General features: G+C 30.1%; 53 protein-coding genes, 1 tRNA gene and 2 other annotated features (2 of these 56 only partly in view). Of the genes, 6 read left to right on the forward strand and 48 right to left on the reverse strand.

The window, feature by feature from the left end; translation table 11 throughout:
* The 14 genes from typA to RSD37_RS05810 all read right to left on the reverse strand — a co-directional run.
* Positions 1 to 367: the beginning of a translational GTPase TypA gene (gene typA / locus RSD37_RS05745; protein WP_346945749.1), read on the reverse strand. Its footprint begins 1,457 nt before the window's first position; only the first 367 of its 1,824 coding nucleotides appear in the window; the start codon lies at positions 365 to 367; its stop codon lies beyond the left edge, outside the window.
* 315 nt (positions 368 to 682) lie between these two features.
* A complete protein-coding gene (locus RSD37_RS05750) occupies positions 683 to 2,350 on the reverse strand; it encodes a ribonuclease J (protein ID WP_346945750.1) in 1,668 nt (555 codons plus the stop codon).
* 183 nt (positions 2,351 to 2,533) lie between these two features.
* Entirely contained in the window at positions 2,534 to 2,977 is a 444-nt protein-coding gene (locus RSD37_RS05755) for a Fur family transcriptional regulator (protein WP_346945751.1), read from the reverse strand.
* A 39-nt stretch (positions 2,978 to 3,016) separates the two neighbouring features.
* Complete coding sequence (locus RSD37_RS05760) at positions 3,017 to 3,280, reverse strand: DUF1292 domain-containing protein (protein ID WP_346945752.1); 264 nt, start codon at positions 3,278 to 3,280, stop codon at positions 3,017 to 3,019.
* A gap of 117 nt (positions 3,281 to 3,397) precedes the next feature.
* A complete protein-coding gene (gene ruvX, locus RSD37_RS05765; RefSeq protein WP_346945753.1) occupies positions 3,398 to 3,811 on the reverse strand; it encodes a Holliday junction resolvase RuvX in 414 nt (137 codons plus the stop codon).
* 264 nt (positions 3,812 to 4,075) lie between these two features.
* Positions 4,076 to 4,327, reverse strand: coding sequence for an IreB family regulatory phosphoprotein (locus RSD37_RS05770; protein ID WP_346945754.1), 252 nt, complete (start codon positions 4,325 to 4,327; stop codon positions 4,076 to 4,078).
* Positions 4,328 to 4,389: 62 nt separating this feature from the next.
* Positions 4,390 to 7,035 (reverse strand): alanine--tRNA ligase, encoded by a 2,646-nt coding sequence (alaS, locus tag RSD37_RS05775; RefSeq protein ID WP_346945755.1) that lies wholly within the window; start codon positions 7,033 to 7,035, stop codon positions 4,390 to 4,392.
* A gap of 108 nt (positions 7,036 to 7,143) precedes the next feature.
* Positions 7,144 to 7,313: a binding site (T-box leader), on the reverse strand.
* 55 nt (positions 7,314 to 7,368) lie between these two features.
* Entirely contained in the window at positions 7,369 to 8,403 is a 1,035-nt protein-coding gene (locus RSD37_RS05780) for an AI-2E family transporter (protein WP_346945756.1), read from the reverse strand.
* Positions 8,390 to 8,908: a PRC-barrel domain-containing protein gene (locus RSD37_RS05785; protein WP_346945757.1), complete on the reverse strand. Its 519-nt coding sequence runs from the start codon at positions 8,906 to 8,908 to the stop codon at positions 8,390 to 8,392. The genes RSD37_RS05780 and RSD37_RS05785 overlap by 14 nt, the downstream gene beginning before the upstream one ends.
* A gap of 162 nt (positions 8,909 to 9,070) precedes the next feature.
* Positions 9,071 to 9,475, reverse strand: coding sequence for a Fe-S cluster assembly scaffold protein NifU (gene nifU / locus RSD37_RS05790; RefSeq protein WP_346945758.1), 405 nt, complete (start codon positions 9,473 to 9,475; stop codon positions 9,071 to 9,073).
* A 146-nt stretch (positions 9,476 to 9,621) separates the two neighbouring features.
* Entirely contained in the window at positions 9,622 to 10,701 is a 1,080-nt protein-coding gene (mnmA, locus tag RSD37_RS05795; protein ID WP_346945759.1) for a tRNA 2-thiouridine(34) synthase MnmA, read from the reverse strand.
* Positions 10,702 to 10,714: 13 nt separating this feature from the next.
* Positions 10,715 to 11,146, reverse strand: a complete 432-nt coding sequence (gene nifU / locus RSD37_RS05800; RefSeq protein WP_346945760.1) for a Fe-S cluster assembly scaffold protein NifU — start codon at positions 11,144 to 11,146, stop codon at positions 10,715 to 10,717.
* Positions 11,147 to 11,180: 34 nt separating this feature from the next.
* The gene (gene nifS, locus RSD37_RS05805) at positions 11,181 to 12,377 is read right to left on the reverse strand and encodes a cysteine desulfurase NifS (RefSeq protein WP_346945761.1); all 1,197 of its coding nucleotides are present in this window, start codon (positions 12,375 to 12,377) and stop codon (positions 11,181 to 11,183) included.
* A complete protein-coding gene (locus tag RSD37_RS05810; RefSeq protein ID WP_346945762.1) occupies positions 12,370 to 12,810 on the reverse strand; it encodes an Rrf2 family transcriptional regulator in 441 nt (146 codons plus the stop codon). Before RSD37_RS05810 ends, nifS begins: the two co-directional genes overlap by 8 nt.
* A gap of 146 nt (positions 12,811 to 12,956) precedes the next feature.
* Between RSD37_RS05810 and RSD37_RS05815 the strand changes: the two genes are divergently transcribed.
* Positions 12,957 to 14,300, forward strand: coding sequence for an aminotransferase class V-fold PLP-dependent enzyme (locus RSD37_RS05815; protein ID WP_346945763.1), 1,344 nt, complete (start codon positions 12,957 to 12,959; stop codon positions 14,298 to 14,300).
* 148 nt (positions 14,301 to 14,448) lie between these two features.
* On the opposite strand, the gene RSD37_RS05820 is transcribed toward RSD37_RS05815, so the two are convergent.
* Positions 14,449 to 15,726 carry a transposase gene (locus RSD37_RS05820; protein WP_346945764.1) on the reverse strand — a complete coding sequence of 426 codons (1,278 nt, stop codon included), beginning with the start codon at positions 15,724 to 15,726 and terminating at the stop codon, positions 14,449 to 14,451.
* Positions 15,727 to 16,076: 350 nt separating this feature from the next.
* Positions 16,077 to 17,453, reverse strand: a complete 1,377-nt coding sequence (locus RSD37_RS05825; RefSeq protein ID WP_346945765.1) for a transposase — start codon at positions 17,451 to 17,453, stop codon at positions 16,077 to 16,079.
* A gap of 487 nt (positions 17,454 to 17,940) precedes the next feature.
* On the opposite strand from RSD37_RS05825, the gene RSD37_RS05830 reads away from it, so the two are divergent.
* A complete protein-coding gene (locus RSD37_RS05830; RefSeq protein ID WP_346945766.1) occupies positions 17,941 to 18,687 on the forward strand; it encodes a hypothetical protein in 747 nt (248 codons plus the stop codon).
* Positions 18,688 to 18,856: 169 nt separating this feature from the next.
* Here RSD37_RS05830 and RSD37_RS05835 read toward each other — a convergent pair whose 3' ends face one another.
* The 9 genes from RSD37_RS05835 to RSD37_RS05875 all read right to left on the reverse strand — a co-directional run bounded on the left by RSD37_RS05835 (position 18,857) and on the right by RSD37_RS05875 (position 29,234).
* Positions 18,857 to 20,464, reverse strand: coding sequence for an IS1182 family transposase (locus tag RSD37_RS05835; protein ID WP_346945767.1), 1,608 nt, complete (start codon positions 20,462 to 20,464; stop codon positions 18,857 to 18,859).
* A 257-nt stretch (positions 20,465 to 20,721) separates the two neighbouring features.
* Entirely contained in the window at positions 20,722 to 21,339 is a 618-nt protein-coding gene (locus RSD37_RS05840; protein WP_346945768.1) for a TlpA disulfide reductase family protein, read from the reverse strand.
* A 102-nt stretch (positions 21,340 to 21,441) separates the two neighbouring features.
* Positions 21,442 to 22,119 (reverse strand): cytochrome c biogenesis CcdA family protein, encoded by a 678-nt coding sequence (locus tag RSD37_RS05845; RefSeq protein ID WP_346945769.1) that lies wholly within the window; start codon positions 22,117 to 22,119, stop codon positions 21,442 to 21,444.
* Positions 22,120 to 22,323: 204 nt separating this feature from the next.
* Positions 22,324 to 22,872 carry a tryptophan transporter gene (locus RSD37_RS05850; protein ID WP_346945770.1) on the reverse strand — a complete coding sequence of 183 codons (549 nt, stop codon included), beginning with the start codon at positions 22,870 to 22,872 and terminating at the stop codon, positions 22,324 to 22,326.
* A 165-nt stretch (positions 22,873 to 23,037) separates the two neighbouring features.
* Positions 23,038 to 23,308: a binding site (T-box leader), on the reverse strand.
* 473 nt (positions 23,309 to 23,781) lie between these two features.
* The gene (locus RSD37_RS05855) at positions 23,782 to 24,354 is read right to left on the reverse strand and encodes an ATP-binding cassette domain-containing protein (RefSeq protein WP_346945771.1); all 573 of its coding nucleotides are present in this window, start codon (positions 24,352 to 24,354) and stop codon (positions 23,782 to 23,784) included.
* Positions 24,355 to 24,463: 109 nt separating this feature from the next.
* Entirely contained in the window at positions 24,464 to 25,234 is a 771-nt protein-coding gene (locus RSD37_RS05860) for an ABC transporter permease subunit (RefSeq protein ID WP_346945772.1), read from the reverse strand.
* 53 nt (positions 25,235 to 25,287) lie between these two features.
* Positions 25,288 to 26,316 (reverse strand): MqnA/MqnD/SBP family protein, encoded by a 1,029-nt coding sequence (locus RSD37_RS05865; RefSeq protein ID WP_346945773.1) that lies wholly within the window; start codon positions 26,314 to 26,316, stop codon positions 25,288 to 25,290.
* 403 nt (positions 26,317 to 26,719) lie between these two features.
* A complete protein-coding gene (gene msrA, locus RSD37_RS05870) occupies positions 26,720 to 27,190 on the reverse strand; it encodes a peptide-methionine (S)-S-oxide reductase MsrA (protein ID WP_346945774.1) in 471 nt (156 codons plus the stop codon).
* Positions 27,191 to 27,293: 103 nt separating this feature from the next.
* Entirely contained in the window at positions 27,294 to 29,234 is a 1,941-nt protein-coding gene (locus RSD37_RS05875) for an FUSC family protein (protein WP_346945775.1), read from the reverse strand.
* Between the two features lie 201 nt (positions 29,235 to 29,435).
* Between RSD37_RS05875 and RSD37_RS05880 the strand changes: the two genes are divergently transcribed.
* Complete coding sequence (locus tag RSD37_RS05880) at positions 29,436 to 29,972, forward strand: flavodoxin domain-containing protein (protein WP_346945776.1); 537 nt, start codon at positions 29,436 to 29,438, stop codon at positions 29,970 to 29,972.
* A gap of 121 nt (positions 29,973 to 30,093) precedes the next feature.
* On the opposite strand, the gene RSD37_RS05885 is transcribed toward RSD37_RS05880, so the two are convergent.
* The 9 genes from RSD37_RS05885 to RSD37_RS05925 form a co-directional block, all read right to left on the reverse strand.
* Positions 30,094 to 30,780, reverse strand: a complete 687-nt coding sequence (locus RSD37_RS05885; RefSeq protein WP_346945777.1) for a pseudouridine synthase — start codon at positions 30,778 to 30,780, stop codon at positions 30,094 to 30,096.
* A gap of 209 nt (positions 30,781 to 30,989) precedes the next feature.
* Positions 30,990 to 31,829: a carboxylating nicotinate-nucleotide diphosphorylase gene (gene nadC / locus RSD37_RS05890; protein WP_346945778.1), complete on the reverse strand. Its 840-nt coding sequence runs from the start codon at positions 31,827 to 31,829 to the stop codon at positions 30,990 to 30,992.
* A complete protein-coding gene (locus RSD37_RS05895; protein WP_346945779.1) occupies positions 31,807 to 33,129 on the reverse strand; it encodes an L-aspartate oxidase in 1,323 nt (440 codons plus the stop codon). Before RSD37_RS05895 ends, nadC begins: the two co-directional genes overlap by 23 nt.
* A 1-nt stretch (position 33,130) precedes the next feature.
* Positions 33,131 to 34,039, reverse strand: coding sequence for a quinolinate synthase NadA (gene nadA / locus RSD37_RS05900; RefSeq protein ID WP_346945808.1), 909 nt, complete (start codon positions 34,037 to 34,039; stop codon positions 33,131 to 33,133).
* Between the two features lie 148 nt (positions 34,040 to 34,187).
* Complete coding sequence (locus RSD37_RS05905; protein ID WP_346945780.1) at positions 34,188 to 35,108, reverse strand: serine hydrolase; 921 nt, start codon at positions 35,106 to 35,108, stop codon at positions 34,188 to 34,190.
* Between the two features lie 251 nt (positions 35,109 to 35,359).
* A complete protein-coding gene (locus tag RSD37_RS05910; protein WP_346945781.1) occupies positions 35,360 to 36,055 on the reverse strand; it encodes a hypothetical protein in 696 nt (231 codons plus the stop codon).
* Positions 36,042 to 36,737, reverse strand: a complete 696-nt coding sequence (locus tag RSD37_RS05915; RefSeq protein WP_346945782.1) for an ABC transporter ATP-binding protein — start codon at positions 36,735 to 36,737, stop codon at positions 36,042 to 36,044. The genes RSD37_RS05910 and RSD37_RS05915 overlap by 14 nt, the downstream gene beginning before the upstream one ends.
* A gap of 12 nt (positions 36,738 to 36,749) precedes the next feature.
* Complete coding sequence (locus RSD37_RS05920; RefSeq protein ID WP_346945783.1) at positions 36,750 to 37,469, reverse strand: hypothetical protein; 720 nt, start codon at positions 37,467 to 37,469, stop codon at positions 36,750 to 36,752.
* 3 nt (positions 37,470 to 37,472) lie between these two features.
* Positions 37,473 to 37,844: a GntR family transcriptional regulator gene (locus tag RSD37_RS05925; protein WP_346945784.1), complete on the reverse strand. Its 372-nt coding sequence runs from the start codon at positions 37,842 to 37,844 to the stop codon at positions 37,473 to 37,475.
* A 699-nt stretch (positions 37,845 to 38,543) separates the two neighbouring features.
* On the opposite strand from RSD37_RS05925, the gene RSD37_RS05930 reads away from it, so the two are divergent.
* The gene (locus tag RSD37_RS05930; protein WP_346945785.1) at positions 38,544 to 39,068 is read left to right on the forward strand and encodes a nucleoside-triphosphatase; all 525 of its coding nucleotides are present in this window, start codon (positions 38,544 to 38,546) and stop codon (positions 39,066 to 39,068) included.
* A 553-nt stretch (positions 39,069 to 39,621) separates the two neighbouring features.
* Here the strand turns inward: RSD37_RS05930 and RSD37_RS05935 are convergent.
* Positions 39,622 to 40,383: a class I SAM-dependent methyltransferase gene (locus tag RSD37_RS05935; protein WP_346945786.1), complete on the reverse strand. Its 762-nt coding sequence runs from the start codon at positions 40,381 to 40,383 to the stop codon at positions 39,622 to 39,624.
* Between the two features lie 371 nt (positions 40,384 to 40,754).
* Here RSD37_RS05935 and RSD37_RS05940 point away from each other — a divergent pair, with 371 nt between their 5' ends.
* Both RSD37_RS05940 and RSD37_RS05945 read left to right on the forward strand, forming a co-directional pair.
* Positions 40,755 to 41,273, forward strand: a complete 519-nt coding sequence (locus RSD37_RS05940) for a sigma-70 family RNA polymerase sigma factor (RefSeq protein ID WP_346945787.1) — start codon at positions 40,755 to 40,757, stop codon at positions 41,271 to 41,273.
* Between the two features lies 1 nt (position 41,274).
* Positions 41,275 to 42,780, forward strand: coding sequence for a DUF4179 domain-containing protein (locus RSD37_RS05945; protein WP_346945788.1), 1,506 nt, complete (start codon positions 41,275 to 41,277; stop codon positions 42,778 to 42,780).
* A gap of 93 nt (positions 42,781 to 42,873) precedes the next feature.
* On the opposite strand, the gene RSD37_RS05950 is transcribed toward RSD37_RS05945, so the two are convergent.
* The 13 genes from RSD37_RS05950 to RSD37_RS06010 form a co-directional block, all read right to left on the reverse strand.
* Positions 42,874 to 44,853: an FtsX-like permease family protein gene (locus RSD37_RS05950; RefSeq protein WP_346945789.1), complete on the reverse strand. Its 1,980-nt coding sequence runs from the start codon at positions 44,851 to 44,853 to the stop codon at positions 42,874 to 42,876.
* On the reverse strand, positions 44,843 to 45,613 hold the full coding sequence (locus RSD37_RS05955; RefSeq protein ID WP_346945790.1) for an ABC transporter ATP-binding protein: 771 nt from the start codon (positions 45,611 to 45,613) through the stop codon (positions 44,843 to 44,845). The genes RSD37_RS05950 and RSD37_RS05955 overlap by 11 nt, the downstream gene beginning before the upstream one ends.
* A 487-nt stretch (positions 45,614 to 46,100) precedes the next feature.
* A complete protein-coding gene (locus tag RSD37_RS05960) occupies positions 46,101 to 47,129 on the reverse strand; it encodes a sensor histidine kinase (protein WP_346945791.1) in 1,029 nt (342 codons plus the stop codon).
* Positions 47,126 to 47,797: a response regulator transcription factor gene (locus tag RSD37_RS05965; protein ID WP_346945792.1), complete on the reverse strand. Its 672-nt coding sequence runs from the start codon at positions 47,795 to 47,797 to the stop codon at positions 47,126 to 47,128. Before RSD37_RS05965 ends, RSD37_RS05960 begins: the two co-directional genes overlap by 4 nt.
* 225 nt (positions 47,798 to 48,022) lie before the next feature.
* Entirely contained in the window at positions 48,023 to 48,808 is a 786-nt protein-coding gene (locus RSD37_RS05970; protein ID WP_346945793.1) for an ABC transporter permease subunit, read from the reverse strand.
* Positions 48,798 to 49,700 carry an ABC transporter ATP-binding protein gene (locus tag RSD37_RS05975; RefSeq protein ID WP_346945794.1) on the reverse strand — a complete coding sequence of 301 codons (903 nt, stop codon included), beginning with the start codon at positions 49,698 to 49,700 and terminating at the stop codon, positions 48,798 to 48,800. Before RSD37_RS05975 ends, RSD37_RS05970 begins: the two co-directional genes overlap by 11 nt.
* 35 nt (positions 49,701 to 49,735) lie before the next feature.
* Positions 49,736 to 50,464, reverse strand: coding sequence for a flavodoxin family protein (locus tag RSD37_RS05980; protein WP_346945795.1), 729 nt, complete (start codon positions 50,462 to 50,464; stop codon positions 49,736 to 49,738).
* A 90-nt stretch (positions 50,465 to 50,554) separates the two neighbouring features.
* Complete coding sequence (locus RSD37_RS05985) at positions 50,555 to 51,910, reverse strand: TldD/PmbA family protein (protein WP_346945796.1); 1,356 nt, start codon at positions 51,908 to 51,910, stop codon at positions 50,555 to 50,557.
* A 17-nt stretch (positions 51,911 to 51,927) separates the two neighbouring features.
* Positions 51,928 to 53,307: a TldD/PmbA family protein gene (locus RSD37_RS05990; protein ID WP_346945797.1), complete on the reverse strand. Its 1,380-nt coding sequence runs from the start codon at positions 53,305 to 53,307 to the stop codon at positions 51,928 to 51,930.
* Positions 53,308 to 53,601: 294 nt separating this feature from the next.
* Positions 53,602 to 55,242: a hydroxylamine reductase gene (hcp, locus tag RSD37_RS05995; protein ID WP_346945798.1), complete on the reverse strand. Its 1,641-nt coding sequence runs from the start codon at positions 55,240 to 55,242 to the stop codon at positions 53,602 to 53,604.
* 209 nt (positions 55,243 to 55,451) lie between these two features.
* On the reverse strand, positions 55,452 to 56,132 hold the full coding sequence (locus tag RSD37_RS06000; RefSeq protein ID WP_346945799.1) for a Crp/Fnr family transcriptional regulator: 681 nt from the start codon (positions 56,130 to 56,132) through the stop codon (positions 55,452 to 55,454).
* Between the two features lie 420 nt (positions 56,133 to 56,552).
* Positions 56,553 to 56,627: transfer RNA gene (locus RSD37_RS06005), tRNA-Glu, on the reverse strand.
* 240 nt (positions 56,628 to 56,867) lie between these two features.
* On the reverse strand, positions 56,868 to 57,671 hold the 3' portion of the coding sequence (locus tag RSD37_RS06010; protein ID WP_346945800.1) for a mechanosensitive ion channel domain-containing protein. The gene runs 12 nt beyond the window's last position; the window shows 804 of its 816 coding nt (coding positions 13–816); its start codon lies beyond the right edge, outside the window; it ends in the stop codon at positions 56,868 to 56,870.

Genomic DNA, 57,671 nt, shown 5'->3' on the forward strand with positions numbered 1-57,671 from the left:
GCTCTAAAGCTTTTTTAAGAACAAACTTAGTTTGTGGCATAGCACCTTCATAGGCATCTACTACAAGTAGAACACAGTCAACCATCTTAAGTACACGTTCAACCTCTCCACCGAAGTCAGCATGTCCTGGAGTATCTATAATGTTTATTTTTACATCATTATACATTACTGCAGTATTTTTTGAAAGAATAGTTATTCCTCTTTCTCTTTCTAAGTCATTTGAGTCCATAACTCTCTCTTGCATTACTTCATTTTCTCTAAAAACCTTACTTTGTTTTAAAAGTGCATCCACCAAAGTTGTCTTACCGTGGTCAACGTGGGCTATAATTGCTATGTTTCTAATATCTTCTCTTGTATATAAATTCATATTTTTCCTCCAAAACATTTATTTTACTTAATAAATTACAAAATAAAATTGGATACTTAAGTATCCAATTTAAATCAACTATTTCAATTCTAATATTATGTTAATAAAAAGTCAATGTTATTAAAACATTATTAAATACCAACATAGAATAGATCTGCCATTAATTCATATTTCTTGAATACAAGAACATTTTATCCTTATTCCATTATCCACCTTATATTTATTAAAAGTTAGATAACAACTACTGAACATAGGATAATAAGTTGTTGATTTCAGCTAAAATAAATTTCTACTGAAATCAACAATTCTATTTGTTTAAACTTCCATGATTATAGGTAATATCATTGGACGTCTCTTAGTTTTTTCATATAAATACACTCTAAGAGATTCTCTAATACTTGCTTTTATACTAGGCCACTCTGTAATATGCTTTTCCTCACATTGTGTAAGTGCATCTTTTACAACATCTCGAGCCCTATCCATTAAATCTTCTGATTCTCTAACATAAACAAATCCTCTAGATATTATATCTGGACCTGCAATTACAGTTCCAGTGCCCTTGCCCATTGTAACCACAACAGTCAAGATACCATCTTGAGATAAGTGTTTTCTGTCTCGAAGTACGATATTCCCAACATCACCAACACCAAGTCCATCTACAAATACTTGACCTGAAATTACAGTTCCAGCTTTTCTTATAGATGTTCTGCTAACTTCAATAACATCACCATTATCTCCTATATAAACATTTTTCTCAGGAAGTCCAAGTTTAACAGCTAGTTCTCCATGTTGTTTTAAATGTCTATACTCTCCATGTACCGGTATAAAGAATCTTGGTTTTACTAAAGCATGCATAAGCTTTAACTCTTCTTGGCAAGCATGACCTGATACGTGAACCTCTGCTAGAGATTCATATATTACTTCTGCACCCTTTTTAAAAAGTTGGTTTATAACCTTTGAAACCAACTTTTCATTACCTGGTATTGGAGTTGCAGATAAGATAACTAGGTCACCCTTTTGTATATTAACTTTCTTATGCTCTGACGCTGCCATTCTTGAAAGGGCCGCCATTGGCTCACCTTGGCTTCCAGTAGTTATCATAACTATTTCATTATCTGGATATTTACCTATAGAATCTATGCTAATAAGAGCATCTTCTTCTATGGTAACATAACCAAGATCTATAGCTATAGCTATTATATTTTCCATACTTCTACCAGAAAGTGCAACCTTTCTGCCGTACTTCCTAGCAGCTGTGATGATTTGTTGAACTCTATGAATATTAGATGCAAAGCTAGCAACAATTACTCTTCCTTGGGCACCATGGAAAATTCTCTCAAAACTTTCACCAACTATACTCTCAGACATAGTATATCCAGGTCTTTCAACATTTGTACTATCTGCAAGAAGTACTGTTACACCTCTTTTCCCAAGTTCAGCAAATCTAGCCAAGTCTGTTACTTTACCATCAATAGGTGTAAAGTCAATTTTGAAATCTCCAGTATGAAGCACCACGCCTAGTGGTGTGTGTATAGCAATTGCTACAGAATCAGCAATACTATGGTTAGTTTTTATAAACTCTACAGATACATCATTAAGTTTTATAATATCTTTAGGTTTAACTTCATTCAGTTCAACTACTCCTAGTAATGCATGTTCCTTTAATTTACTTCCCACAATTCCTAATGTAAGTTTAGTTCCATAGATTGGAACGTTGATTTGCTTTAAAACATATGGTAAAGCTCCAATATGATCTTCATGTCCATGTGTTAGATATATTCCTCTTACTCTATCAACATTCTTAACAAGATAGGTTACATCTGGTATAACTACGTCAATTCCTAACATCTCATCATCTGGGAATTTCAGTCCACAATCAATAACAACTATATCATTCTTATATTCTATAGCAGTTAAGTTTTTTCCTATCTCGTTTAATCCACCTAATGGAATTATTTTAATTTTTTCTTTCTCTTTTTTCAAAATTCTACCCTCCTTTTTCCTTTCATATTTCGCTTTATCATTTTCATATTAAATACTAATAATCAATATAAAGCTTTTAACTATTTAATACTATCGCTATTCATTAAGATTTAATTTTTCAATTTTACCTTTTAAATTTAAATACTTAAATGATAGACTTATTTTTATATAACATCCCTACAATTATTGAAGGGAACAATTATCGCAAATTCCATAAAATTTCAAACTATGATTTTTTATGTTGAAATTATATTTTTTTTCAATCACCTGTTCTAACTCCTCTAGAAGATCCACTTCTACCTCAATGACCTTACCACAATTTTGGCAAATCAAATGATGATGCTGATGATTTTCATCATCATCACAAAGCTCATACCTGCTACATCCATCATCTAAATCAAGTTTATACACTACACCCATTTCCTCTAGTAACTGTACCGTTCTGTAAACAGTCGCAAGTCCAATTTCCGGGCAATTAACTTTTACCAAGTCATATATTTCCTCTGTTGTAAGGTGACTACCTTCATTTTTAATAATTTCATCTAATATTGATCTTCTTTGAGGTGTCAATTTATAGCCTTTTTCTTTTAATGTCTGTTTTAAATTTTCAACTTTTTCATTAGACATAAATTAACCCAACTCCTCTCACCACATAGGTGAAATATATTACTCTATAATACCTTCTTCAAATAAAGTTTCAAATGCATCATTAACTATATTAAATTCTTCCTCATCCTCAACTGTAGCAAAGTATTCTTCTCCATCTTCATCCTTAATAACTTTTAATGCTATAGCATCATCTTCATCATTATCAACTGGTGCTACTATAAAATACTCTGTCTCTTCTACCTCAAGTTTTGTTACTACTTTAAACTCAACATCATTTCCCTCTTCATCTGTTAATGTTATGTTTTCTAAAAAATTATCCATAATTTCCTCCTTTTACATTAAATAATATTATTTTTTCTTAAATTACTATTATTAATCTTAAAACATTTATATTTAAATTCATTAATATTCTTTAATAAGTGTACTCAATAATTAATATTATTTACTAAGACTATCAAGATATCCTTGTAAAATATATGTAGCAGCTATTTTATCCACTAAGCCTTTTCTTTTTTTTCTAGACATATCAGCCTCTAGCATAGCCATATGAGCAGCTCTAGTTGTAAGTCTTTCATCCCAAAACTTAATTTCTACTGTAACATGTTCACTTAAAGCTTCACAAAATTTTTGAACTTTTTCTGCTTGTTCTCCTATAGTTCCATTCATATGCTTTGGCAACCCAGAAATTATGGTCTCGACTTGATATTCATCGCATATTTTAACAATTTCATTAATGTCGAAATCTTCCTTTTTACGTCTTATTGTAGTTATCCCTTGAGCTGTAAATCCTAATGGATCGCTTATTGCTACTCCTATAGTTCTATCTCCCACATCTAATCCAAGTATTCTCATTATTTTCTCCTTAATGTGTATTACTGAATAAACAAAAGCTTTTATATTTTAAACGAGTTATTAACCACTCTACTCTTATACCCAAAAGGTAATTACCGAAGGCTCTTACCAACCTTTACACTAACTTTAAATATAGATGTACTATAATTGGCAGCCATCGAATAAATTACATAATCTTATATATTATAATTTAATTATCTTATATATTGCTTATCATTATTTGTTATGTGTAACTTTAAAATAAAAATGCCTATAAAGGCATTTTTATTTTATATCTAGATAAGATTTTAAAACTTCTTCTAATATATCGTCTCTCTCTAGTTTGCTTACTAATGCTCTTGCTCCGTTATAGTTGGTTATATAAGTCGGGTCACCAGATATAAGATATCCCACTAACTGGTTTACTGGATTGTATCCCTTCTCTATTAGCGCATCATATACATCAGTTAATATAACTTTTGTCATATCTTTTTTGTCCTTCATTACGTCAAACTGAACTGTATGCTGTTTATCCACTATATCACCTTCTTAACCTTACTTTATTTAATATTATAACATTAATAGAACCAAAAAGTATACTATTTTACTAAAGTTTCTATTATTTCACTTACCTTTGAAATTGCTTCATCTAGTTTTTCTGGTAACTTTCCTCCAGCTTGTGCCATGTCTGGTCTTCCGCCACCACCACCGCCTGTGATAGTTGCTACCTCTTTAACAATCTTACCTGCATGAGCCCCTTTAGTAATGGCTTCTTTGCTAGCCATTACTACAAATTGTACCTTTCCTGAAACTCTACTTCCAAGCACAACAATCCCATCTGAAATCTTGTTTTTAAGTTTGTCACAAAGGTTTCTAAGTGCATCGCCCTCGATGTCATTTAGTGCAGCTGCAATTACATTAACCCCTTTAATATTTATGATTTTTTCAAGAATTTCATCCTCAACGCCACTTGTCAACTTTTCTTTTAAACCTTGAATCTCTTTTTCTTTTTCTTTAATTGTAGAAAGCAAACTGTTTAACTTGTTTAGTAAGTCTTTTTCACCACATTTAAGCGTAGCAGACATTGCTTTTATTAGTTCCTCTTTTTCATTAACATAGCTTTCTGCTTTTACTCCTGTTACTGCTTCAATTCTTCTTATTCCTGCTGCTACTCCAGTTTCACTAAGAACCTTAAATAATCCTATTTCTCCAGAATTTCTAACATGAATTCCACCACAAAGCTCCTTGCTGTAATCTCCCACAGATACAACTCTAACATCGTCCTTATACTTATCATCAAATAGAGCTACTGCACCCTTTTCCTTAGCTTCCTCAATGGTCATAACATCAGTATTAACATTATAAACCTTAAGAATCTCATTATTTAAGTTTTGCTCCACCTGCTTAAGTTGTTCTTGCGTTAATGCTGAGAAATGAGTGAAATCAAATCTAAGTCTTTCACTATCCACATAAGAACCTGCTTGATTTACATGTTCTCCTAAAACTTCTTTTAAAGCTTCATGAAGCATATGAGTTGCAGTATGGTTTTTACATATGTTATTTCTCACACTAGTTTCTACTTCTAATTGTATTTCTTCATTAAGTTTAAGCTCCCCTTTTGTAATCTCTACAAAGTGAAGAATATTACCTCTTGTGCTTTTCTTACAGTCATAAACTTTTCCTTGACAATATGAAGTCTTTATTGCTCCAACATCTCCAACTTGACCTCCCATTTCTGCATAGAAAGGTGTTTTATCAGTTACAACTACACACTTTTGTCCAACTGAAACCATATCTACAAATTTGTCTTCACATATTATGCTTAATATCCTAGATTTACTCTTAGTAGTTTCATAGCCTAAAAACTCAGTAGTTATTTCCATAGGAATACTATTTAAAGCTCCCTCGTCGCTACCCATATAGTTAGAAGTTCCTCTTGCCGCCCTTGCAGTGTTTCTTTGATTTTCCATTTCCTTATTGAACCCATCAAAGTCAATATTCATACCCTTTTCTTCAAGTATTTCTTCAGTAAGTTCCACAGGGAATCCAAAGGTATCATAAAGTTTAAATGCCTTTTCTCCACTTAGTGTATTCTCATTGTCATTTTTTAATCCTTCTATATATCCTTTTAATATATCCATACCTTGATCTATAGTTTCTGCAAATCTTTCCTCTTCAAGGCTTATAACTTTCTTAATATAATCTTTTTTATCTTCGATTTCACCATATGCACTCTTTGAACTTTCAATAACCACATCACATAGTTCATGTAGGAATGTTCCTTTAACTCCTAAAATTCTTCCATGTCTTGCAGCTCTTCTTAGAAGTCTTCTTAGCACATATCCTCTTCCCTCATTTGAAGGCATAATTCCATCACCTATCATGAAAGTAACACTTCTTACATGGTCAGTAATTATTCTTATTGATACATCTAACTCCTTATCTTTCCCATAAGCTGTTCCAGATAACTTACAAATGTGTTCTAAAACATTTTTAATCGTATCAACTTCAAAAATATTATCAACACCTTGCATTATAGTTGATATTCTCTCAAGTCCCATTCCTGTATCTATGTTAGGATTTGCTAATTTTTCATAGCCACCCTTTCCATCTCCATCAAATTGTGTAAATACTAGGTTCCAAAACTCTATTATTCTATCTTCGTCACTTGCTTTTACAAATTCTTCTGCATCTTTAATTTCCTCTAATTCGGATTGTCTATCATAATGAATTTCTGTACAAGGACCACAAGGACCAGCACCATGCTCCCAGAAGTTATCCTCTTTACCAAGTCTAAAAATTCTATTTGGATTTATATCAGTTTTCTTAGTCCATATATCAAAAGCCTCATCATCTTCAAGATAAATAGTTACATATAACTTATCCTTAGATATTTTTAAAACCTCTGTTATATACTCCCAAGCCCATATTATAATCTCTTCTTTAAAATAATCACCAAATGAGAAGTTTCCTAGCATCTCAAAGAAAGTACCATGTCTTGAAGTTTTTCCTACATTTTCAATATCACCAGTTCTAATACACTTTTGACAAGTTGTAACCCTCTTGCTAGGTGGTGTCTGAATTCCTGTAAAGTATGGCTTTAATGGTGCCATACCAGCATTAATTAATAATAAACTCTTATCATTTTTAGGAACTAAAGAAAAGCTATTAAGTCTTAAGTGTTCCTTTCCTTCAAAAAACTTTAAGAAGCTTTCTCTAATTTCATTTAAACTCATATTTTCCATATGTATACTCCTCCTAATTCTTTCTAATATCTGCGATTTTTATTCAATTACATTTTAAAAAGTTAGCTTTTATAAAAAAGCACAAAAAAAACCTTCACCCCTTTAAAACAAAGGGACGAAAGTTTATCCGCGTTACCACCCTAATTATACTAGCAACCTAGTATCTCTTAATTAAATATAGCTCCAAGACAGCTTCAATATGTTTCACCAAAAGTTTTCACTAACCACTTTCTCTCTATAGGTTTCTCACATCTACTAATTCTCATCATAACTTAATATTCTTTTATATGATAAATTATATGTATCATTTAAAAAAATGTCAATAATTCTATACTAAAATAAATAATATTCCACTTCTTCTACCATGATTTTGATCATTACCCATACAGGTATTACCATTATCATTCCTATTATTCCTCCAACACTACCTCCAATTATAAGCAGTAGCAATATTGTTACAGGATGAGAATCTACTGTTTCTCCCAAAATCTTTGGACATATTATATCCCCTTCTAGCTGTTGAATTATAAATAACCAAAATATAACCATAACTGCTTTTTTGGTTGAAATCAGTACTGCTATAAGCACTATTGGAATTGCACCAATTAAAGGTCCAAAGTAAGGTATTATATTAAATATTGCATTAACAAATGACAACACTAGCGCATATTTAATTCCACTTATAGTCAACGCTATAAAGGTTAAAATCCCGATTATTCCACATAGTTCTAATTGGGTTATTATATACCTCTCCATAACCTTATCCATATGCGCTAAAGCCCTTCTTATTGCATATTTGTTATTAAAAGGAATATATTTCATTATTCCCTCAGAAATGTATTCTCCGTCACTTAAAAAGAAATATACTAATGTTGGTACTATAAATAGTAAAATAACATTCTCTGCCATTGAAACCACTTCAGATATAAGGCCTGTGGCAAAATTGGTTATTATAGTTTTAAACTTCCCATAAGTGGTGTAAATAACTTCTTGAATAAATGGACTTTCAGTAACATACTCCATATTTTTTGTAACATTTGTATAATATTCTTTCATATTCACAATAACATTTGCAAAATTAGAACTTTCATTGTATATCCAAGGTATTAAAATATATATAAGTATACCCACAAAAGCTAAAATAGATAATATAACTATTAATGCACTTAACTTTCTGTTTACACCCCTTTGAGTAAAAAATTTATGAAAGGGCCTTATACTATATGAAATTATAAAAGAGGTAATAATAACCCCTATAAGCTGTTTAAAAATTGGATATTTCCACAGAAGAAATATTACTAGCCCTATAAATAGTAGTGTTAATAATACCTTGTATATAAAGGTAGACTTACAATTAAACTTTCTCATAATATAAATCTCTACTATTATTTTTTCTGCTTTCTATAGATGAAATACATTCCAATTTAATGTTATTATTTTCTCCACTATAAAATATATACCCTTCACCAATAATTAAATCTTTTATCAAAAATATTTCTCTATTTTTAAACATACTAAATATATTGTAATCTCTTACTGCTAATCCTTTCATTTCAAAATTATCTTCACAAAATATAATTTCACTAACAAGTCCTAATATGTTAGAATTTTTATCTACTACATGCATATTCATAATTGTTGAAAACTCTAGATATTTATCTCTTATAACATTGCTTATTACTAATTGGGACTTATAGTATACTATATCTTCTTTAAGAACATTAAAATCCTTTCCAAGTAGTTTATAAGGATTAATTTTAAACCCTATAACTTTCCCCTTATTAAAATCAACCAATAAATCCTTTATATATCCTATCTTATTTCCACGAATATTCATCACATCCATGTAAATATAATCCCTACTTTTAGCCATAAAAATAAACTCCCTTCATAGGAAATGATATTTCTATCCTTGCCTATTTAAAGAGAGTTTATACTTAAGCGAAATTCTAAATCTATTATTTAGCAAATTGAACTTACTCATTTGTACGAAGTAAAAAGGAGCTTCATTTTATACTCTAAATCTATTATTTACCTAATGCCCACCATACTTATCTTGCCATTTTTCAAGACCACAGGATTCTCTATAGTTATTAATAGCTTTATGTATAGTTTCTTCCGCCAGTACAGAACAATGTATCTTAGAGGTCGGTAATCCATCTAAAGCTTCTATAACTGATTTATTTGTAAGGCCCCAGGCTTCTTCAATAGTCTTCCCAATAATAAGTTCTGTAGCAATACTAGAAGATGCTATAGCAGAGCCACAGCCAAAGGTCATAAATTTAGCAGTTTTTATTATATTGTCCTCAATTACTAAATAAATCTTCATAACATCACCACATTTAACATCACCACATTCCCCTACTCCATTTGCATTTGGCAAGGTTCCTACATTCCTTGGCGAATAAAAATGTTCTAAAACTTTATCACTGTAATCCATAAAAATACCTCCAAAAATAGAATTAGGATATTTAGATTCACCTAAATATCCTAATAAATGCTATTTACTAAATTAATACTGTCCTTTAGGTTAAACTATAATAAATTGCTTTTACCTTTTTAAAACTGTATTTCAGTTATTTAACTCTACTTTAAAATCTTTTCGATGATTCCTCCACCAACAACTAAATTATCCTTGTAGCAAACTACAGATTGACCTTTAGTTATTGCACGTTGTGGGGTTTCAAACTCGAGCTTTATATGATTTTCATCAAGTTGGGTAAGCTTTGCTATAGCAGGTTTTGCTGAGTATCTAACCTTTGCAGTAACTTGCAAATCTCCCTCTATTTTATCCATAGCAATTAGATTTATATCCTTAGCTATTAGCGTAGTATTAAAGATTTCTTCCTCATCTCCTAGTACTACTTCATTTCTTTCAGGAATAATTTCCGTTACAAATCTAGGCTTTCCAAGGGCAATTCCAAGACCTTTTCTTTGTCCTATAGTGTAGTAAACTATACCTTTATGTTTTCCTAAAACCTTGCCATCTTTATCTACAAAATTTCCTGGTTTTACTTCTCTACCACTATATTTACTTATATAGTTTCCATGATCATTATCTGGTATGAAGCAAATCTCCTGAGAATCTTTCTTTCTAAAAACTTCAAGTCCTATTTTCTCTGCAATAGCTCTTATTTCAGTCTTTGAGTAATCTCCACAAGGCATTAATGTATGAGCTAATTGGTCTTGAGTCAAGCTATATAGTGCATAAGTTTGATCTTTTTTATCATCTTCCGCTTTTTTTAATCTATATCTACCATCTTCAAAATCAATATTAGCATAGTGTCCTGTAGCAATATAATCAGCTCCAAGACCCTGCACCTTTCTTAAAAGCTCTTCAAACTTTATTTTTTTATTGCACTCAATGCAAGGATTTGGAGTTCTTCCATTAAAGTACTCCTCTACAAAGGTGTCTACTACATGCTTTTTAAATGGCTCTTTGAAATTCATAACATAAAATGGTATTTCAAGAGTGTCCGCAACTCTTCTAGCATCATTTACTGCCGAAAGAGAACAACATCCGCCTTCATTTTCTGCATAATCTGGATTATCTGGGGATAGTTTCATCATTATTCCTGTAACATCATAGCCCTGTTCCTTTAGAAGATAGGCGGCTACAGAACTATCTACTCCTCCACTCATTCCTATTACAACTTTTTTCTTCATATAATTATCTCACCTATTCTTCTCCATGAACATGATCATGAATATCGTCATGCTCTTCGTAATCCCAAATATCTAAGCCTTTTTTCTCTCTATAGTCATTTATAGCTTTGTGAATAGCTTCCTCAGCAAGTACTGAACAGTGCATTTTAACTGGTGGAAGCCCATCTAAAGCTTCTGCTACTGCTTTATTTGTAAGAGTCCAAGCTTCATCTACTTTTTTACCTTTTATTAATTCTGTAGCCATACTTGATGATGCTATAGCAGAACCACATCCAAAAGTCTTAAACTTAGCATCTACAATTATATCATCTTCAACTTTTAAATAAACTCTCATTATATCTCCACATTTTGCATTCCCAACTTCTCCAACACCACTAGCTTCTTTGATTTCTCCTACATTTCTTGGGTTTGTAAAATGATCCATTACTTTTTCACTATATATCATAATTATTTCTCCTCCTTATTTAAAACTATCTTATTTATTTAAAAAAACTATCACATTTACCATTTATAAAACTATCATATAGTGGTGACATATCTCTAAGTCTTTGTACTATTGCCGGTACAGTTTCAATTACATAGTCAACTTCTTCTTCTGTAGTTCTATCTCCAATTGTTAATCTTAAAGATCCATGAGCAACTTCATGTGGAAGTCCTATTGAAAGTAATACATGGGATGGATCAAGTGATCCCGATGTACACGCACTTCCACTTGATGCACATATTCCCTTAGCGTCAAGCATTAAAAGTACTGATTCTCCTTCAATAAACTCAAAACTGATGTTTGAATTACCTGGAAGTCTTTTTTCTCCAGTAGCTCCGTTTAATTTAGAATGTGGAATTTCTAATAATCCTTTGATTAGCTTGTCTCTTAGATAAGTTAATCTTTCTTTTTCTTTTGTTAAGTTTTCTACAGCAAGTTCTATAGCTTTTCCAAGCCCTACGATACCTGCAACGTTTTCAGTTCCGGCTCTTCTATTTTTCTCTTGTGCTCCACCATGAACTAGGTTTTTAATTCTTATGCCCCTTTTAATGTATAATACTCCAACACCTTTAGGTCCATATATTTTGTGACCAGATAAAGATAATAAATCAATATTCATATCCTTAACATCCATTTCTATATGTCCAACTGCTTGAACTGCATCAGTATGGAATAAGACTTTATGTTCTCTACAAATATTTCCTATTTCTTTAACAGGCTCTATAGTTCCTATTTCATTATTTGCAGTCATTATACTAACTAATATTGTAGTTGGTTTTATTGCCTTTTTTAAGTCTTCTAAATTTATAAGTCCCTCTGCATCTACGTCTAAGTAAGTAACTTCAAAACCATTTTTTTCAAGATACTCACAAGTATGAAGTACTGCATGATGCTCTATTTTAGTAGTTATTATATGATTCCCCTTGTTTTTATGTGCAAAGGCAATACCTTTTATTGCCCAGTTATCAGCTTCCGATCCACCACCAGTAAAATATATTTCAGTTGGGTCTGCGTTAATCGCTTTTGCTACTTTATCTCTAGATTTGTCTATTGCTTTTTTAGTTTCCCTTGAAATTGAATATATTGAAGATGGATTACCATAAAACTCTGTAAAATAAGGTAACATCTCTTCTACCACTTCAGGTTTTGTATATGTTGTTGCTGCATAATCCATATAAACGGGTTTATTCATTTGGTTTCACTCCTTTTATTTTCACTATGTTGGTATAATCATCTACAATATCTTGTAGTGTTATTGATAATGTAACTGAATCTATACTATCTTTTATTTTCCTCCAGACAATTCTTGTAGCACAGCAATCAATATTATTGCACGCGTCACTATCAAGACATGTGGATATTTCTATAGGTCCTTCAAGAACTTCTAATATTTCATATACAGTTATATCCTTAGGATCCTTACAAAGTATATATCCTCCACCTGATCCCCGTATACTCTTAATTAGATTAGCTTTTCTTAGAACCGAAAATAATTGTTCAAGATAATATTCTGAAATATTCTGTCTACCCGAAATGCTCTTAATTGATATTGGTTCTTTACCATAGTTAACCGCAAGGTCAACCATAGCCTTAACTCCATATCTTCCCTTTGTTGATAATTTCATAAAAATCATTCCTTAATGTTGACTACTTTACTATGGATTAATATTATCAAATCAGAGTGTTCTTGTCAACTATTCTTTTAAATATTTGCACCAATGAAATACCTACTTAATATTATGTATAATAACAACTTTTAAGGAGGTAAAAAATGAGTAACTTTAAGGATAACCCCTATAGGAATTTAATTTACGGTGCAGATATTAAAATTCCATTATGGGATAAGTCAAGCTGTATTGGAATTAACTTTGATAACGCTGCTACTACACCTCCATTTAAATCTGTAATTGAAGAAGTTATAAAGTTTTCTCCATACTATTCATCAATACACCGTGGTGATGGATATAAATCACAATTTTCAACTTCAATGTATGAAAACTCAAGACTTATTGTTAAAAATTTTTTAGATGACCATGATAACCTTATGGATGTTATATATGTTAAAAACTGTACAGAAGCAATAAATAAATTAGCTGGAATACTATCTAGTAAAAAAAAGGGTTCCATAGTTTTATCCACTTTTATGGAGCATCACTCAAATGATTTGCCCTGGCGAAAAGACTTCACTGTAAAATATATAGATATAGATCATCAAGGTTGCTTAGATATTGATGACTTAAAAAATAAACTTGAAATGTATGAAGGTAAAATCTCTTTAGTTGCTATAACTGGTGCTTCTAATGTAACCGGAAGTAAAACTGCTATATATACTATAGCAAATCTAGCTCATAGCTATGGAGCAAAGATACTAGTAGATGGTGCTCAGTTAATTCCCCACAGTAAGTTTACTATAGGAACTGGCCTTCCTTTAGGTCCTATTGACTTTGTATCATTCTCTGGTCACAAAATGTATGCACCTTTCGGATGTGGCGTACTTTTGGGACCAAAGGCCTTTTTTAACGAATATGACCCTGATCATGTTGGTGGTGGCACTATTTCCTTTGTATCTCACGATAAAATAATTTGGGCACCTTCTCCTGATAAAGATGAAGCTGGCTCTCCAAATGTTATTGGATCAATAGCCTTAAGTTCTTCTATAAATGAACTCAACAATATTGGTATGAATAATATAGATGAATATGAAAGATATTTGACCATCTACACTACACGAAATCTTCTCACCATGGATAATGTAATCTTGTATGGTGATTATAATAATTTCAAAGACAAAGTTAGCATTATTCCCTTTAATATATACGGTATGCATCATACCCTAGTTGCAAAAATACTATCCTATGAATTTGGAATTGCAGTAAGAAGCGGATGTTTCTGCGCTCAACCTTACATGCAAAGACTTTTGAAAATTCCATCCTCTATGATAGAAAAATTCACATTACTTCCCAAATCTCGTCAACCTGGTATGATCAGAGTTAGCTTTGGACTCTATAACACAATAGAAGAAATAAACAAATTCCTATATGCCATAAATAAAATCATAAAGAACAGAGATTATTATACAAATAAATACAAAGGTGATTTAGACAGTTTAATATAGGGATGAGCATAATTGATATTTAAAAAGTGAATATTGATTCAGAGAATTAATTTTGGATAACTTAGGATATTAATTATAAAATATCCTCAAAAAGGGCAGACTACCCCTATGAGGATAATAAAATGTAAAATATTAGATTTTCAAGGAGCTAGCTCGCTCTTTTTAGTTTACTAAGAGATTGAACTTTATCTATCTTTTTATTAACAGTTGCGGCAGTTGCAACTAATAAAAGGCAGATATGGGCAATGGTATTTAGGTTTGATACCGATTTAGAGTTCCTTACGGAAGCATTTTCGATATTGAGATTCTTGAATCTAGAGTTATATCGCTCAGATTCAATTCTCATAGCATAGTACTTCTTGAAGTAATCTGATGTTTCATCGACACTTGATCGATAATCTACGCTGGTGGATTTATATTTTATACATCCTCTGTTTTTATGTCCATTATTGTATTTAGGATGATTACAAGTACACTTTGAATCATCATTAGATGTTCTAAATGGACAACAAAATTTTTGTTTAATAGAATCTTTCAGATATTGTTTACCATCCTTATGCATAGCTAAACCTGCGTCGCAGATTGGATTGCCTGAGGAAAGCTTTTTTTCATTTTTACAATTACGCTTGTTTTTTGCTATAAATGCGTGAGCATATAAAGAGTCTTTTATGTAATTGTAGTTTGCTTTAGAATCGAAGCCTTTATCTGCTAGAACCTTAGAAGACTCTAAGGAAAACCAAGAATTTGTTTTTTCTAGGAAGTCTATAAAACTTGAAATGTCTGCTTTGTTGCCAGGAAGGGTTTCTTCATATATTGGCAATCCTGATTTAGCATCACAAATTATTAGATTTTTATAACCCCAGTAAAACTTGTAGTTCTTCTTAGTATCTTCATTGTTTGCAGTATGTACACCTAATCTACAATCCTTATCTGATTTAGGTTGGTGATCCTTAGAAAATTTATTCTTAGAGAAGCATTTAACATTATTATACTTTGTATTTGCTTTAATAGGGGTAGAGTCGATAGACACTATAGAATTGCTAATTATGTTTAAATTAACAAGTAGATTCACTTGATTTTTCATAATTTCTTTGAGCGTAGTATTTTGGAAATTCTTTAAAAAACGTTGAAAAACACTATACGAAGGAAGTGTGTGGGTAATGTTGAATCCACAAAGTTGAGCGATTTTTAAATTGGTGGTTAAGAAGTCTCTTAATAAAGTTATTTCTCTAAAATGTTCACAGTTCATGACAATAAAAGCACGAATAAGTGCATGTTGAGAATATCCCTTCGGGCCCAATTTAGATTGCATAAATTCTGGAATTGAGGAAAAATCAATATTATCAAATAAATTTTCATAAAAGTTTATTATTGGTTGTGATGTAAATAAATCGACGATGTTTAAAATTTCTTGTCTTGCTATCATTTGTAAAACCTCCGGTTATATAACTTATTAGTGTGTGCTTACAAAGTTAGTATTATCCAAAGGTAAAAAATGATACGCAAAAATTTGAGTGATAATAAAATCAAGGCTTTTACAAGCCTTGATATATAAGGGTTAACAAATATGATTAACCCTACAGTTTAATATAAAAAGGGGGTGTCTCAAAATGATTTCTAAAATCACTTTGAGGCATAGCCTCTTTTTTCATTTTACACAAGAAAATAAGTACAAACTCACTTTATTAATCAAGTGAGTTTGTACTTATTTATTATTTTGAGTATGACAAAAAGAGAGATGGAAATCCCTTTTAAAAAATATTAGAGTTATGAACATTAAGCAGCTTTTATACTGTGAAGTGCTTGTCCGCACCTATTATTTTGAATCTTGTTATGTAGTTTATTAATATTAAATCCAAAACTTAATAGGGTAAATTCAATTTTTACATTCTTTTTACCTCGAGTTAAAAATCTATTGAATCCATAGTCTTCCTTTAGAACACCAAAGGCACCTTCAACTTGAATTGATCTGTTCATTCTAAGTAGAATCCCTTCGGGACTTGTTATGTTTCCTAGAGAAGTTAGTCGTTTATTTAAGAACACCTTAGATGCCTGCATTTTTCGGTTTCCATTAGCTCTTGTACACCTTGACTTATATTCACAATTGGTACAGTCATCTGCTTCATATATTGTTACTTCACTTTTATAGCCCGACTTTGATTTTCTAGTTGTAGTGCCGATAGGCCTTAGTTTTACATTGTTGTAACAAGTATACTCATCATTAAATTCATCATATTCCATATTTTCACGTTTACCTATATTTTTCTTGAAACTTCGTTTTTTCATGCCTTCATAAGCCTGTGGCTTTATGTACGAATTCTGGTTATTTTCTTCAAGATATAGATAATTCTCTTCACTTTCATAACCGGCGTCAGCCACTACGTTAGAAAATTTTTCAGGTAAGTTTTCATTTAACTTATCTAAGAACGGAATCAAAGTTAGTTGATCTGAACGCTCACTTGAAATATCTACCCCCACAATATATTCACCCTCAACTCCAATTTGAATATTATATCCCGGTTTAAGCTGAGAATTTCTCATATGATCTTCTTTCATATGCATAAAAGTAGCATCTTTGTCAGTCTTAGAAAAACTATTTCTACCATCGAAGGTATTGTTGTAAGAATCATACTTAGTCTGTTTATCAATGAATTCTTCCAAACTTTCGACATCTCGTTGGATTCTAGCTTTTCTTTTTCCTTTACCAGTCACAAATATTATATTTTCTTCATTTTTCCTTTGGTTCAGAAAATCTAACAGCTGTTGAAGATAATCAACTTCAATTTTTTCATCTGAAGTACTATAGTTACTTCCATATGTTATATTAAAATCTTCGATGAATTTATGTATTTTCTCCTGAAGTTTCAGTTCAAACTTATTTGTTGATTTTTTCCACACAAATGTATATTTATTTGCATTGGCTTCTATTTTAGTCCCATCAATAAATAGATTTTTCGGTGAAACTTCTGGATTTCTCCCTTTTGAGGAGTATGCCTGCATCAAAACTGTATAATCTAAATCCTCCATTATTTGGCCTAAAAGTCTTACTGAATCATCTTCTGGAATTAATATTCCTGTGTCAATTGGAAAAGCCAATTGATAATTACCATAATTATTGATATAATGCTTTTGTGTTAATTTTGTTTTTTGCATAATAAAATTATACACTGAAAAGTGGATTTTTAGGAATCCACTTTTTTTATTTTGTCAAAAAGGGACTGTCTCATTCTGAGACAGCCCCTTGTTTAAGATGCATTTAGATTATAGATAAAAATATAATATTTAAACATGGATTATATTTTTTTATTTACTCTTTTTAAATTTAGGATCAATTAAATAAATTATTCCTATAATTAAGCTGATAACACTTAAAATAATTAAGTTTTTACCTATAAGTTGCTTTGACATTTCCCAAGGGAAGTTAATACTGAGTATAGAGGCACAAATATAGTTTGTAGCAAATAAAAATGAAGAAATGAAGCAGAAAATTACTCCAATAATGCGATTATTCATTTAATCACTCCTTAAAATAATAAAACGTTATTTACAATATTATAACAGTTTATTGTTATAATGTAAAATATATAAACATATGGTATTATGTAAATGTATTCAAATATTTAAATTAGGGGGGAAGGAAATGAAAAGAATAAAAAGTATTGTTGCAATGACACTGTGTACATTATTGGTGTCACAATCATTAGCATTTGCAGATGTTAATGATAATCTAACAAATGAAAGTAATAATACACAAAAAAATTTAGCTATGGAGAAATTACAAAATGACAATGAAGAAAAAATAGTAGGTGCTTTTAGAGTAGAAAATGGAAAAGTGACCGAACTTGACCCTAATGCAGCAGAACTTGAATATAACATGTATTTTCAAGATTTGAAACGTGATGAATTACTAAAAAGAGCAGATGAAAATAACAAAGGAGTGCAGATGCGTGGTGCAATAACTAACTTTAAGGTATCAGGAAAATCTAGATCAATTCAGTACCGATTCCAAAAAAGAGTTTGCCAACCGCTGTACAATGGAGGCACTACTCCTTCAGATTTAAGTTTTTCATGCTCAGGAACATTTACTGTTACAGGAAATGTAAGTATAACAAGTTCTATAACATCAGCTATAACAGCTTCGACAGGAATGAGCTTATCAACTTCTGCAAGTACAGAGTATAGCGTAAAGATGACTGTATCTCCCAATACTTCGAAGTGGTTAGAATTTGCACCTAATATGGATAATGTATGGGGAACTTTCTATGATTATAATAGAGACGGTGTATTAATCAGTGAGAAATGGGTAGATGCATATTATCCAGTTAAATTAAATGGAATGGCGGATGGAGTATATCTAGTTAAAGAAATGGTAGGAAAATATAATTAATTTAAATGTAAAGGGGGGTGTCGCAAAATAACTGATTAAGTTATGGAGCGATGCTCCTTTTCCTATTCCAAATAAAAATAACCGAAGGTTTTGTTGAGTTTTAACATACCAAACCTTCGGTTGTTTATTTTTAGGTGCACTTTAATAAGCCTACAGATTTAAGGCCTTTTTATGCCACTTTTTTCATCTCATGTAGGTGCGTAGCACATCTTTCAGATTGAACTTTTGCGTGCAATTTATTTATGTTATATCCAAAACATAGCATAATAAATTCAGTTTTAACGTTATTTTTTCCACGTGTAAAAAAACGAGTGAAATTATAGTCACTTTTTAACACTCCAAAAGCACCTTCAACTTGAATTGACCTATTCATTCTTAAAAGAGCACCTTCATCCGATAAGATATTTTTATAGGAGATTTCTCTTTTAGCGATGAAGTTTTTAGAAACTTGCATTTTCCTATTTCCCTTAGCTTTTGTGCATTTAGTTTTATGTATACAGTCACTACAATCCTCACATTCATAGTTGGTAACTATAGATTCATAGCCAGTTTTAGAAGTTTTAGTTGTAGTGCCTATGTTTTTTAAAATCTTACCATTATGACATGTATATTGATCATTTAAATCGTCATATTTCATATTTTCTCTTTTACTAATATCTTTTTTAAAGCTCTTCTTTTTCCATTTTTCATAAGTCTGTGGCTTAATAAAAGCTGTCATCTCATTTGATAGTAAGTATACATAGTTTTCTTCACTTTCATAGCCTGAATCGGCTACGATATTTTTAAACTTTTTTCCTAAACACTCCTTCATATTTTCAAGCATAGGTTTAAGTGTTCCAATATCATTTCTGTCTGAAAAGATTCCAACACCTACTATATATTCACTGTTTACAGCTATTTGAGCATTATACCCTGGCTTTAGTTGTGCATTACGCATGTGGTCATCTTTCATATGCATAAAAGTAGCATGAATATCTGTTTTAGAGTAACTATTTCTACCGTTAAAATTTCTATTGCTTTCATCATATTTTAGTTGTCTATCTCTAAACTCGGTAAGCTGTTCTATAAATTTTTGAAGCTTACTTTTTCTTTTTCCTATACCGTGCACAAATTCTAAGCCACTTTCAGTTTTTTTTATATTAAGAAATTCAAGAACTTTATTGATATCAATTAGTTTAGATTCTTTACTTACAATAAAATTTTGAAGTTCCATTTTATTTATTTCCTCTACGAGGGCTATAATCTTTTCAAACATTTTTTCTTCATTTTTATTTATAGATTTACGCCATACAAAGGAATAGCGATTAGCATTTGCTTCAATTTTAGTTCCATCAATAAAGACATTATCAAAGTTTATCTCATCGATATTTTCAAGTGCCATGACAAGTTGATAAAACAAATCTTCAGCAGCATTGACTAAGTACTTTTGGCGGAATCGCCCGATAGTGGCGTGATCTGGAGCCTTATATCCTTCAAGAAGCCACATGAAGTTAATATCTCTATTACATGCAGTTTCTATTTTATGAGTAGAATATATATTATTCATATATGCGTAAGCTATTATTTTAAACATGATTTTGGGTTCAACCGCAGGTTTTCTTCCTCTTTTGGAATATGCCATGTATAATTTTGTGTAATCTAATCCCTCCAGTATATGGCTAAGCAGTCTAACCGAATAACTCTCTGGAATAAGTGCATCACAACTTAATGGTAATGACAGTTGATAAGCATCGTTAAATCTAGTATAATTCTTATTGGTTATATTTTGTTTTTGCATATTAAAATTATAACTAAAATGCAGGTTCTTTGGGATCTGCATTTTTTATTTAAGTAAGAGATTATATTTTCAGAAATATTTTCAATAAAAAAACTGAAATCAAATTTTGATTTCAGTTTTTTTGATAGGACAATCACAAAATAGAGTTATCTATTTTGCAAAAGCCCCTTTTTTAAAAACTACTTTTTATATTGTAAAATCCGAAGCAAATACATACATTTTATCCATAAAGTCATCTCAATAAATACCATCTCTAGCTATTGCTTTATTTTATCTATTTCAGTTTTTAATATCTCTTCCTCTATTACACCCGTATGGTCAAATGATACATATCCATCTTTATCGATGAATATAGTTCTTGGTATGCCCGTAACTCTATACTTCATTGCTAAATCCATATCCATATCAAAATATATAGGCATGGTGTAACCATTATCCTTCATGAACTTTTCTGCACTTTCCTTAGTTTCCCTTTGTCCATCAGTCATATTTACCATAAGAATCATCACATCTTCATTTTTATATTTATCATATACAGATTGAAAATATGGCATTTCAAATTTACACGGACCACACCAGCTAGCAAATATATTAATTACCAAAGGCTTTCCTTTAAAATCATCAATGGTAACAGTATTTCCATCCTTATCATATATAGTAAAGTTTTCAGCTAATATTTTTTCTACATTTTCATCTTCATTGTTCTTATCACCATCTATTGCAGCATCATTGGTCTCATCTATGGAAACTCCACCATTTTGTTGAGATTTTTGTTCTTCATAGTATTCTGCTGAAAGCTTATTATATCCAAAGTATACTACTACTAAAAATGCAACAAATCCGATTATCCCTAAAATCAACTTTCTATTCTTCATATATTCATCTCTTCCTTTATTTAAAATTTTATTTCTGAACTGCCTTATTTAAACAATTATTCTTTATATTATGCATAATTTTATATACACAAATTTGTAATTTTAAAAAGTTAATATCGATAAAATTTTATTTAGATACCCAGTCATCATTGCTATTCCTATAACTATAAGAAAAACTCCTGAAATTTTATTAATTGAGTTATAGTTTTTCTTTATAAAATCTAAGCTTTCTTTTAAAGTGTTAATCAAAAGAGCCGATATTACAAATGGAATGCCTAGCCCCAAACTATATATAAGCAGCATTATTGTGCCTTTCATAACCTGTGTAGAACTAGCCGCAATCATAAGTGCTGAACCTAGGAAGGTTCCAATACATGGTGTCCATCCAATAGCAAATATTATTCCAAACAAAACTGAAGATACAAATCTAAAGGGCTTTACATCAACATTAAGTTTCTTTGTTTTCTCAAGAAATGAAATTTTGAGTACTCCCATATAATTAAGACCAAATATAACCAGTATTCCTCCTCCAATTATATTAAATAATGTGTAGTACTCCTTTATAAATCTTCCAAAGGTTCCTGCTAAAGTCCCAAGAAGAGTAAAAATAGCTGTAAATCCTAACACAAACCCCAATGAATTTATAAAAGTTCTATACTTACTCTCTGGATATAATTCACTATCTCCAGCAAAATAAGATATATAAATTGGTAACATTGGCAATATACATGGAGATATAAAAGTAATAATTCCCTCCATAAATAGTATTAAATATTCCATAGAATTCTCCTTTAATTTAATTATTATTACTAATAATATCACATTACTAATTTAATTATACTTAAATTAAAATAACTAAACATTAAAGTAACTTTATTCACAAAGATTTCATTTAAAATATTTATATCTCAATTTGATTAAGTAAATCGTACAATTGTAAATTCCTTTCTGAAAGATTTTTTTAATATCAACTATTTTACTAAGCTACATTTTTGTTGAGTAGGCAGTTCTTCTCAATGATAGATTCACAGTTTTATATAAAAACATACCAGCTAATAAATTTATTACTACAGATGGTAATACTACTACTAAAAACAGTGTTAAAAAAGATGCTGGTAATTCTACTAGTACTTGTGCTGACAATAAAAATATTGTACCACTAATCAAAGTTCCGATAGGCAATATTACCAATGCTACTATATTATTTTTCTTCGATTCATCTATTTTATTGAAAGCTTTTATTCTATAAATCATAAGCATTAATATATATATGCAATTAGCTGTAATCAATTTATCTATAATATTAGGTATTTGTCCTCCTGGGAATTTTGTTGTCATAGCAGTAAATATTCCTGTAACTAAGGCAACTACCATTGAAGTTTTATAATCCTCTTTATTTAATACCATTATTATAAATAACATAACTAGCGCAAAATCCGGTTGCATTGGCAATCCCAAGATAGGTGTGATTTGATGAAGTATTGCACCTATAGCTAAGAGTATTGCATTCATTGTTAATTTTCTTGTATTCATAATATGAATCCCCCTAAATTTATTTGATATTTTATTCTTTGACCAATCTTCTATGCTATCTTTATCAGAACAAATATTTCACGTCATACCAATCACCTCCTTGTATAATGTAGTTGTAATAGTTGAATGAATTATAAAGATAAAAAAAATCCGCCCTAATATAAATATTAGGACGGAGATAATTCCGTGGTGCCACCTAGATTGCATTATATAAATATAAAGTTTCCCTATATCTACAACATGCCCCTCAATTTCAAGTACTAACATACTCTATCCGCTATAAGGTGCAGCTCACCATATCCGGTACTCTCAAAATTTGATTTCCCTTTATTCCTCAAAGGTCCATTCACTCAATTCCTTCGTGCTAGGATTCCACCATCCCCAGCTCTCTTTATCGAAGCTAAATTAAACTACTATTCCTCATCAACGAATTAACTTATATATATTTTTCTTATTATATTATCCGTATATGGAATAAATGTCAATAGTATTATTTATAATATCCCATTATCTCGTGTTTTAAAAGTCTGTTTTGTGTCAACAATAATAATATATTGGAATATTAGACTTAGTCATAAAAATACTAAAGGTCTATATTTATCAAAAATTACAGCTAATTTAGCTATTACTATGTATATTGAGATTAATCTTATTCATATATTCAACCTAATAATTTTATTCTTATTTTCATAGTATACTTAATGAAAACTTTTTAAATTTCAATTTGCAATATTCTATTATCATAACCCAACTGCATATTATGATCGGCACTATTTATCTCTCCTATTTAACCTTCCAAGTAACAACCATAAAATCGTTGCCGTCACTCCATCGTAATATGCTTGGGTATTAGTTTTATAACTAATATAATTTTAAGTATAATACATAACAAAATCATAGGAAAAAAAGCTACATTACCATTAATGTAGCTTTTAACATTTCCACTTCATCTTTATTATGCGTAGTTATTATAACTGTCTTTCCTAAAACATTATGTCTTATGTAATCTATCACATTAATTTTAGTTTCATAATCTAAGCCCTTAAAGGGTTCATCCATTATCAAAATTTCTGAATTTACCAAAATAGCCCTCACGATTGCTACTCTTCGCTTCATACCACCACTTAATTTAGAAACAGGTTTATTAATTACATCTCCAAGTCCAACTCTATTAAAGTTATCTTCTATTACTTCTCTATCTATTCCTTTGTCACAGACTAACAAAATATTATCAAGAGAAGTGAACCCCTCACATAAACGATTTTCTTGGAATACTACACTTATATCTTTATTTTCTATACCCTTTATGGTTCCTTTATCTGCTTTCATAAGACCCATTAGAATATTTAAAAGGGTGGTCTTTCCACATCCTGAACTACCCATAATACAAGTAATGGTACCATCCTTAAATACCCCATTAAAGTCCTTTAATACCTGAGTACTTCCGAAACTCTTTGATAATGCTGTGACTTCAATATTCAAAAAATCACACCCCTTACTATTTAATCTATCCTACTCATTATCCATTCAATTTATCTAAGAACTATATCAATGATACTCTCACTTTGTTATAAACTTAACATTATCTTTCTTATAATATGTTATTTCCTAAAATCTTTCCTTGTAATATTTTTAATAAACTTAAAAATAATTTTTCAAAAACAATACTGATGATAATTATAACTAAAGTCCAAGCAAAAAGATCTCCTGTATTCAAAAAAATCTTTGCCTGATAAAGTTTTTCACCTATAGAACCGGTTGGTAATCCTATGACCTCAGCTGCAATTCCTGACTTCCAACAAAGTCCTAATGAAACTGAGCAAGCTGATATAAAAAATGGCATTATTTCTGGTATATAAATATATCTAATCTTTTTTGTTAAACCTACCTTAAACACCTGTGCCATCTCAAGTAATTTTCTATCTACATTTTCAATTCCCTTTAAAGTATTAGTATAAATAATTGGTAATACCATTAAAAATGAAATAAAAATTGATAAATTCTCTGATTCTATCCATATTAAAGCAATAATTATAAAGGATACTACAGGAGTTGACTTAATTATTGTTGTGGGTGGATAAAGCAGTTCCCTAATCAAAAGATTTTGAGAAGATATACTAGCAAGTAATCCCCCTATTGTAATTGCCAATAAGAATCCAATTGCGATTCTTATAAAAGAAAAGTATAAAGAACTCCAGAATGTTATATCCTTAACTAATAAAGATAAGATCTCCATGACAGTAATAGGGGAGACGACTAAAATATCTCTCCCTATAAAACTACTTATTCCCTGCCACAACAAAATCCAGAACAGAATAGAAAAAATCCTTCTCCAATTACTTTTTATATTAAAATTTTTCATATAGAATTATTCCTCCTATCCCCTGTGATTTAAATTAATTATAATCTTTAATTTTATTTTTGATAATAAAACTTATCTGCTGGAAGTTTTCCTCCTACAGACTGTGGGTTTTGATTAAATAATACTTCTAAATATCCACTAACCTTTGTCTTCATCTCAATTCCCTCAACATAGGTAATATTGCAAAGAGGAACAGCTTTTTTAGCTACTGCTGCAGGAACAATACCATACTTTTCAATAAGTGTGGCTGCTTCTTCCACATTTGCATTCACATAATCTGTAGATTTTTTATAATCATCAAGGAAATAATTAAAAGCCGTCTTATTATCTTCAATAAACTCATTACGTGCAATAACTACTCCAGTAACTAAAGCACTGCCATTCTCACCTTGAACTTTATTCCACTCCTCTGTCATATCAAGAGCAATTCGTAAATTTTCATTTTTACTTTGAGCTGTTGTTACAAATGGTTGTGGCAACATGGCAATTGAATTACTATCTTCTGCTAAAATAGCCGCCACCTCAGTAGATTCTGATTTATACTCAATTGTAAGATCCTTTGTAGCATCTATACCATTCTCAGCTAATACATAGTTTAAAACATACTCAGGAGTTGTACCTTTTCCTGTGCTATATATAGTTTTACCTTTTAAATCCTCAATAGATTTAATTTGGTTTCCATTTTCAACAATATAAATCACTCCTAAAGTATTTACAGCTGCAATACTTATTCCTCCTTGAGTTTTATTATATAAAACTGAAGCTAAGTTACATGGAACTGCTGCAACGTCAATCTCTCCCTTAACAATTTTCGCTACAATTTCATCTGCAGTACCAGTCATTGATACCTTATAATTATTTGCTGTAGTTCCTTCTTCTGAATCACTCATTAACTTAACCATCCCCATAGTAGTTGGCCCCTTTAATGAACCTATATTAATATCAATCTTTTCCTCAACTGGTGGTGGCGTAGACTTAGCAGAATCACCTTTTTCATCTACTTCAGATGAGTTTTTCCCACATCCTACCAACAAAATTCCACTAAGTAACATACATGTTCCAATTCTAAATATTTTTTTCATAATATGCCTTCTTTCTTAAATATCCTTATTGTCATAATTCGTAAATGTTCTATAATTACCTACTTCTTTTATTTAACATATTAATCCATAATTTGCAACATATTATTCTTTTAACTTATATTATTTTCTTTCTAATTTTCTCATTAAACTTATTGTATAATTCTACCACATCAGGCTCATTACTATATTCATGAAGCTTGTCTATTGGAAGCCATTTCACTCCACTATTTTCCTCATCCTTTCTATTTTATATATTTAAGCATACCATTTACAGTTTCATGACTGTTTTATAATAATATTATACTATGTATATTAAATAAAAAAGAGTCGTCTAAAATAGGTGAACAATATTTTAATACTGGTTAAAATATATTCACACTTAGACAACACCCTTAATTAAAAATTAAATTTTTATATGACAATATCCATTAGGATTCCCCTTGAGATATCTTTGATGATACGCTTCTGCCTTATAATAGTTTTGAAGAATCTTAACCTCAGTAACTACTTTTTCATCATAACTACCCTGTACTTTTTCTTTGCTTTCTTTAATAATTTCTAAATCTGCTTCATCTATATAATAAATTCCTGACCTATATTGACTACCTACATCGTTTCCTTGTCTATTTAAATGAGTGGGATTAATAATTGACCAAAATTTATTTAGAATCTCCTCCAATGAAATTATCTTTTCATCATAATCGACTAAACATACTTCTGCGAAAGATGTATTCTTATAACATACATCCTCATAGGTAGGATTCTCCGTTGTTCCATTGGCATAGCCTACCTCTGTTGAAACTACTCCAGAAATTCTACTGAAAAATTCCTCAACTCCCCAAAAACAACCACCGGCTAAAACTATTCTTTTCATATGTATTACCCTCCACTTTATTCCTAATCAATTTCATTAAATCACCATATTATTTATTTTAATACTTCTTGACTATGAAATCCACATCATTGGAAATATTAATCTATAAGGTTTTTACCCCTTCACTAAACGCCTTATAAAGTCTTCCTATTTCCTCAATATTTTCATCTTTTATTTCATCATTCTTCCCTTTATAAATGAGAACCTTATACCCTACTTCTATAACATAGTTATTGTTAATATTTATGAATCTATTAATCCCTTCATCATTATACTGAAGATTTCTAAGATAAAGCTTTTGTCCAAGAAGAGTAGAATGAATTATAATATCCCTTATTTCATGAATATCATTATTTCCATCTAAGAAATCCATACTAGCATCTATAAGCCTTTTATTTAATTTTGAAATTTTCGCAACCAATTGTTCTATTCCATCCTTTAATCTATAAGGTAAAATTAATTTATTAACTATAATAACAATTATAGCCCCTATAATAACGTAGATCACTCTATAAAAAATTAACACATTTATATTTTCAGTTAATGAAGCTATACATATGGAAGCAACTGCTGCAAATAAGGATATTCTATAGTACTCTTTAAAAGCATAAATTAGATAAAGTGATGCTACTAAAATTGTTATAGTAACCCACCTTATATTTACAATATTAATCACCACTGTAGTAAATGCAATAGCAATAACATTACCAACTACTCTTTCCTTCGTCTTAGTTATAGTATCTTCATAATAGGGTTGCATTATTGACATTATGGTTATAACTGCCCATATAACTTTATAAAATCCTAAAAGTTCTGCTACTAAAAGTGCTGCTGTTAAAGTTATCGCCATTCTCATTGCAAATTTAAATCTTATGGTATTAGGTTTAAAGTATTCCTTAAATGTAACCCTATATTTATCTATATCTGATTTCTCCCATTTCTTGTAGACCTTATTTATCTCTTTACTTCCTATATACGCTAAATCCTTAATATTTTTTAGTATCCTTTCTAATATATCTATAATTTCATTGCCATAGTGAGATTTACCTTTGTATCTATATACATACCTTTCAACATTTTTTTCTAATTCTTCTAAAGTCATTATATCCTTAGAGAAGTCTATAATATTTTCTATAACTTCACTAAGTTCTTCTATTTCTACTATACCTATTTCTTTTTTAATTAATTTATTATGTATTTCTCTAATATATAGGTTGAAATGTTCTATATTAATAAATAGCTTAAATTGAATCCTTCCTAAGTTAGTAGTAAGATACCGTCTATAACGAGTTACATATATCTTATATGCAATATCCCTCATTATCTTAGAGCAATTTTCCTCAACTTTTAAGTCATATGCTCCCTCTAATATATTTCCTAGTTGCTTCTTAATAATTTCAAATGAACGTGTGATATTTTTTCCTAATACAGATTTTTCATTAACTTTATTTATAAAGCTTGCAAAAACTACTATTAAAACTCCAAATATCACTGCTAAAAGTCTCAAGTAAAGCTCTCCAACTGGAACTTTAGCATATTGGGTAAATACATAGAGCATTATGAATGGTTTATAGAAAGTTAAATCATAAGGTGAAACCATGGTATACATTATTAAAAATATTGCTATAAAATTTATTGGAATTCCTAAAATAATATTTATAGATGATATATGTGATGTTAAAACAATAATTAAATCTATTAAAACTATTCTAGAAGCCTTACTAAAGGTCTTAACTTGAAAGTTCTGTCTACCTAACACTGTAGATGTAAGTGCTATAGGAAATGCTATCATAACATTCTTCATCCCAAATAAAATACCAACCCCAAACAATGTTATAACTGCCACTGATCCATGCTTTAACATGGAATATATGTTTATATTAAATCTCTTTATTAACTTATCCAGCAACCTTCCCACCCTTTCTCCTAAAGTATATATGAACTGATAAAACAATTTACGAACATTAATACTATTTATTATTTGCCACTCTTCTTCTTGTATTCCTGAATAAATTAAAAATTCTATATTTTCCTTATATATCATATACTCTTCCCTTTTATACCTTAAATCATATACTATATATAGAGACCTTATTGTAATAAACTTGTCCGTGTAATATAATACATATGAAGATAATATATTCCATAGGATTTAATAAAAACATAAGAAAAACTTCATCACATATATGTGATGAATATATGTGATAAATCAAATATATTTTTTGTAATTGGAGGTGATTAATTTATGAATAAAACAGCAGTTGTAGTATATAAATCTAGATATGGTAACACGCTAAAGTATGCTCAGTGGATTGCTGCCGAGGTAGGTGCTGATTTATTTGAATCTTCTAAGGTTAATGCTAATGACCTTTTAAATTATGATACTATTGTTTATGGTGGGGGAATTTATGCAAGTCACATTGAAGGTATTTCTCTCATAACAAAAAACTTTGAAACTATAAAAGAGAAAACCATCGTAGTTTTTACCGTTGGTATTTGCTCTCCTTTAAATATTGAAGGACTAAAACCCACTATAGAAAATGCATTTACAGAAGAAATGAAAAATAAAATTCATATTTTCCATTTAAGAGGAGGATTAGATTACTCTAAGATGGGGTTCATACATAAACAAATGATGGGAATGTTAAAAAAATTCATAGCACATAAGAAACCTGGGGAATTAACTGAAGATGATAAAATCATATTATCTTCATATGGAAATATAGTTGATTTTATTGATAAACAAGGTATTGAACCAATTTGTCGTTGTATAGAGGATTAGTTTAGATATTATTTATAGAACTTATTAAAAATAATCTACACAAAAGGAGCTGTTTCAAAATCGATTATCTTTTTTGAGACAGCTCCTACTCTATTATTAGTAAATAAATTTGTTGAATTCATTAATTATACATGTCTTTGAGTATTTCTACCTCTTCTGGTGTTAAATATCGCCACATTCCAAGTTCTATCCCGTGAATTTCTACATTAAGAATTCTAATACGTTCTAATTTCACCACATTATATCCAAAAACCTTACTCATCCTTCTAATTTGTTTATTTAATCCCTGAGTAAGAATTATTCTAAAGGTATCCTCATTTATTCTAGTTACAACACAAGGCCTTGTTTTCTCCCCTAGTATTTCCACACCTTGAGACATTCCTTCCATGAACTTATCATCAAAGTCTTTATCTAAAGTAACTATATACTCCTTTTCATGATGATTTTCAGCTTCCAATATTCTATTGGCTAGTTCTCCATCATTAGTCATTATAATTAAACCTTGAGAGGCTTTATCAAGTCTTCCTACAGGAAATATGTACTCATTATAATTCATAAACTTAATTATATTATCTTTAACCTCACTTGCCGCAGTACAAGTAATTCCTACAGGCTTGTTAAGAGCAATATAAACCTTCTTCTTCACAGGAATAGGAGCATCATCAATTAAAATATCATCTTCAAGCTCCACCCATTGTCCCGGTTTACAAAGTATTCCATTTATCTTTACTCTTTTATCTTCAATAAGTCTATTTGTCTCTCTCCTTGAACAAACCCCTAAATTACTAAGAAGCTTATTTATTCTCATATTCTACTTATCCTTTCAGTTTATAATGGTTATTTCCTTATTATTGTCTTCAAAAAAACAAAGGTACTATCTCAAAATAACTGAAGCATGTTTTACCTGACTGTTGAAATTGGACTTCATATTATCAACACAAGATTAAAACATTCTTAATTTTGAGACAGCCCTAATCATATTTAAAATAATTATATCATTCTTTTTTTGAATTGCCTTTATATTCTTCTAAAGTTTTTTAAAGATATATCAAAAGCTTTTACTGAATGAGTTAATTCTCCTGATGAAATATAATCTACTCCTGATTTTCCATACTCTACTATTGTATCTAAAGTTATATTTCCAGAACACTCTGTAATAGCTTTACCATCTATTAATTCAACCATTTCTTTAGCAAAACTTGGAGTCATATTATCAAGCATAATTATATCAGCCCCTGCTTCTAAAGCCTGTAATACATCCTCTCTTGTTTCAGTTTCAACCTCTATTTTCCTTATGAAGGGTGAATTTATTTTTGCAAGCTCAATGGCTTTCTTTATTCCTCCAGCATAACCTATGTGATTATCCTTAATAAGAATTCCATCTGATAACGAAAAACGATGGTTTACTCCTCCGCCAACCCTCACTGCATACTTCTCAAGAATTCTTAAATTAGGTGTTGTTTTTCTTGTATCTAAAACTTGTGTGTTAAATCCATCTAATTTTTTTACATACTTATTTGTTAGAGTAGCAATACCACTCATTCTTTGAAGTAAATTAAGAGCTATTCTCTCACCAATTAAAATGTTACTAGCATCTCCAATTACATGTCCAATAATCATCCCTTTAGTTACCAAATCTCCATCTTTAACAAGTAATTCAACTTCAACTTTTCCTAGTATTTCAAAAACTCTTTTAAAAACCTTCAATCCACAAATTACTCCATTTTCTTTAGATATTAGGTTTACCTTTGCTCTCTCTCCTTCAGAAACAATTGATGATACTGTAATATCACCATAGGGAGCATCCTCTTTTAGTGCACTCTTAATGATTTCATCAACAATTAAAAAGTTTAACATATCTATTATCCACCTTTCCCTTCAAATAACTGACAAACCTATTTTTATAGCATATATTTCTATCTTCTACAAAGACTCTTGCTTTATTGTCAAGGGTTTCAATTAAATCATTACTTACTGATTCCATGTTTTCCTCCATTAAAAGATTAATATTTTCTGCTGCATTTTTACTAAATACTAACCCTTCTAAAAGCGAATTACTTGCTAATCTATTACTTCCATGAACCCCTGTACAACTAACCTCTCCTACTGCATAAAGATTCTTCATAGATGTCCTTGAAAGTAAATCTACATTAATTCCGCCCATACAGTAATGATGGGCCGGTGCAATGGGTAATAAATCAACTTCCATTCTATAACCTCGACTTAAACATTCACTGTAAATATAGGGAAATCTGTTAACTAAAAATTCCTTAGATTTTAAGGTCATATCTAGATATACATATGGTGTACTTGGAGTTTTTGCAATTTCATTTAAAATTTCTGTTGATACTACATCTCTAGGAAGTAGGGGATTTACAAATTTAACCCCAGCTATATTTCTAATAACCCCGCCTTCACCACGGAGGGACTCTGATAAAAGTAACTTTCTTCCCTTAACATTTTTTTCATAGAGTACAGTAGGATGAAGCTGAAGATATTCCATATCTTTCATACTAATATTATGATTTAATGCAATACAAAGGCCATCCCCAGTAATGTTTTCTATATTAGTAGTAGAATTAAAAATTCCTCCAATACCACCAGTTGCAATAACTGTAACCTTAGAATTAACAGTTATAACTTCATCATTATATTTTATAACTCCACCTATACATTTATTTTCATACTCAACTATATCCAATAAAGTAGCTTCTTCTAATACAGTTATGTTTTTCTTAGTATAAATATATTTTATAAGCTTCTCAACAACTTCCTTACCTGTCTCATCTTTGGAGTGGACTATTCTAAATTTACTATGCCCACCCTCTCTAGTGTAATTTAACTCATCTATATTTCTATCAAAATTTACACATAGCTCTATAAGCTTTTCAATATTTTCTGTTGAGTTTTTTACCACTTCTTTAACAGCGTCTACATTATTTTTATAATTTCCAGCTTTAAGAGTATCACTTATAAATTCCTCTGTATCATTAATATTTCTTAAGGTAGATATTCCGCCCTGGGCTAGATAGCTATTGCAATGTCGTAACTTATCCTTAGTTATAATTAAAGTTTTAATATCATCTCTTAGATTACAACCGGTATAAAGTCCACCTACCCCTGTGCCTATAATCAATACATCATAATTAATGCACATATTACTTTTTAGATAGAAGATGCATATTTTCTAAAGATTTATAAGCTTTTGCTCTTAAATCCTTATCAATATGTACTTCAAACTCCTCATTCTTTAGACAATTATATAAATCCTTAAGAGATATTTTTTTCATATTAGGACAAATCATTCTATTTTTCATAGGGATAAATACTTTATTAGGACTGTTCTCTCTCATCTTGTAGAATACCCCTTCTTCAGTGACTACTATAAATCCAACAGCCTCAGATGTAGCGCTATAATCTATAATTTCAGATGTACTACCTACAAAGTCGCCAAGATCTCTAACTCCCTTTGAACATTCTGGATGAACTAACACCTGAAACGCAGGGTACTCTGCCTTTAATTCTAGAACCTCTTCCACTTCAATCCTCTCATGAACTGGACAAAATCCATCATAAAGTATAAATTTCTTACCTGGTATATTTTCCTGTAAATAACTACCTAAGTTTCTATCTGGAAGAAATATAATCTCTTCTTCATCTATATTGTTTAAAATATCTTTAGCTGAAGAGGATGTTACACAAACATCCGATAGTGCCTTAATATCTCCATTCGAATTTATATAAGTAACTACCTTGGCATTTGGGTATTGTTTCTTCATATCCTTTAGCTTCTCTACCGTAGCCATATCGGCCATGGGACATGTGGTATCATTAACTGGAATTAATACTTTTTTATTAGGTGACAGTATCTTTGCACTTTCTGCCATAAACTTAACTCCACAAAATACTATTAATTCCTTAGAACTCTCCATTGCTTTTTTGCTTAAAAAATATGAATCCCCAACTATATCTGCTACATCTTGTATCTCATCTATCTCATAAAGATGAGATAAAATTAAAGCATTTTTTTCTTTCTTCAGTCTTAATATTTCCGTCTTTAAATCCATCATTTACACACTCCCGATTACATCCTTATTAGTGTATATACATTTATATATACACTAACTATAACACTAGTATACAGCTTGTCAATGATATACAAATTTATCTCAGGAAATGTTTCTTAGATTTAAAATCATTTACATACTAAGTTATCTAGCTTAAAAGCTGTGGCCAAATTTCAGTCCATACGTTTTCCATAATTCCTCTTACTTTATCAGCATGAGAATTAATTGCTATTACTGCATTTTCCTTCTCTAGAACAATACAATATTGCCCATACTTTCCATCTGCTCTATAAGAATTATGCTCACCTCTCCAAAATTGGTAGCCGTAACCTTGTCCCCAATCTCCACTTCTATTAGTATCAATTTGTTTTGTGGTTGCTTCCTTTACCCATTCTTCAGATAAAAGTTGTTTTCCTTCCCATCTTCCTCTTTGAAGATATAATTGTCCAAACTTACTTAAATCCGTAATTGTTAATTGTAGTCCACCTGCACCGAAGGTATATCCCTTAGGACAAGTTTCCCACTTAGGTCTATTTATACCCAATGGCTGAAAAAGTCTTGGCATTAAATAATCTACAAGAGACTCTCCACTAGCCTTTTGAACCATGACTCCAGCAAGATAAGCTGCAGCATTGTTATAAACAAACTTCTCCCCAGGATTGTATGAAAAATCCTGTTCTAAACAATACTTAACCCAATTATTTTCAGTTAATTCTCCTCTTGGGCAAGTTCCAAAACTTCCATCTGCCATTAGATATCCATTGCAGTGTCCTACTGCCATCTTAAGTAAATCTCTTAACTTAAGATTTTGTAATCTTTCACAAGGTGACTTTGGAGCATCTTCTGGAAAAAACTCTATAACCTTATCATCTAAAGATAAAATTCCTTCATCAATTGCAATACCAACAGCTGTTGACGCAAAACTCTTTGAAACTGAATACTGATCTCTTACTCTTGCAGGCTCTTTATGGTACTCCCCAACCTTCATACCATTTTGTAACACTATAATACTAAGCACATTTAATTCTTTCGTTATTTTCACATAATCTGCCAAATCTATCTTTTTCATATTCTCTCCTTTTTAGCTAATAGCTTTACTATTTACCTTCATACATTATAACGTAAATTTCATCACTAATTACATATCTGCCTATTAATTCTCAATAAAATAATTGAAAGTGATTATATAAAAAATAGTCTCTGTTCAAAAATACTGTTAAAATTAAAATCAATGTTATCTGATGACATAACTAACACTTCTTTAAAACCGTGCAAAAATAAAAACCCACTCTATTATTTCAATAGAATGAGTCTTATTTCCTATCTATGCATATTCTCTACATCTTTCCATAAAGTTAATACTAATGCTAAACTTACCACAATAAATATTCCCAAAATTCCAAACATCCAATTACCATTAGTGAGAGTATCAATATTAAATACCTCTATTGCCAGTAAACATCCTCCTACTAATAGCACATTTCCTAAAATTGCACCTATCACAATCTTATATAACTTAATATTTTTAGATTTTGCTAATATAATTCCTGAAATTATTTGCATTTGTAATACAAATCCCAAAATAATAATAGCTATTGGTTGTAAAAGAGAATCCAAATAAATTAGTCCCGAGATTTCAGTTTTAAAACTAAATAATAAGTACACCAACACTCCCACCAAAAGATATGTTGGAAAAATCATCAGCCATACCTTAATTCCCTTCCAAAATAATTGTTTCTTATTTAAAGGTAAATTGGAAGTACTCAAGTATAGCTTTTCTTTTCCAATTTGTGGACATATAGCTTTAAACGCAAATAAAGGATACATTGATAAAGCAATTAATGACATAGTAAATATTTGATTATATACAGCTTCTATAGATTGAAACGCCTCTTTAGTTCTAGGCTTAATATTTATAAAAAGTAATGACATCACACCAATAATCACTTCTACACCAATAAAAACTATTATGAATGTATTTATATCCTCTAACCAATTCTTTTTAATTTTCACCACTTGTGTACACCTCCTTATAGAGCTTAACCACCGATTTCCCCTCCATTCTTAAATCTTCAACTAGTAGATTTTTCTCTATCTTTCCATCCTTTAATAGTATAACTCTATCTAGCATTTTCTCTATATCTCCTACTAAATGGCTAGATATTATCATGGTACTTTCAGTGCTATAATTCTCCAAAATTATACCTATAACCTCTTCTCTTGCTATTAGATCGATAGCTGCAAAAGGTTCATCCATAATATATAAAACTCCATCTATTCCCAAAGCTAAAGCTAGATGTAACTTCTCATTTTCACCTTTTGATAAAGCCTTAACCTTACTATTTAAATCTACATTGAAGCTTTTTAGCATATTAAATGATTTTTCAACATTAAAGGTTTCAAAGTATTCCTCATAATAATCTACGCAATCCCTTACCTTCCAGCTATCTGGCATTATTGACGTATCATTCATATAGCCAATTAATCCTTTATCCATATAATTAAACTTCTTTCCCTGGAAATAATATTCTCCACTATCAAAAGTTATCTGCCCCCCTAAAATTTTAAGAAAAGTACTTTTACCCTCTGCATTAGGTGCTAAAAGCCCTATTATTTCCCCTTTATTTATTTCTAGATTCACATTATCAAGAATAACTTTATTACCATATACCTTATTCATATTAACTAATTTAATCACTACCAATTCCCCCTATACTATTTTAACTTCATCTATTTTCTTGAAAATATAAAGGCCTTCAATAATACTTGCTATTAAAAGTACTACAACAATTGCATATTGCCACATACCTAATTTATTAAATAAAAATTCAATACTATGAATTTCTATTTGCCATACAAATACTGATGTAACTATCCAAAATATCTCAACATCTCTATCCGATAATTTTATTTTACAATTTATATCTACAATCATAACCATTAACATGAAAAATCCTACACTTGATATTTTATCAATACCAATTATTACTAATTCAATTATCCACCTATGTCCTAATCCATATATATAACCAATCTCACCAATAACTCCAATAGAAATCACATATATCAAGGAATATATGCCATAAATTAAAAATAACTTAATTATTTTTTCCCTATTGCCAAGAGGAATTATATTTATTCTTATAGCCTTATATGAAAATATTTTAAAGTAACTAATTAAAAATATAATACCTAGAATCTCTGGTAACAATGCTAATAGCGTCTTGCTAATAAAATAAAATGGAACAACTAATTTATATATAAATATATTTTCTATTAACACAAAATGAACTTCATTTTGAATACCTACTAATCCATTTAAGTATGCAATATAAAGTATCAATGTAGAAATTCCAAAGATTCCAAATACACCTAACATCCCTCTATTACAACCACTTAAAATTGAAGATTTTTTCAACCCTATTTTCATAATCTATTCTTCCTCCATAATTTCAATAATTTTCAATGCTTCTTTCTTTGATATCCCTATAGCATTCATATCCTTAAGAAACTTAGCTGCTATTTCTTTTCCCATTTTATCTTGAAGTTCATCTGGATTTTCCTTTCCCTCATTTACAAAGGATCCCATTCCTCTTTTTGTGTAGGTTATCCCTAACCTTTCTAACTCTCCGTAAGCCCGTTGAAGAGTATTTGGATTAACTCCCAGAGAAGAGGACATTTCCCTAACAGACGGTAGTTTATCTCCTGGCTTTAGATCCCCCGTTGCAATAGTTCTTCTTATAAATTCAATTATTTGGAAATATATTGGTTCATTATTATTAAATTCAAAATCATTTATATTCAACTTTAATATGTCACCTCCACTGTAATACTGTTCTACTTAAATAGTACAGTAGTATTACACTGAAGTCAATAGATATTTTGTAATATGTTTCCAACAAAAACTTACACTATTCTTAAATATAGCCATAAAAAAATGCCCTGGTGCATTAAACTGCATCTAGAGCATTTTTTATTTTAATATTCCATTAGGTACTGTGCCTTTATATGCTACTTTCCATTAATTAGCATGAATCTCACCTAGTATTTTGCATCATAAATATCAGCATAACGAATTTTATACATGAGATTATCCCCCTTTTGCTAGACACTTTACAATTGAAATTATTACACTATTTTCTATATAATATAATTATATAGAAAACCATTTTTAAATACTATAACATATTAAATTAAAAACTTTTGTCTTAGTTAGGCAACGCTCTATTTTTATACCATCTTGGCTTATAATGTATATAGAATAACTTGTATATAAAGCGAAGCAATTAGTAAAATTGATCTTTGAAAATTGAATAGTACGGTATTCACAAAATATGTTATAATAAATCAATAATGGTATTAAACTAAGAGTTAACTTTTATATTAAAAAATATAATATAAAAAAGTAGAAATGGAGTATTTACGCTTAGCTGTAAAGCTGATAATTAACCGAATTACAGTAAACCATTTGAGTACTATTATTTTTAATAATAAGGAGAATAAAATGGGGAATAAAGTATTATTTTCAGGTTATCCTAGAATTGGAAAAACTACAATATTAAAGAAGATTGTTCAAATGATAGGAGAATGCAATTGCATAGGTTTTTATACTGAGGAAGTAAGAAATGGTTTTGATAGGATTGGATTTGATTGCGTAAGTTTAGATGGTAAACGACAAAGAATAGCGGATGTTGATTTGCAAAGTGATGTTAGAATAGGCAGATATGGGATCAATATAAAAGCATTTGAGGATTTTGCATTACAAACTATTAGTAATTATTCTAGTAGAAATAAAATAATCATTATTGATGAAATAGGTCCTATTCAATTGTTATCAACAAAATTCAAACAGCAAATAGGTAATATTCTAAGTGGTACTAATTGTGTTATAGGAACAATTTTTTATGATAAACATCCTGATATAGATGAGATGAAAAAGCTTCCTGGAATTAAAATTTATTCAATAAATAACGAAAATAGAAATACTATTTCAGAAAATATATTTCATGAAATACAAGGATTAATTTAGTGAATATAATATTGTTTTTATGAAACAGATAAAATTTTAAATTGGCGAATTTAAATGATTTCGAAGCAGATACCGTATTATTCAAAGTGAATATGCGGTATTTTTGTTTCGCAATTCAAGGAATATTGACAGTAACTATAATTAAGAAAGTAAGTATAAATATGAAAGCACCATATAAAGTTTTAGTATTTCTTTATTATAAAGGCAGTAAAGGAATAAAATATGTTATATTCCATAGAAGTGATGGAGATTGTTGGCAATGTATTACAAGTTGAGGATAAGATGATGAAACAGTAGTTAAATCGGCTTTAATCGAATCATTGGAAGAAGCATGAATTCCAATGAATTCACCATATATGAAGTTAGATACAGTTGCTTAACATCTATTGAGGATTGATCATATCTTTAAGAATAATAAATTCACCTCGTTAACTTTAACGAAGTGAATTTTAATATGCTACAATAGTATTGACGCGACATTTAAATAGTTATCTATAGAACTACTTAAATATATAAATAGTTCCTATAACCATGTGGATTTGAAGTGTTTGGGTTATTTTTTTATATTTCTAAATACAACAATAAATCGATGTTCATAACTTTCAATGTAAGGTTTTTGTTTTAACTCTTCATGCATTTTACATAATTCCTCAAAACATCCATCTACTGAAAATCCCGAGAACTCCCATTCAATGATTTTAGCAAAATATACAACTGCTCCCACATCATAAAAATGCAAATAAGGGAAGTATTCATTTTTATATAAAATCTCAAATGAGTTTGTTTTAAATTCTTCTAATGCATTATTTAAGGTAATATGTGAGTATTCAGATACAAAATTTTCGATTAATCTTTTAGAAAGAATTTCATTATTCTTTCCACCTACTTGTTGCGTAATAAATATACCATTAGGTTTTAAAATCCTTTTTATTTCCTTTATACTATAGGATTCATGCCTGTTTATTATTATATCAAAGGAATTATCATCAAATTGCAATTGGTTATCATCATACACTTGGCATACACAAATACCTAATGGTGATAGTTTTTCTTTACATAGTTTAGCATTAGGCTCCCATGATTCAGTAACAGAAGTTTTTTCATGAGGATGGTTTAATGACAATAAAAATTCTCCACCACCTGTACCCATATCAAGTAACTTATAATCGCAATTTATATATTTTTTCAATATATCTTCATACTCCCAAGGTAATTTTTCATCTTCCCACCTATTATCTAAATAAGAAAAATCCCATCCTTTAAAGCTCATATCTTCATCTTTTTTCCATAATTCTTTTAATTCATTACAATCCATAACTGTTCTCCTTTTCATATTATTATTTAATTTATAAGAAAAGTAGTGCAGTTAACTGACAGTAAATTTATTTTTACCTCGATACAATCTACGATCAGATTACATTAACTGCACCGAGTAGTTAATTCGCTTTATTCCCACTATGAGTTCACCCACTTTCATAGATTTCATAGATTTCATAGATTTTATAGATAATTCTTAATCTACTTTTATCAATAATGAATTAATCTATATAGTTAATTATATATAATTTTGGATTAAAATACCATAAATTATTAAATTTTAATATAATTTAACTTCTTAAAATTATAAAGAACCATTTGCTACTATACATAGTCTAATGTAATATAATGTATGGTAGGAGTGTTGATATGGTTGATATAGAATTAGTTCATAAAAGCAAAACCGGAGATTCAGATGCATTTTCAAAGCTCATAAAAATCTATGAAAAGGATTTGTATAGAGTGGCTATTGCCATGGTCAAAAATGATGATGATGCATTAGATTGCATTCAGGATACAATCCTAAAAGCTTATGAAAATATTGATAAACTAAATCATGAAAATTATTTTAAAACCTGGATTATTAAAATTCTCATTAACAAGTGTAATGATATTATTTCAAAAAACAAAAGATTTATTTCTTTATTTCATGCTAATAGTGAACCTTCCTATAGTGATAATTTTGATCAAGTTGAAATTCAAGAAGTTATAGATAAGTTAGATGATACCTTAAAGCTACTAATTACTTTATATTATTATGAAGATATGAGTATTAAAGAAATTTCTGAAAGCTTGCATATTCCCAAGGGAACTATAAAATCTAGATTGTCTAGAGCAAGAGGACAACTTAAGTCTATGCTAGATGAAGAATATAGTGAGGTGTTATAGAATGAATAAAGATATATATAAATCTGACATTGAAAAAGATGATTTTCAAATTAAAGAATTACTTAAGGAAAATGATAATATTAAAGTACCTAAAGAAATATCTATTGGTATTGATGCTGTGCTTAGAGATCTTAATAAAGGTATCAATGAAAAAAATCATAAAAAAAGAAATAGAATTTTAAGTAAAGTAGCTATGGTAGCCATGATAGCTTTAAGTATAACTATAGTTACTAGTATTGTTAACCCTACATTTGTAAGAGCAATGCCTGTAGTTGGAAAAATATTCGACTTCTTCTCAGGAGAATCAGTAAATAATTTAAAAAACTCCTCTTTACCAATTGGAATGACTGTAAGAGATAGGGGTATAACTGTTACACTAGAGGACGCTAGTATGTATAATTCAAAGTTAATTGCCACTCTTAAAGTTGAAGGCAAATGTTTAAATGCTGATAGAGTTGATGTAGAAGTTAGAGGGCGCGTTAATGGTGGCGGTGTAACTAGCTCTAATAGTACAATTAAAAGAATTGATGATACTACAGTTGTAATATTATTTGAAGCAAATCTATCAGATATGAATATAACTGAGAAAGTAAATTTAGAGTTTTATATTGGTGGTGTATTAATAGATGGCAAAGAAATAAACGGTGATTGGAGCTTTTCAACTACTGTTAATAAAGATGAAATATTAATTCCATCAAAGGAAATAAAATCTACTGATGAAGTCAATATAGAAGATTTTAGGTTTAGTATAAATAAATTTATAACCTCTTCTTTAGGCACTAATGTAAAAATTAGATGTAGCCTTGATAATTATGATTTCTCAAATAAAAGTGAAACGAATATTAATAATGACTCAAATCTTCTTTTTACAATTGGATATATATTTAAGGATTCTTTAGGAAATATATTATTATCTAAAGATATAGAAGATACAGCCAACCAAAATACTATGGAAGGTGATAATCAAGATGAAATCTTAGGTGACATCTCATATTCTGAGTATATTGATGTAATACCAGTTTTAATGGGAAAAGCAGAGATGTCCTACTTCGATGAGAATGGGAATATCATAAATCAATGTATATCTAATTCTGCACAAAGTAAGTTCGAGAAAATAACTATAGATAATCAATACTATAATATGGATATAGAAAATTCATTTTTGAGTATTGATGAACTAAAGGGTAAAATAATTGAAGTTAATAATACAGAAACCGTAGAAATAAAAGATATTGAAGCTACAGATCGTTATACTAAGGTAACCATAAATATTAGAGAATATTATGATCTTAGATTTCTAGGTTTTATTGAGATAATTGATGAAGATTTTAATGTATACAGATACGAAGGTAATAGTTTTGGAGCAGTGGTAGAAAATTCAGGTGAGAAAGAAGTAAGTGTAACACTGCCCGCACTAGATAAATCAAAGAAGTATACTATTGCTCTACCAATGATATTGGACTTAAATATAAATGAAGATAATAAAATCAGAGTAAATTTAAATTAATAGATTCACAAATAGGCAGCCCACTTGGACTGCCTATTTCAATGCTATAAATCCACAAATTTAATCTAAAAGGGCTTCAAACAAAAACTCCCTTTACTTAATCATCTTCTTGCTTCCTAAGTAAGTTGCTAGGAAGTATCCGCCATAAACAACTACTAGTACCACTGCTGCAATGATAATATGATTTACCATGCTTGCTCCACCAAATATTGCCACCACATCAGATGCTAGCTTTAGTCCTACAATTGAATGTATTATTGCAAGGGATAGTGGCATCATAAAGTAGATTGATACTTGAGTTAGTATAGAGCTATTTATCATAGACTCCTCTACTCCAACCTTCCTTAAAAGCTTGTATCTTTCAATATTATCCGCTGATTCTGATAATTGTTGAAGTGCTAATACTGCTGCTGAAGTAATTAAGAATATAATTCCCAAGTATATTGCAAGGTAGGATGCTAGAGCTCCTATGCCAGTTGATTGATCCTTAATTTCTTCCCTAGTAATATATCGAGTATTTAAATCATCATTTCCATTATACTCTCTAATATTAACATCTAAAGCTTCTCTTATTTGACCACCATCTCCACTATAGTTCAAATTCATATATCCCATAGTTGGAGTTAAGCCCTCTACTAGAGAATCCTCTACTAGAAATACACAAATATTATGCTTCATCATGCCATCGTAAATTACCACTTCTAGAGCTTTTCCCTCATAAGGTGTAAGCTTTTCACCGCCTACAATAATTTCAGTGTTATTGTCTAAAGACTCCTGTAAACTTTCTGTCATATCACTTATATCTCCAAAGACTGCATATTCACCCTGATTAAGTTTTACTTCTTCTTCATTTAACATCTTCATTATCTTATTAAAATCAGACACTTTCATTACAGGAATATTGATATTAATTGATACTGGATAATAGCTACTTCCAGCTTTTAATCCTTTTTCGCTAAGAAAATCTGAAAAGGTAAAATCATTATCATATTCCTTATAGCTTACATAATTATTTTCATAGTCAGAAATATCTACATTATATTTTTTCAATACATCATCTACATATGCCCCTTCTTTATTCCAAAAGCTCATATCAAAGGGTGTTAAATCCTCAATCTCAGAATTCATAGCAGTGTTAATACCAAGACCACCTGAAAGTGTACATATAGCTACAAATAACATTAAACATATGAAGGTCATGGATATAAACGTAGTATTAATCTTACTATTAATTTGCCTTAACACAAACATATTCAAATTTTTTAGATACATCTTTTTATTGCTTTGCACCATCTTAAGTAAAAATCCTGCAAGGGAAAAGAAAAATAGAAATGTACCTATAGCTCCTAATGCAATTGCTACAAGGATTCCCTTATCAAAGGTTGCTATTCCTTTTTCTAACACAATATAATAAGCACAACCAATAGTTACAACACTAATGATAAACACTATAACAGAAACCCATATATTCTTGATTTTTACCTTTTCATTCTTTTTAGATGAAGTAAGTAGGTCTACCAATTTTACTCTTCTGATTGTAAAAGAGTTAAAAATAAGAATTATAAGATAGATAACTCCAAAGCATCCCATAGTTTTTGTAAAGGCATCCATGGAAAATATAAACTTAAAGCTATTCATATCTACCTTAAAGAGCCTTGCAGTTACAACTGATAATCCTTGTGATAAAAATACACCTAGTATAATTCCTATAACAAGGGATATTATTCCTATCATCATAGTTTCTATAAATAATACTAAAGAAAGTCTAGAATTTTCCATACCTAGAGTCATATAAACTCCAAACTCCTTCTTCCTTCTCTTAATCAAATAGTTATTTGCATAAACTATTAAAAATCCTAATATGAAGGAAATAAATATAGAAGCCACTCCCATAATATTGCTTATCATCTCAAAGAGAGATTTTTGCATTTCATTTATCTCCATAAGAATACTTTGGGATTCTATAGAGTTAAAGGTGTAAAATATACATACTCCAAATATTAAAGTTAAGAAATAAATTGTGTAATCCTTGAGACTTCTTCTTAAATTTCTAATAGCTAGCTTAAAATACATCTCTTTGGTCACCTCCAAGAAGAGTTACAACCTCAATTATTTTATTGAAGAACTCCTTCCTAGAATCATTTCCACGAATTAATTCATTGAATATTTTTCCATCCTTTATGAATAAAATTCTGCTGGCATAACTAGCTGTGAATGCATCATGAGTTACCATCATAATTGTAGCACCCATCTTATTATTTAAATCCTCTAAACTTTCAAGTAACATCTTTGCTGATTTAGAGTCTAAGGCTCCCGTTGGCTCATCAGCTAATACTAGAGATGGCTTTGTAATAATAGCTCTAGCAGATGCCACCCTTTGCTTTTGTCCACCTGACATCTCATAGGGATATTTATTTAACACATCCATGATATTTAGCTTACCTGCAACTTCTTCAACCCTTTTATGGATTTCCTTATGATTCACTTTAGATATTGTCAATGCTAGCGCAATGTTTTCATATGCAGTTAAAGTATCTAATAAATTAAAATCTTGAAATATAAATCCAAGTTTTTCTCTTCTAAACTTAGCTAATCCCTTAGAATTAATTCCTGTTACCTCTTTATCCTCTATATGAATATATCCACTTGTTACCCTATCAATAGTAGATATACAATTTAGTAGAGTGGTTTTCCCACTACCTGAGGCTCCCATTATTCCAATGAATTCTCCCTCTTCCACAGAAAAATTAATATTATCAATTGCCTTAGTCACATTCCCCTTATTACCATAATATTTTTCTATATTACTTACTTTTAAAACTTCTTTATTCATGATTTTTCCTCCCCTTCCTTCTATACCTCTATATTACAACTCTAGGGGTGTGCTATCCATTGAAAAACCTAACAGAAAACTTACATTTTTGTTAGGTTTGTTATTAAAAATCCTTTATTATTTTAAAGAAGTAAGTTACACATTTTAAATCCTGGATTAAAATTTATAAAACTTAGAACAAATGGAATAATGTTATATATATAAACATATAATATAAATAAGATAACGGTATATGTAAAAGTAACTGTATATCTTCCTTAGCCTTAAAGGTTAAATTCTTATTTTTAAGTAACAATTTAACCTTTAAGGCTTTTTTATTTTGTTCTTATTTACTAAATCACAGATTTGATTTTTCGCCTTGCTTTCAAGGACATTCATTCTCATATGCATTCTTATAATAGGAAATTCCTCTTCACTTCGCTCTGATGAGTAAGTTCAATTTGCCAAATGAAACATTTGGAATTTTACTTAAATTCGATAGTCAAAATCATAGATTTTGACTCTCACCTAGTTTAATCATAGTGTTGGCTGGAAATAGTATGGATACTAATGTTCCAACTTGAACTTCTGATCTAATCCTTATACTAAGACCTAGCTTTCTACATAATTTCTTACATAAATAAAGCCCCATGCCTGTGGATTTTCCAAAGATTCTCCCATTCTCTCCTGTATAGCCCTTCTCGAATACCTTGCTTAAGGATTTTTTACTAATTCCTATCCCATTATCCTCAATATTAAGAATTACCTCGCCCTTATTCTCCTCACAATATATCTTAAGAACCCCATCCTTCTTTCCCATATATTTAAGTGAATTAGATATAATCTGATGAACCATGAACTCTACCCACTTATTATCTGAATACACCAACTTATCCACATTCTCTATTTGAATTTTGACCCCTCTTTGTATCAGTATGTTAGCATTTCTTTTTATGATAGAATTAATACACTGTTTTATATTAATTTCTTTAATTAGATAGTCCTTTTCTAAACTATTACTTCTCGTATAAAACAAAGCTTGTTCTATATAATCTTCTACTCTATCAAGTTCCTCATCTATACTATTGGTAATCTTAGAATGGTTATTTTCCACCAAAAGTTTGCAAGCAGCTATAGGAGTTTTAATTTCATGAACCCATAGTTCAATATACTCCTTGTACTCCTTATTATTGATATTGAAGAATGCAACCTGATCATTCATAGATTTATTAGCTTCCCTTATTATTTCATATAAAATCTTACCATCTAGGAAGCTTGGCTCCTCCATAACCTCAGAAATTAAATATTTCTTATCTAGATTATGTAGATTTCTTAAAACCTGATCATAGTACTTCTTTTTATTAAAATACTCATAGCCATAAAATACTAAAATACCTGAAAAGTTTAATATCCCAATAAAAATTATGGCATAGTCATCTACTTTTAAAACCTTCAATAGCGCTGAGGTAACCATAAGTATTCCTATATTAATTAAAACAAAAACTATCCGCTCTTTAAGATAATCATTAAACCTCATATTAGCATGTACCCCTGACCTCTTTTAGTTTGTAGATATCCTACTCCTCCAATTTCCTCAATCTTTTTTCTTAGCCTATTAATATTTACTGTTAAAGTATTATCGTCTATAAACTCATCGGACTGCCACAATGCTTTTATTATTTCGTCTCTTGAAACTATCTTTTCCTTATTCTTAATTAATGTATATAAAATTTTACTTTCATTCTTAGTCAATTCTTGCTTTTCACCTTTGAATTCTACCTCACTAGTTGAAATATTATACTTAAGCTCTCTATGTTGTAAAATTTCCATATCATTATTATGATAAGTTCTCCTTATAATTGAAGAAATTCTAGCTAAAAGTATTTGTGTATTATAGGGCTTTGTTATAAAATCATCAGCTCCTAAATTCATACTCATAAGCTCATCTATCTCACTATCTCTACTTGTCACAACTATAACTGGAACATTAGATTTTTTTCTTATTTCCCTGCAAATATAATATCCATCAAAATAAGGAAGATTAATATCCAACAAAATTATATGTGGTTCCTCTTTCAATGCTTTCTCTACAATATTTTCAAAATCTGTAGAATATTTAGCCTCATACCCATATCTACTTAAAAAAGTACAAAGTTCCGCTCTAATCTTTTCCTCATCCTCTATAATGAAAATTTTACCATTCATAAATTCAATCACCTCTTAACTTCTAATTACATCTAACTCTTTTTCAGTATTTTTCAACAATTTCATTTTAACATTTATCGAAACTTGTTCCTACTAATCTCTTGAAAATATTTATTCTACATTTCAAATAGCCTTAAACTGCACCCTTTATCAAGATTAATTAAAAAAATCCTATGTTACATTAATAAAATCATTCTTCCTTAATTTATGGTTTTATAATAAACTTTATAAAGGCAAGTCTTTCTCCTTAAATACTTTGACTCCTATCGCATATAATGTAATTCCAATAATGAATAACATAACAAATTGTATACCATAACCTTCTCCACTCATGATTGCACTCTTATCAAATAGAGTGTTTAATGTGAAATATTTCAAAAAGCTTAAATCTTCAGAAAGAGTACACATTAAATTGAGTATGAAAAATCCTAAAGGTATACCAGCACCAAATGCTAAAGAATTCTTTGATAAATTAAATATACAAGAGGATGCAAAACAAATTCCACTAATAGCAAAGTGATATAAAAAACATCCAATATTTAACACGATAAATTTTTCTATATCTAAGGCATCAGGTTGGAATATTGCACCTGCTGTAATACCAAAAACTGTAGCTATTACCCACATAGTGGCTAAAGAAAAGATAAAATATATTGCAGATGTAATTGTAACTTGATTTCTTTTTGTTGGTGTTGATAATAAGTATGACATAGAACCTCTATCTACTTGGCTACAAATTAATTTATTTCCTACTATTATGGAGTATACCATGGGAAATATTATAGCCATTATTTCATAGAATGAATTTGCCATGAATCCTATAAGAGTATTAGCTCCTCCAAGCATTTTTCCAATAGCACTATTTCCTGCAATATTTTCTATGCCTTCTATAGTTGAAGGTGTAAATACTATTGTCATTACAGTTAGGAATACACATAAAACTCCTGAGAAAAGTAACATTATTTTATAATTAGATTTTGTTGTTTGTTTTAATAATGGTTTACTTATCATTGTTTTCACCTCCGTAGAAACGCATAAAATAGTCTTCCAATGTATGCTTAATTTCTTTTAAATACTTAAGTCTATATGTTGATAATATCTGAATTAACTCATTAATTTTGTCATCATGCACATTTATTTCTACTTGATTTTTATCAAAGTTTATATTTACAAAGTCAAGGCATTCTTTACTGAATTTGTCACATTGATCCTTAGTTTCAAATTTAATTTTAAATACTTTTTGTTTTGTATAACTTAGGTCATCTGAATCTAATGTTGCTATGATTTTTCCTTGCTTTATAATTGCAACTTTATCACAAGTTTTTTCAATCTCTTCAAATATGTGAGAAGACATAAGTACAGTTTTACCTTTTGCTTTTTCACTGGCTATTAAATCTACAAACTTACTTTGCATTAATGGATCAAGTCCACTTGTAGGTTCGTCTAAAATTAGTATTTTAGGATCATGCATAAACGCACATACAATACCAATCTTTTGTTTCATACCTTTTGACATTCTCTTCAAATTACCACTTGGATCTAACTGAAAAATTTTCATAAGTTCTTCTGCTCTAGACATATCAGTGATTCCACGCATTTTAGCTATCATCTGGATAAATGCAGTACCTGTCATATCATTAGGAAATGCAATCTCTCCAGGTAGATATCCTAAATCCTTTTGAATAATATCAGGATTGTTCCAACTATTAAGCCCACCAACTGATACACTTCCCTTTTGAGGTTTTGAAAATCCTAAAATATGTCTAATAGTAGTTGTTTTTCCTGCTCCATTTGGTCCTAAAAATCCAAAAACTTCACCTTTTTCAATTTCAAAATTCACATTGAATACACCTTTATTATTACCGTAATCTTTTGTTAACTGGTCAACCTTTAAAACTGCCATTTTGTCATCTCCTTATATCAACTGCCATATCTCCATTACTTATTCACAACTTTATTTAAAAATTTACCAAAGCTTGTTCCTACTAACCTATTGAAAATGTTTATTCTACATTTAAAATAATATATATCACCATTCCAGCCTTTTTCTTCCCAATACTCGCTATCTAAGCCTATTAATTTATATGCAAGAACCTTTTGAACTTGAAAGTTTATAAGCATATTTAACCTAGGTTTATAGTCTTCCTTCTTTTTTTTAATATGTTTAATAAAATTCTCACATTCATTTTCTGTAACTTTATCATCTCTAGTTCTAACATTTCTACTAATTTTACCCGCATTAAAACCACCCCATTGAATTACCACTCGCTCTAGATATTTTAGAGTAGATTTAAGTCCCGAGCCTTGGGTTGTGGCTATAACTAAAACTGGTTTGCCATATATCTCTGGTCGATGAAACCAACTACAGGTTCTATCAATAAATGTTTTTAGCTTTCCTGATACATTTTCTAAATAAACTGGTGAAGTTAAAATTATTCCATCACTTAATTTTATTTTATCCATAATATCGAAAACTTGATCCTTTAGTACACAGTTACCCTTTATAAGACAATGCTCGCAACCAACGCAAGTTTTTATATCATAATCAAATAAATTTATTATTTCTACCTCAATATCATTCTTTTTCAATATTTCTTTAACCTCTAAAATAAGTCCATAAGTATTCATTTTTCTATTACTTGAATTTACAGCTAACACCTTTAACATATTAAGTATCATCTCCCTAAATTTCAGTATAGCATTAACATATTCTTTCTAAAACTAAAGGTTATTACTTAATTAGATTTATTAACAATTCTATTCTCCCGCAATATATATTTCACTTAGGATAACACTTGGACTTCCGAAATAACCACTGCCACTTGACATTCCAAATTTCAAATCACTACCTACTATCTCAATACTTTTTAATAATTCAAAGAAGTTACTTGAAATAGTTATTTGCTCTATAGCTCTGGATTTTTTACCATCTTCAATTAAAAATCCTTTAGCTGCAAGGGAAAAATCTCCTGTTATTGCATTAGCCCCAGCATGTGTACCAGCTAATTCTGTAATAATTACTCCATTCTTAGCCACTGACAATAACTCTTCAAAATTCTTATCTCCATTTTCTATATATAAATTTGATGGTGTTACTGAAACCGGTGAATTATAGGATTGTTTAACTCCATTTCCTGTGCTTTTCTTATTGTCATTATTTGCAGTTTTTAAATTATGCAATAGTGTTACTAATTCTCCATTCTTAATTATATTCTTACAATAAGTAGCTACCCCTTCACTATCAAAAGGTGATGTACATATCCCCCCTTCTAAATGAGGATTATCTATTAAATTAATGTTGCTACTTGCAATAACTTCTCCCTCTTTTCCATTTAGCAAAGAAAGTCCCTTTTGTGCATTTTCCCCACTAAAAACCGCAGCAAAGGTTTTAAGTAACAGAGCCATTGCTCTATTTTCAATTATCCCTTTATATCTCCCTGATTTTATTGATTTGCCCCCAACTCTCGATAGTGAATCTTCAATTGCTTCCTTAGACAGTTTACTTATATTAAGTTGTCCTAAATCATTTCCTTGAACAAAACCTATCCCATTATAGCTTAAATTGCCATCTTTAACTATTGGTGCTACATAACTAAGTAGATTATTAGCTTTATGATATAAATCCAAGCCCTTAGAATTTATTATTCCTACCTCTGAAGTTCTTTCTTTATATTCACAGTGAGCAATATGAGAAACTTTGTCACTAGCCTTAAAAGTTTCTGCTTCTAACTCTAGGATTTTACTTGTTTTATTTTCTACCTTTGCATTCTCTAGTTCTTCATTAAAACAATTAACTTTCACATAGTCATCTTTTCCACCATATATAAATTGTTTTTCTGTACTTTCTGTATAGATAGCGCTTTCTTTAGCTCTTTCTACTAATGCAATCGCCTCTTCTTCTGTTAGTTTTTCTGTATAAGAATATCCCATCTTACCATTATCAATACATCTAAAGCTAACTCCAGTGTCACTTTCTAATGAGTACTTATCAACATCACTCTTAAAAACATTTATAGATAATGAAGAATTACTACTGTAATAAACCTCAAATTCTTTCAATTGTAATTCTTTAGCTTTATTAAAAACAATTTCCTTAAACATTTTAATATCCATGATAAATTACCCCCTTCTTATCTTCCACCTACTGTTATTTCTGAAACTCTTAAAAGAGGTTGTCCTAGATTGGTTGGAATACTTCCACTCATAGAACCACACATACCTTGACCATGATCAAGATCTTTTCCTACCATATCAATATTCATTAGTATTTCTGATCCCTTACCAATTAAAGTAGCCCCTCGAACTGGTTCACCTATCTTACCATTTTTAACTAAATACCCTTCTATTACTGCAAAGTTAAACTCACCTGTTACTGGATTAACAGATCCTCCGCCCATCTTCTTTGCATATAATCCATTTTCCACGGATGCTATTATAGCTTCATTTTCATCATTTCCTGGAGCTATATATGTGTTAGTCATTCTAGAAGTTGGTGCAAATTTATAAGATTGTCTTCTTGAACTTCCTGTTGGTTCCATGTTCATTCTTCTACCATTTAATTTATCAACTAAGTAGCTTTTCAATATACCATTTTCAATTAAAACATTTCTTCTTGTTGGTGATCCCTCATCATCTATATTTAATGTACCCCATAGATTTGGCATAGTTCCATCATCTATAGCTGTAACCTTTGTAGAGGCTATTTGTTGACCTAATTTACCACAAAATACTGAGTTACCTTTTGCAACTGAAGTGGCTTCTAGTGAGTGACCACAAGCTTCGTGGAATATAACTCCACCAAAACCATTTTCAATAGCTACTGGCATTCTACCTGCTGGACAATTCTTAGCGTGTAGCATTGTTATTGCTGTTCTACTAGCTTCTATTCCACAGCGTTCTGGATTTACAACATCAAACATTTCAAAGCCCATTCTTCTACCTGGCCCTTCATAACCCATTTGATTTTCTACTCCATTACTAGCAATAGACTTAACCAATAGCCTTGTTAATATCCTTCTATCCTCTACATATAACCCATCACTATTTGCAATCAATACCCTTTGATCTTTATCTATATAATCTACAGTAGATTGTACAATTTCATTACTATAACTTTTAGCCGAATTATATGCGGCTTTCATAACTTGAATTTTCTTTCCTGGAGAAATTGAAGAAGGCACATATATTATTGGATTTATATTTGTGCATATTCTTTCTGTTACATTAATATCAATATCAGCCTTTAAATCCCCTAATGCTAATGCTGCCTTTTTTGCAGTTTCAAGTAAAGATTCTAATGAAGCATTATTTGTATAAGCATAAACACTTTTTAAGTTTTTAAATATTCTAATACCTACACCATAGGATTTCCCCCCTACTACATCTTCTACTTTCCCATCTGCCAAAGATATGTTGTTATTTATTGTATCATCAACAAAAATTTCAGCATAGTCTCCTCCAGTAGATAATGCTCTTCCTAATACTTGATTAACTATTTCTTTTGATAACATAAATTTTGCCCCCCGTATTCTTTTGTATTATTGTACCATATTTTAAATATTCTTACATAATATGGTGAAAAATTCAATATTTAAATATGAATAACTCGCATAGTATAATTCAACAAAATTAACTTGCAATTTTCCTTGACCAAGTTATCCTCTGATGCTAATTTTCAGTAAACACTATTAGTTTCCACATAAAAATACCGCATATTCATTTATGAATATACGGTATCCAATGTCCATTTTTGTATTAAGTTTACTTTAATTATTATTGTTGTACTTAATTTCTTCTATGGAATTTTACTCTCCCATGAACATTTTCATGTCGTCTTCTACATTTGTGATTCCACCTATTCCAAAGCTTTCAACTAAAACATTAGCTACATTTGGTGATAGGAATGCTGGTAATGTTGGTCCAAGGTGAATGTTCTTAACTCCTAAGTGTAATAGAGCTAGAAGAACTATTACTGCCTTTTGCTCGTACCATGCGATGTTGTAGGCTATTGGTAATTCATTTATATCTTCAAGTTCAAATACTTCTTTCAATTTTAAAGCAATTAATGCTAATGAGTATGAATCATTACATTGTCCTGCATCAAGAACTCTTGGAATTCCACCAATATCTCCTAGGTTCAATTTATTATATTTATATTTCGCACATCCTGCTGTTAATATAACTGCATCCTTTGGAAGTGCCTTTGCAAAGTCTGTGTAGTATTCTCTCTTCTTCTGTCTTCCGTCACAGCCTGCCATAACGAAGAACTTCTTTATAGCTCCAGTTTTTACTGCATCTACAATCTTATCTGCAAGAGATAGTACTTGGTTATGAGCAAATCCTCCAATGATTTCTCCCTGTTCTATTTCAATTGGCGCTGCACAAGTTTTAGCAAGTTCTATCATTACAGAGAAGTCTTTAACACCTTCTTCATTTGCAACAATGTGTGGGCATCCTGTGTATCCAGCTGCTCCTGTAGTAAATATTCTACCTTTATAGCTATCCTTTGGTGGTACTATACAGTTTGTAGTCATAAGAATTGGTCCATTAAAGCTTTCAAACTCTTCTGTTTGCTTCCACCATGCATTTCCATAGTTACCTACAAAGTGTGAGAACTTTTTAAACGCTGGATAGTAGTGAGCTGGTAACATTTCAGAGTGAGTATAAACATCTATGCCTGTTCCCTCTGTTTGAATTAATAATTGCTCTAAATCTTTTAAATCATGTCCAGATACAAGAATTCCTGGCTTATTGCTTACTCCTATATTAACCTTTGTAACTTCAGGGTGTCCATAGCTTTCAGTGTTAGCTGTGTCTAGTAATGCCATTCCATCTACTCCGAATTTACCTGTTTCTAAAGTTAAAGCTACATATTCATCAGCTGTCATCTTATCATCAGCAGTTGCTGCTAATGCTCTTTGCATGAAAGCACAAACTTCTTCACTCTCATAACCTAAAGCATTTGCATGTTTAACATACGCAGATAAACCTTTAAGTCCATAAGTAATCATTTCTCTTAAACTTCTGATGTCTTCATTGTCAGTAGCTAGAACTCCTACAGTTGGAGCCTTCTTGTCCATTTCTTCCTTAGTTGAAGCTGTCCATATTGCCGCTTCACTTAAGCATTCTGTAGTATCTAATTTCCCAAGTAATTCTGCTTTAAGACTTAAAGTTTCTTCTACCATTTTATAGAATACTGCATCATCAAAGTTAGCATTTGTAATAGTTGTGAAAAGATTCATTGTTACTGCTCTATTGATGATTTGTGAAACTTCTAATCCCTTAGCTCTAGCTGCAGTTGCAACCTCTGATAATCCTCTTGTAGTATATATTAATAAGTCTTGAACCTTTGCAAGATCAGGTGTTTTACCACAAACCCCTCTTACTGTACATCCTGCACATCCTGCAGCTTCTTGGCATTGAAAACAAAACATTTTGTTATCCATATTTATCTCTCCTTTATAATTAAATTATTATATTTATATTTATATCTTTCGTTAAGATTTATTACTTGTTCTCTTCAATACTTTGAGTTTAATTTTATTATTTTTCTCTTAAACCTTCATATTGTTTATCTCAACCTATGAGCTTATTATATAAAAGAAAAGTATAGAAGTCCGTAACCTACGTTACGAAATTCTATACTTAAATATTTTTATTCAAACATGGCATCCTCTAGTCCATCTAAATCCAAAATCTTTATAGATGTTCTATCAAATTCTATATATCCTAAATCTCTAAGATTTATAAGTTCTCTGGATAAGGATGGTCTTGGAATTCCAATAGCTGCTGCAATATTTTCCTTACTTTCATCTAGTTTAATAATCTTACTTTGCTGATTTTTCATCTTAATTAAAATATAATTTATAACTCTATGCTTTATACTCTTTAGAGAGAGGTTTTTAATCTTAGAATTCATCATTAAAATCTTATTACTAAGAAGTTCAAGGAAATTTTCTAGAATTTTCTCCTCCCTTGAAAATAATTCTAGTATCTCATTCTTATTTACATAAAGTATTTCACACTTATTTAAAGCTATCACTGTAGCGGGATAATTCTTTTGCTTTGAAAATATTATGGCTTCTCCAAATACATCACCCTCATTTAATTTACTTAAAACAATATACTTTCCACTAGAATATATTCTTTGAATTTCAACATTACCACTAATTAGAAGCCCTATACTATTACATGGATCCTCCTCATGGGCAATTATTTCTCCCTTATTGTAGGAATTTATGTGATATTTAATCGAAGCGAATATCTTAACTAAATCTTCACTGCTCAGCCCTTTAAAAAGGTAATTTTTTTTAATTTTTTCTGTTATATTTTTCATTGTTTCTCCTTTAAGTGACACTCCAAATTTTATATTTGACTCTTAGAAATTACTCCACCAAACCTAGTTAAGGCAGAGTTTCACTTGATTTAGTTATATTAATTTAATATAACACCTTACTTTATATTAAGTATACCCTGAATTACAAAAAAGAATTTAAGCTCAAATTTCATTTACCTAACTCTCTATAGTTTTAATTAATGTCATTCCTCTAACCATATTACTATTTTACTACTAATATGGTTTTAAATCCACATGCCCTTAAAGCCATATTCTTTCATTTAATTAATAACTATAAAAATTACATATAGTCTGACTTTTTAAATTTATTATTTTGATTATAAATATTCTTCTCCGTTCAATTCCTTTTACGCAAAAGAGGCTTAAACCCTTAAGTTTAAGCCGTTTTCTATACTTATATGGTAGCCTGTAGGGGGATCGAACCCCTGATTCCACCGTGAGAGGGTGATGTCTTAACCACTTGACCAACAGGCCTTATTAACGAAAATCACTTGTCCCTTGCTACTCGTTAATAATAACATATTATTTGATAAATTACTATATATTAGGTTATAGTATTATTGAATAAATGAACTGCAATCTATCAGCTTTTTTATGGCATATATAGCTTAATATTTTTTTATTCCATTAAATCCTTTAATCTTCAACTTAAAAATATAATTTCTCATGAATAAAAAAATAGCAAGAATTTCTTCTCGCTATTTTACATAACTCTTATTTTTGTTGTAAATGTACATCCATTTGTGGATATGGAATGCTAATTTTCTCTTCATCAAATTTTACCTTAACCTTCTCTAACAGGTTAAAATAAATTGTCCAATAATCTCCTGTTTTACACCAAACTCTAACTACAAAATTTATAGAACTATTTGCATGCTCGGATAGAGCTATAAATGGTGCTGGGTCTTGTAAAATTAATGTCTCCGTAGCAATTATTCCCTGAAGTATTTTCTTAACCTGAATTACATCCTCTTCGTAGGCAATTGAGAATTTCAGATCTACTCTTCTAGTTTCCTTAGAAGAATAATTTACTACACTATTATTTGATAGGTTTCCATTTGGAACAAGTATTTGCTTATTATCAGGGGTTAACAAGTAAGTATAAAATATTCCTATTTTCTCTACAGTACCTGCCTGTCCTGCACCCTCAATAAAATCTCCTACGTTAAAGGGTCTTATGAGTAAAATAATTACCCCACCTGCAAAATTTGAAAGACTTCCCTGAAGAGCTAATCCAACAGCTAATCCTGCTGATGCTATTAAAGCTGCAAATCCTGAAGTTTCTATTCCTACAGAAGTCATAATTACTATTACTAATAATATTTTCAAAGCAATGCTCACAAATCCATCTAAAAAGGTTCTTAAAGTAAGGTCTACATTCTTTTTCTCTAAGAAAGCATTCATAATTTCTACAACTTTTGATATTAGTTTCCACCCTATCCATAAAGCAATAAGTCCAACTATCAACTTAATTCCATTAGTTGCAGCCCATGTTACTAGTTTTTCTAATAAATTTTC

It is taken from the genome of Clostridium sp. (assembly GCF_036646415.1).
Classification (GTDB): domain Bacteria; phylum Bacillota; class Clostridia; order Clostridiales; family Clostridiaceae; genus Clostridium_J.

Coding starts and splice junctions, on each gene's coding strand:
- RSD37_RS05755 (WP_346945751.1), bottom strand. CDS start 2,977: ATGTCTAATGAAAAAGTTGAAAATTTAAAACAGACATTAAAAGAAAAA.
- RSD37_RS05760 (WP_346945752.1), bottom strand. CDS start 3,280: ATGGATAATTTTTTAGAAAACATAACATTAACAGATGAAGAGGGAAAT.
- ruvX (WP_346945753.1), bottom strand. CDS start 3,811: ATGAGAATACTTGGATTAGATGTGGGAGATAGAACTATAGGAGTAGCA.
- alaS (WP_346945755.1), bottom strand. CDS start 7,035: ATGGAAAATATGAGTTTAAATGAAATTAGAGAAAGCTTCTTAAAGTTT.
- RSD37_RS05780 (WP_346945756.1), bottom strand. CDS start 8,403: ATGAGAAAGTTTAATTGTAAGTCTACCTTTATATACAAGGTATTATTA.
- RSD37_RS05785 (WP_346945757.1), bottom strand. CDS start 8,908: ATGGCTAAAAGTAGGGATTATATTTACATGGATGTGATGAATATTCGT.
- nifU (WP_346945758.1), bottom strand. CDS start 9,475: ATGGATTACAGTGATAAAGTTTTAGAACATTTTTATTCGCCAAGGAAT.
- mnmA (WP_346945759.1), bottom strand. CDS start 10,701: ATGAAGAAAAAAGTTGTAATAGGAATGAGTGGAGGAGTAGATAGTTCT.
- nifU (WP_346945760.1), bottom strand. CDS start 11,146: ATGATATATAGTGAAAAAGTAATGGATCATTTTACAAACCCAAGAAAT.
- nifS (WP_346945761.1), bottom strand. CDS start 12,377: ATGAATAAACCCGTTTATATGGATTATGCAGCAACAACATATACAAAA.
- RSD37_RS05810 (WP_346945762.1), bottom strand. CDS start 12,810: ATGAAATTATCAACAAAGGGAAGATATGGAGTTAAGGCTATGGTTGAC.
- RSD37_RS05815 (WP_346945763.1), top strand. CDS start 12,957: ATGAGTAACTTTAAGGATAACCCCTATAGGAATTTAATTTACGGTGCA.
- RSD37_RS05820 (WP_346945764.1), bottom strand. CDS start 15,726: ATGATAGCAAGACAAGAAATTTTAAACATCGTCGATTTATTTACATCA.
- RSD37_RS05825 (WP_346945765.1), bottom strand. CDS start 17,453: ATGCAAAAAACAAAATTAACACAAAAGCATTATATCAATAATTATGGT.
- RSD37_RS05830 (WP_346945766.1), top strand. CDS start 17,941: ATGAAAAGAATAAAAAGTATTGTTGCAATGACACTGTGTACATTATTG.
- RSD37_RS05835 (WP_346945767.1), bottom strand. CDS start 20,464: ATGCAAAAACAAAATATAACCAATAAGAATTATACTAGATTTAACGAT.
- RSD37_RS05840 (WP_346945768.1), bottom strand. CDS start 21,339: ATGAAGAATAGAAAGTTGATTTTAGGGATAATCGGATTTGTTGCATTT.
- RSD37_RS05845 (WP_346945769.1), bottom strand. CDS start 22,119: ATGGAATATTTAATACTATTTATGGAGGGAATTATTACTTTTATATCT.
- RSD37_RS05850 (WP_346945770.1), bottom strand. CDS start 22,872: ATGAATACAAGAAAATTAACAATGAATGCAATACTCTTAGCTATAGGT.
- RSD37_RS05860 (WP_346945772.1), bottom strand. CDS start 25,234: ATGAAAAATTTTAATATAAAAAGTAATTGGAGAAGGATTTTTTCTATT.
- RSD37_RS05865 (WP_346945773.1), bottom strand. CDS start 26,316: ATGAAAAAAATATTTAGAATTGGAACATGTATGTTACTTAGTGGAATT.
- msrA (WP_346945774.1), bottom strand. CDS start 27,190: ATGAAAAGAATAGTTTTAGCCGGTGGTTGTTTTTGGGGAGTTGAGGAA.
- RSD37_RS05875 (WP_346945775.1), bottom strand. CDS start 29,234: ATGATATATAAGGAAAATATAGAATTTTTAATTTATTCAGGAATACAA.
- RSD37_RS05880 (WP_346945776.1), top strand. CDS start 29,436: ATGAATAAAACAGCAGTTGTAGTATATAAATCTAGATATGGTAACACG.
- RSD37_RS05885 (WP_346945777.1), bottom strand. CDS start 30,780: ATGAGAATAAATAAGCTTCTTAGTAATTTAGGGGTTTGTTCAAGGAGA.
- nadC (WP_346945778.1), bottom strand. CDS start 31,829: ATGTTAAACTTTTTAATTGTTGATGAAATCATTAAGAGTGCACTAAAA.
- RSD37_RS05895 (WP_346945779.1), bottom strand. CDS start 33,129: ATGTGCATTAATTATGATGTATTGATTATAGGCACAGGGGTAGGTGGA.
- nadA (WP_346945808.1), bottom strand. CDS start 34,039: ATGGATTTAAAGACGGAAATATTAAGACTGAAGAAAGAAAAAAATGCT.
- RSD37_RS05905 (WP_346945780.1), bottom strand. CDS start 35,108: ATGAAAAAGATAGATTTGGCAGATTATGTGAAAATAACGAAAGAATTA.
- RSD37_RS05920 (WP_346945783.1), bottom strand. CDS start 37,469: ATGAAAATAGGGTTGAAAAAATCTTCAATTTTAAGTGGTTGTAATAGA.
- RSD37_RS05930 (WP_346945785.1), top strand. CDS start 38,544: ATGGGGAATAAAGTATTATTTTCAGGTTATCCTAGAATTGGAAAAACT.
- RSD37_RS05935 (WP_346945786.1), bottom strand. CDS start 40,383: ATGGATTGTAATGAATTAAAAGAATTATGGAAAAAAGATGAAGATATG.
- RSD37_RS05940 (WP_346945787.1), top strand. CDS start 40,755: ATGGTTGATATAGAATTAGTTCATAAAAGCAAAACCGGAGATTCAGAT.
- RSD37_RS05945 (WP_346945788.1), top strand. CDS start 41,275: ATGAATAAAGATATATATAAATCTGACATTGAAAAAGATGATTTTCAA.
- RSD37_RS05950 (WP_346945789.1), bottom strand. CDS start 44,853: ATGTATTTTAAGCTAGCTATTAGAAATTTAAGAAGAAGTCTCAAGGAT.
- RSD37_RS05955 (WP_346945790.1), bottom strand. CDS start 45,613: ATGAATAAAGAAGTTTTAAAAGTAAGTAATATAGAAAAATATTATGGT.
- RSD37_RS05960 (WP_346945791.1), bottom strand. CDS start 47,129: ATGAGGTTTAATGATTATCTTAAAGAGCGGATAGTTTTTGTTTTAATT.
- RSD37_RS05965 (WP_346945792.1), bottom strand. CDS start 47,797: ATGAATGGTAAAATTTTCATTATAGAGGATGAGGAAAAGATTAGAGCG.
- RSD37_RS05970 (WP_346945793.1), bottom strand. CDS start 48,808: ATGATAAGTAAACCATTATTAAAACAAACAACAAAATCTAATTATAAA.
- RSD37_RS05975 (WP_346945794.1), bottom strand. CDS start 49,700: ATGGCAGTTTTAAAGGTTGACCAGTTAACAAAAGATTACGGTAATAAT.
- RSD37_RS05980 (WP_346945795.1), bottom strand. CDS start 50,464: ATGTTAAAGGTGTTAGCTGTAAATTCAAGTAATAGAAAAATGAATACT.
- RSD37_RS05985 (WP_346945796.1), bottom strand. CDS start 51,910: ATGGATATTAAAATGTTTAAGGAAATTGTTTTTAATAAAGCTAAAGAA.
- RSD37_RS05990 (WP_346945797.1), bottom strand. CDS start 53,307: ATGTTATCAAAAGAAATAGTTAATCAAGTATTAGGAAGAGCATTATCT.
- hcp (WP_346945798.1), bottom strand. CDS start 55,242: ATGGATAACAAAATGTTTTGTTTTCAATGCCAAGAAGCTGCAGGATGT.
- RSD37_RS06000 (WP_346945799.1), bottom strand. CDS start 56,132: ATGAAAAATATAACAGAAAAAATTAAAAAAAATTACCTTTTTAAAGGG.